We start from the raw sequence: 55,884 nt of genomic DNA on the forward strand, positions 1-55,884 counted from the left end.
GTGCGGATGGTCGTGCCGGGGCTCTACGGCTACGTGTCGGCGACAAAGTGGGTCGTCGACCTCGAGGTGACCCGCTTCGACCGCGCCCGCGCCTATTGGAGCGACCGCGGCTGGTCGGAGCGTGGCCCGATCAAGCTGCAGTCGCGCATCGACGTGCCGCGCGCACACGACATCCCCGCCGGTGAGGTCACGGTCGCCGGTGTCGCCTGGCACCAGCACGTCGGCGTGGCCGGCGTGGAGGTGCAGGTCGACGATGGGCCGTGGATGCCCGCGCGCCTTGCCGCGGCGATCTCCTCCGACACCTGGGTGCAGTGGTCGCTGCGCGCAGTGCTGGCCCCGGGGGAGCACGTGCTTCGCTGCCGGGCGCTGAGCGCCGATGGCACGACGCAGACGTCCGACACCGCCCCTCCGGCGCCGGACGGCGCCACCGGATGGCACACGCGTCGATTCGTCGCGGCCTGACCCGCCCCGCAGCGGCGATACTTGGCATATGAACGAGATCTCCGTCCAGGACCTGCACGCGCGCAAGGACGTCCCGCTCGTCGACGTGCGCGAGGTGCACGAATACGAGGCCGGGCACGTGCCGGGAGCGATCAACATCCCGATGTCCGAGCTGAACGAGCGGGTCGGCGAGCTGCCGGCCGAGCCGTTCGACGTGATCTGCGAGCTCGGCGGACGCTCGGGCCGCGTCGTCGAGGCGCTCAGCCAGCGCGGCTACGAGGTGACGAACGTGGCCGGCGGCACCAGCGCCTGGCGCGAAGCCGGCTACCCCGTCGACCTCTGACGCGCGTGACCACCCTCACGCTGATCGGCAAGCCCGACTGCCACCTCTGCGACGTCGCGCGCGAGGTCGTCGACCAGGTGCTCGCCGACCTGCCCGACGACGTCGCCGACCACGTCGAGGTGCGCGAGGCGTCCATCCAGGACGACCCCGCGCTCTACGACCTGTGGTGGGAGAAGATCCCGGTCGTCCTCATCGACGACCGCCTGCACGGACACTGGCGCGTCGCGCCCGAGCGGCTGAGCGCCGCCCTGACCGAGGCCGCGGACGCGCGCGCCTGACCCGAAGGAGAACCCGGATGATCCGCCACGTCGTGCTGTTCAAGCTCGCCTCCACCGACCCCGCCGAGCGCGCCGAGCAGCTCGCCGAGGCGCGCCGCCGCATCCGCGGTCTCGTCGGCGTCGTTCCCGGCGTGCACACGCTCGACGTCGTCGAGAACGTGCTGGCCGATGAGCGCAACTACGACTTCGCGGTCGTGGGCGACTTCGATGACATCGCCGCCGTGGAGGGCTACGCGACGCACCCCGCTCACCTCGAGGTGATCGACTACGTCTCCACGATCCGCACGGACGCCCGCGCCGCGATCGACTTCGCGGTCTGAGTCAGACCGCGGCGGCCGCGGCCCGGCCGGCGACCCGGCCCGAGAACAGGCAGCCGCCGAGCAACGTCCCCTCGAGCGCGTTGTAGCCCATCATCCCGCCGCCGCCGAACCCGGCCACCTCGCCTGCGGCGAACAGGCCGGGGATCGGCGCGCCCGTCCCGTCGGGCGAGGGCTGCAGGCACCGTCCCTGCAGGTCGGTCTCGAGGCCGCCGAGCGTCTTGCGCGACAGGATGCGCAGCTTCACCGCGATCAGCGGCCCGGCCTTGGGGTCCAGGATCCGGTGCGGGGATGCGACGCGGATGAGCTTGTCGCCCAGGTAGTTGCGGGCGCCCCGCAGGGCGGTGACCTGCGCGTCCTTCGAGAATGGGTTGGCGATCTCCCGGTCCCGCTCCTCGATGATCCGGCGGAGATCCTGCTCGTCGATCGCGGGCCCGGTCGGATCCGCACCGGCGAGCCGGTTCATGCCCGCCACGAGCTCCGCGAGCGTGTCGGCGACGACGAAGTCCTCGCCGTGCTCCTTGAACGCCTCGACGGGCCCGGGCGCGCCCTTGCCGATCCGCTTCGCGAGCAGCTTCAGATCGCGACCGGTGAGGTCGGGGTTCTGCTCGGAGCCCGAGAGGGCGAACTCCTTCTCGATGATCTTCTGCGTCAGCACGAACCACGAGTAGTCGTGCCCGGTCGCGCGCAGGTGCTTGAGCGTGCCGAGCGTGTCGAAGCCGGGGTACAGCGGCGCGGGGAGTCGCCTGCCGGTCGCGTCGAGCCAGAGCGAGGACGGGCCGGGAAGGATCCGGATGCCGTGATCGGCCCAGATCGGGTCCCAGTTGCGGATGCCCTCGACGTAGTGCCACATCCGGTCGGGATTGATGACGCTGGCGCCCGCGTCCTGCGTGATGCGCAGCATCCTGCCGTCCACGTGCGCGGGCACCCCGCTGACCATGCTGCGCGGGGGAGTGCCGAGGCGCTCGGGCCAGGCGGCGCGCACAAGATCGTGGTCGCCGCCGATGCCGCCCGCCGTGACGATGACGGCCTGCGCCCGCAGGTCGAACTCGCCGACGCTGATGCGGCTGGAGGGGCGACCGCGATCGACGTCCGACGGCTCGAGGAGCGCGCCGTGAACGCCGACCACCGCGCCCGCCTCGATGATCAGGCCGTCGACCCGGTGCCGGAACGCGAACCGGATGCGCCCCGCCTCGGCATGCGCCCGCACGCGCCGCTCGAACGGCTCGACGACGCCCGGCCCCGTTCCCCAGGTGATGTGGAACCGCGGCACCGAGTTTCCATGCCCACCGGCGCGGCCGTCGCCGCGCTCGGCCCAGCCGACGACCGGGAAGATCCGCAGCCCCATCTCGCGCAGCCATGCGCGCTTCTCGCCCGCCGCGAAGTCGAGGTACGCGTCGGCCCACGCGCGCGGCCAGCGGTCCTCCGCCCGGTCGAACTGCGCGCTGCCGAACCAGTCCTGCCGCGCGAGCTCGAGCGAGTCGCGCACGCCGAGGCGCCGCTGCTCGGGGCTGTTCACGAGGAACAGCCCGCCGAGGCTCCAGAAGGCCTGGCCGCCCAGGCTCTGCTCGCCCTCCTGATCGACAAGCACGACGCTCTTTCCCCGGTCGGCGGCCTCGGCCGCCGCCACGAGTCCCGCGAGCCCTGCCCCTACGACGACGATGTCGGCCATGTTCTTCTCATACAGGAACAGGCGGTCGCGTTCGCGAACACTCGCGCCGACCCTTCGGGCCGACACCGCGTGTTCGCGGCCTGTCGCTTCGCTCCATCCGACGAAGGACGTCGCGTCGCGAGCGGGGTCGGCGGTCGCTGCGCTCCACGCTCGCTGCGCTCGCACAGGGGCACAGGAAAACCCGTGAGGGCCCACCCGATGGATGAGCCCTCACGGGTTCGACAAGGGCTCAGGCCTCGACGACCTCCGGCTCGGCGTCCACGCCGGCCTCGGCGCGCTGCTGCGGCGTGATGGGGGCGGGGGCCTCCGTCAGCGGGTCGAAGCCGCCGCCCGACTTCGGGAAGGCGATGACCTCGCGGATCGACTCGGTCTTGGTCAGGTGCTGAAGCACACGGTCCATGCCGAGCGCGATGCCGCCGTGCGGCGGGGCGCCGAACTTGAACGCGTCGAGCAGGAAGCCGAACTTCTCCTGCGCCTGCTCCTCGTCGATCCCCATGATGCCGAAGACGCGCTTCTGGATGTCCTCGCGGTGGATGCGGATGGATCCGCCGCCCAGCTCCGATCCGTTGCAGACGATGTCGTACGCGTAGGCGAGGGCCGATCCGGGGTCGGTGTCGAAGGTGTCCTCGAACTCGGGCTTCGGGCCGGTGAAGGCGTGATGCACGGCCGTCCAGGCGCCGGCGCCGACCGCGACGTCGCCCGAGGCGACGGCGTCCGAGGCGGGCTCGAACATCGGGGCGTCGACGACCCACGTGAAGGCGAACGTGTCGGGGTCGAGCAGGCCGAGGCGCTTGCCGATCTCGATGCGCGCGGCGCCGAGCAGGGCGCGGCTCGCCTTCGTGGCACCGGCGGCGAAGAAGGCGCAGTCACCCGGCTTCGCGCCGACGAGCTCGGCGAGACCCGCCTGCTCGGCCTCGGACAGGTTCTTCGCGACGGGGCCGCCGAGCGTGCCGTCCTCGTTGAACAGGACGTACGCGAGGCCGCGGGCACCGCGCTGCTTCGCCCACTCCTGCCAGGCGTCCAGCGCCTTGCGGGGCTGGCTCGCGCCGCCCGGCATCACGACCGCGCCGACGTACTCGGCCTGGAACACGCGGAACGGCGTCTCGCGGAAGTACTCCGTCGCCTCGACGAGCTCGAGGCCGAAGCGCAGGTCGGGCTTGTCCGAACCGTACTTCGCCATCGCCTCCGCGTAGGTCATGCGCGGCAGCGGGGTCTGCACCTCGACGCCGATCGTCCTCCACATCGCCGTGATGACGGACTCCATCATCTCGATGACGTCCTCCTGGTCCACGAAGCTCATCTCGATGTCGAGCTGCGTGAACTCGGGCTGACGGTCGGCGCGGAAGTCCTCGTCGCGGTAGCAGCGCGCGATCTGGAAGTACTTCTCCACGCCGCCGACCATCAGCAGCTGCTTGAACAGCTGTGGGCTCTGCGGCAGCGCGTACCAGCTGCCCGGGTGAAGGCGCGCGGGAACCAGGAAGTCGCGGGCGCCCTCGGGGGTCGAGCGGGTCAGGGTCGGGGTCTCGACCTCCACGAACTCGCGCTCGTGCAGGACGTCGCGGATCGCCTTGTACACCTGCGACCGCAGGCGGATCGCGGCCGCGGGGCCCTGGCGGCGCAGGTCGAGGTAGCGGTGCTTGAGGCGCACCTCCTCGCCGATCGGGTCGGCGTCGGCCGCACCCGAGGAGACCTGGAACGGCAGCGGAGCCGACTCGTTCAGCACCTCGACCTCGGCCGCGATGAGCTCGATCTCGCCGGACGGCAGGTTCGGGTTCTCGTTGCCGGCGGGGCGCTTGCCCACCTCTCCCGTGACCTTCAGCACGAACTCGCTGCGCAGCGGATGCGCCACGGCCTCGTCGCGGATGACAACCTGGGCGATGCCCGAGGCGTCGCGCAGGTCGATGAAGGCAACCCCGCCGTGATCGCGTCGGCGGTCGACCCAGCCCGTGAGGGTGACGGTCTGACCGATGTGCTCGGCGCGCAGGGAGCCGGCGGTGTGGGTGCGAAGCACGGGGATTCCTCCTGTTGCGGTGCCCGGAGCAGGATGGGCAACCCGTCGATTCTACGGGCTGGAGTCTGTGCCGCCCGGGGAACGGAAGGGGGATACCCGGATCCGGATCGGCGGCTGCCACCCAGGCGGGGGAAAGGCGGCGCCGGTAGCGTCGACCGAGTACCGCACGACGACCGAAGGGCCAGACGCATGACGACCGCTTCCGCCGACACCGACGGATCCTGGCTCGGAGCACTCGTCGACTGGGTCGTCGGGTTGATGGACGTGATCGGCCCGTACGGAGCCGGCATCGGCATCGCGGCCGAGAACCTGTTCCCGCCGCTGCCGAGCGAGGCGATTCTGCCGCTCGCGGGTCTCGCCGCCTCGCGGGGTGCCTTCACGCTGTGGGAGGCGATCCTGTGGACCACGGTCGGATCGATCGTGGGCGCACTCGTGCTCTACGGCATCGGCGCCTGGTTCGGCATCGATCGCCTGCGCCGGATCGCCGACAAGATGCCGCTGGTCAAGGTCGAGGACGTCGACCGCACCGTCGCGTGGTTCCACAAGCACGGTTCCGTGGCGGTGTTCTTCGGCCGGTTCATCCCCATCTTCCGCAGCCTGATCTCGATCCCGGCGGGCGTCGTCCACATGCCGATCTGGCGATTTGTGCTGCTCACGGCGGCCGGCAGCCTGATCTGGAACACGATCTTCGTGCTCATCGGCTGGTACCTCGGCGAGTCCTGGCACATCGTCGAGCAGTACATGGACGTGTTCCAGAACATCGTGATCGCGGTCGTCGTGATCGCCGTCGTCTGGTTCGTCGTGGCCCGCGTCCGCTCGCTCCGGGCGGACAAGCGCGGCAGCTGACGCGCAGTGTCCCCAAGGTGCCGGTTCTGACCGGCACTTCGGGGACAGGATGAGCCCGGTGTCCCCAAGGTGCCGGTTCTGAGCGGCACTTCGGGGACAGGGAGCGCGGTGGGCCCTTGCCCCATCCAGCCGTACGTGGCGACAGGTTGGGGCAACCGGCGCGAGCTCTTGCCCCATCCCGCCGCTTCGAAGCGACAGTTCGGGGCACCTGGCTCCGTCAGCCGTCGGTGAGGGCCTCGGCGATGTTCTCGACCGTGGTCAGGCCCTCGGGCAGCTGCCACTGCGTGGGGTCGTCGGCGCTCGCCGCCGTGATGACGATGCGGTAGCCGGGAAGCCACGACTCCAGCTCCACGCCGCTGGGGACGTAGGCGCCGACGGCGAAGCCGCCCGCCGCGTCGAGCGCGGGGGAGTCCTGGACGCCGCCGAGCTCGGCCTTGCCGGCCTCGACGCGGCGGCGGGCGACCTCGTCCGCGTCCGCGACCTCTCGGGAGACCCACACCTGCACGCGGGACTTCACGGTCGCGTCGTCCGCCGCCTTCCCCTTCTCCGACGCCCAGCCGCAGGCGACGCGGCCGGTGCCGGGCGCCGCGATGCCGCGCAGCGGATGGAACCCCGCGGCAAGCGGCTGCGCGAGCGCGAACAGGTCGTCGCACGACAGCATCGCGAGGCCCAGGCCCGCGATCTCGTCCACCACCACACGCGCGGCGGCCGGATCCGCCCACTCGTCCGGCAGGATCGCCGCGAACCGGGCGCGCTCCTCCGGTGTGCAGTCGGCGAGCGGCTTCACGGATGCGGCGGCCGCGGTGCGCCAGCGCGGGTCGGAGGCGAGCTCGCGCGATCCCGAGGCGTACGCCGGCTGCAGTGCAAGCTCGGCGAACAGGGCGGTGGCATCCGCCTCCGCGTCGTCGCACGTCGGGCGCCACGATCCCGGCGCGGGGGCGTCCCGGGCGGCGAGCACGGTCCACGAGCCGCCGCCGGCAGGCGTCGCCGCCGCGGCGACGAGGCCCTCGGCCGTCGAGGCTGCCAGCGCGTCGAACGCGCCGCCGGCGGCGATCCGCATCGCCGAGGCCACAGCGCGCGCCCCCTGAACCTCCGTCGCCTCGGCCGAGGCTCCCGCAGCCTCGGACAGACGCGTCGCAAGCGCGGACTCCGGATGGGCGACGCAGCCGGTGAGGGCGTGGCCGATCTCGGCGATGTCGGTGGCATCCGAGACGTCGTCGGCACCGGCCGACCCGCACGCGTACAGGGTCGAGACGAGCGCCGTGACCGAGGGATCCGGCACGTCGCCGAACGAGACGCGGCGCGTGAACGCGGCGAGCAGGTCGACGGTCGCCGTGCGGGCATCCACCCCGGCGACTGCGCGATACGGAACGGCCGGGTCGGTCGGCGCGGCGAGACCCACGTCGACGCCGGTGCGCGGCGGCAGCAGCGCGGTGCCGGGCCCGTCGACGAGCCCCGCGGCGATGCGCCAGAAGCGGTCGCCGCCCGCCGTGTCCGAGCGCGTCTTCCAGGCGAACTTCGCGTCGCCGTCGAGCTGGAGGGCGCGGGTCACGCCGTCCTGGCTGCGCGTCTTGACCGTGAGGACATCCGACTGGTGGCCCTCGACGCACGTCGCGATCGTCGCCTCCGGGCGGTCGCGATCCGGATCCGTCGCGGTCGCGAGCCAATCGGGCAGGGCCGCATCCGTGCAGGTGGGAGGCGTCGCCTCCGCCAGCTCGCCGGGCGCCTCGTTCAGCGCCACGGTCGCCCACGTCACGACGCCGGTGTCGGTCAGCTCGGCGGTCAGGGCGCCGTCCGCGACCGCCGGCGCATCGGACTGCGGCACCCACACGCGCCGCCGATCGTCCCACCGCACGAGCGACGCGGCCGCAGCGGCCTCGGCGGGAAGGTCGGCGACATCCCACGAGACCGTCACCGGGTCGGCGAACGACGCCGGCGATTCGAACCGCACCGGGGCTCCGAAGACCTCGAGGGCGATTCCCGAGTCGGCCTCGCCGATCGGCGCGCCCACTGCCACATTCGCGACGTTCGCCGTGACGGCATCCGGTGGCACGTCGATCGTCACGCCCGCGGTCGTCCAGCGGTCGCCGTCGCGATCGACCTGCGTGGTGCGGACATCCGCGAAGGAGGGGATCGGATCGCGGCGCGCCTCGCCGGCGGACGGCTCCGGAACACACGCGGTCAGGCCGAGCACGAGAGCGGTGGCCACGGCGACCGCGATGGCCGGGCGGCGCGCTGCATTCCTCACCCGGCAACGGTAACGGCGGTGCCCGCCTCGGCCCGGGCGGCGCTCCGTAGGATGGGAGGGCGACCGCCCGATGGCTGAACTGCAGGGGAGCACATGCCGGCCGAACTCATCCATCTCGTGCGTCACGGCGAGGTGCACAACCCCGACCGCGTCCTCTACGAGCGGCTGCCGGGTTTCCGGCTCAGCGAGGACGGCCGCCGCATGGCGCGCGCCGCGGCCGAGCACGTGCGGGGCCTCGAGCGTCCGGTGAGCGCACTGCTGTGCTCACCGCTGCAGCGCACGCAGGAGTCGTCCGAGCCCTTCGCCGAGATCTTCGGCGTGGAGCCGCGGCTCGAGGAGCGGGTGATCGAGCCGACGAACGTGTTCGCCGGGCTGCGGATGAGCCGCGCGCTGCGCAAGCCGTGGAAGTGGCACCACCTGCGTCGCCCGTCGGTGCCAAGCTGGGGCGAGCCCTACACACACGTTGTGGACCGGATGCGCTCAGCGCTCGACGAGGCCTGGCACAGCACGCCGGGCGGGGACGTGGTGATCGTGTCGCACCAGGCGCCGATCTGGCTGACGCACCTGTCGGTGGCCGGCCTTCCCCTGCCGCACGACCCGCGCACGCGGCGCTGCGCCCTCTCGAGCGTCACGTCGTTCGAGCGCGTGGGCGACGTGTGGCGCGAGGTGTCGTACGCCGAGCCGGCGGCCGTGGACGACGCGGTGGACGTCGGCGCGGTTTAATTCCCGCTTCGCGGGGCAGTGCAGCTCCCGACCGCGATCACTCGCCCGACGCAAGCGCCGGGACTCGCGATCGCGCGCTGTCGCTCCGCTCCATCGATGACGCACGTCGCGTTTGCGAGATGATCGGCAGTCGCTCCGCTCCACGCTCACTTCGTTCGCACGCGGTGGGCGCGGCCGAGAAGGAACTCTCAGGCCCACACCGGTTGACGATGCTGCGTGCGCCCGGCTTCCCTCCTGCTTTCGGCTCGCACACAGCCCGGCCATAACCGGAAACGTAGGATTGTGGCGTGTCTCGAGCCGCTCGATCCCCCCGTCGTCTGACCGCGGTGATCGGCGCCGCGGCGCTCGCGCTGACCCTCGCGGCGTGCACGCCCGATCCGGTCACCGAGCAGTACCGCCAGGGAAGCGAGACCGGGTACATCGCCGGCGAGTTCCAGGTCGACGAGATCGACCTCGCCGACCGCGGTGAGCCCGTCGTCTGGGAGAGCACGACCGATACCGGCGAGCCGCTCTCGAGCGAGGACGTTCTCGGCGATGTCGTCGTCGTGAACTTCTGGTACGCCGGATGCGCCCCCTGCCGCGTCGAGGCCGCCCACCTCGAGGACGTGTGGCAGCAGTACCGCGACCAGGGTGTCTCGTTCGTCGGCGTCAACACCTTCGACCAGCCGGATCAGGCACGGTCGTTCGCGGAGAAGTGGGGCGTCACCTACCCGAGCGTGATCGACGCGAACGACGCGGCTGTGAAGCTCGCGTTCGCGGCGGCGACGCCGATCCAGGCGACCCCCGTCACGCTCGTGCTCGACCGAGAGGGTCGGGTCGCCGCACGCATCATCGGCGCGATCGACAGCCCGTCCATCCTGTCCACGCTCGTCGCGGACACGCTCGAGGAGAAGGCGTGACCGGCGCGTGAATCCCGGCGCCCTTGTCCTCGACGGCGCCCTGTGGGCGGCGATCCCCGTCGCCCTTCTCGCGGGGCTGATCTCCTTCCTCTCACCGTGCGTGCTACCCCTCGTGCCGGGCTACCTCGGCTTCATCAGCGGCGCCGTCTCGCCGAGGCAGGCCGGATCGGGAGTGCTCGCCGGGCGCGGGCGGCTCGTCGGCGGCGTGCTGCTGTTCATCGCGGGCTTCACGCTCGTGTTCGTCACGATCGTCGTGCTCGGCGGGCTCGCGGGCGGCGCGATGCAGCGGTTCTCGCTGCAGTACGGCGACCTCGTCACGCGCGTCCTCGGCGCGCTGATCATCCTGCTCGGGCTCGTGTTCATCGGGTTCTTCGGCTTCGCCCAGCGCACGGCGAAGCTGCAGCTCAAGGGTGACCTCGGCCTCATCGGCGCCCCGCTGCTCGGCATCGCGCTCGGCCTCGGCTGGGCGCCCTGCATCGGCCCGACGCTCAGCGCGATCCTCGCCATCGCCTGGCAGCAGGGCGACCCCGCCCGTGCCGGCCTGCTGGGCCTCGCGTATTCGCTGGGCCTCGGCATCCCGTTCCTGCTCGTCGCGCTCGGCTTCGGCTGGGCCACTCGCTCGATCGCCTTCCTGCGCCGCCACATCCGCGTGGTGAACATCGGCGGCGGCGTGCTGCTCGTCATCCTGGGTGCGCTCATGGTGACCGGCATCTGGACCATGATCATGTCTCGCCTGCAGGGGGTGTTCGCCAGTGTCCCGACTCTCCTCTGAGGACGCCTCCGTGAAGCAGCGCGACGGATCCGAGCCGCTGCGGCCGTCCGACCACGTCGACGGCGACGCCGACAGCGGCGTGAACTCGCCCGCGCTCGGGATCGTCGGATGGCTGCGCTGGGGATGGCGTCAGCTCACCAGCATGCGCACCGCGCTGGTCCTGCTGCTGCTGCTCGCGATCGCCGCCGTTCCCGGGTCGATCTTCCCGCAGCGGATGGCGAACCCGAACGGCGTGACGCAGTGGGAGCGGGACAATCCTGACCTGTTCCCGATCCTCGACGCGATCCAGATGTTCGACGTCTACATGTCGGCGTGGTTCTCGGCGATCTACATCCTGCTGTTCGTCTCGCTCGTGGGCTGCATCCTGCCGCGCACAAAGCACCACTGGAAGGCGCTGCGCTCGCGGCCGCCGCGCACGCCCGCCCGGCTGTCGCGCCTCGACGACCACCTCGAGCAGCGGATCGACGGCGACCAGGATGACGCGAAGCACGCGGTCGACCTCGCCGAGGCGCAGCTGCGCTCCGCCGGCTACCGCGTCGAGCGCTACGACGGGCGCGGGAGCTTCTCGGTCTCGGCCGAGCGCGGCTACCTGCGCGAGACGGGCAACCTGGTCTTCCACGCGTCGCTCGTCGGCGTGCTGCTCGCGGTCGGCATCGGCGGGGGCTTCGCGTACACCGGCCAGCGCGTGATCTACGAGGGCCAGGCGGTGGTCAACGCGCTCGTCGACTACTCGTCGATGAACCGCGGCCGCTTCGTCGGCGACGACGCGCTGACGCCCTACGCGATCCGCCTCGACTCGTTCGACGTCACGTACCAGCCGCCCCTCACGAGCGGGGCCGGCCAGGCCGGCGACTTCGCCGCGAACGTCACCGTGCGCGAGCCGGGCGGCGACGAGACCAAGGGGACGGTGCGGGTCAACCACCCCCTCGAGGTGGCGGGGGAGCGCATCTACCTGCTCGGCAACGGGTACGCCCCGACCATCACGGTGCGCGACGCCGAGGGCACGCCGGTGTACAGCGAGACGGTGCCGTTCCTGCCGCAGGACGCGAACCTCACGTCCCTCGGCGTGCTGAAGATCGCCGACGGCCTTCCCGAGCAGATCGGCATGCTCGGCTTCCTCTACCCGACGCAGGCCACGCTCGAGACCGGCGCGCTGACCTCCGTGTACGGCGACCTGCTCGACCCGATCCTCACGCTCAACGTGTACTCGGGCGACCTCGGCATCGACGGCGGCGTCCCGCGCAGCGTGTACGAGCTCGACCCCAGCGGGATGGAGCAGCTCACCGGCGGCGACACCGGCGTCGAGTCGATCAAGCTCGCCCCCGGCGAGACCGCCGACCTGCCGAACGGCCTCGGCACCGTCACGTTCGAGGACGAGACCCCCGAGGGCGCCGACCGCGACCAGGTCGGGATGACCGAGTCGGTCAAGCGGTTCGCCTCGCTGCAGACGCACCGCGACGACTCCTCGATCTTCGTGCTCGTCTTCGCCGTCCTCGCGGTGCTCGGCCTGCTCACCGCCCTGTTCGTGCCGCGCCGCCGCGTGTGGGTGAAGGCGACGCCGGATGAGACCGGCATCCGGCTCGAATACGCCGCCCTCGCGCGCGGCGATGACCCCACGCTCGCGACCGCGATCGAGCAGCTGCGCGCCAAGCACCTCGACAGCCTGTAGAAGTAGGATCCCCCCATGCATCCCGACGCCCTCTCCCTCGACGCGATCTCGCTGCTGCTGATCTGGACGGCGATCGTGATCTACGCCCTGGCGTTCGTCGCGTACGGGGCCGACCTCGCCAAGCGCTCGCAGCTCTCGCTCGAGCGGCAGGATGCGGCGCGCGAGCTCGTAGGCGTCGGATCCGGATCGGGGGGGCGCGGCACCGTGCGGAACGGCGTGCCGCAGGATGCTGCGCCGGCCGAGAAGCCGCGTCTCGTGATGGGCCGGATCGGCACGTCGCTCACGGTGCTGGGTTTCCTGTTCCACCTCGCGGGAACGGTGCTGCGCGGGGTGGCCGCCGGACGCGTGCCGTGGTCGAACATGTACGAGTTCGCCATGACCGGCACCCTGCTGATCACCGCGGTGTACCTCGGCGTGCTGTTCTGGCGCGACCTGCGGTTCCTCGGCACGTTCATGATCGGCCTCGTCACCGTGCTGATGGGTGGCGCGACGCTCTATCACGTCGACGTCGTGCCGCTGATGGATCCGCTCAAGTCGATCTGGCTCGTCGTGCACGTGTTCGTCGCCTCGCTCGCGACGGCGTTCCTCGCCCTCGGCTTCGGCCTGTCGGTGCTGCAGCTGCTGCAGGCCCGGCGCGAGCGGATCGCCGTCGAGGAGACCGAGCCGAAGCGCTCGTTCCTGCGCACGCTGCCGAGCTCCGAGGCGCTCGAGGGCCTCGCCTACCGCTTCGCGATCATCGGCTTCATCTTCTGGACCTTCACCCTCATCGCCGGATCCATCTGGGCGCAGGACGCATGGGGCCGCTATTGGGGCTTCGACACCAAGGAAGTGTGGACCTTCATCATCTGGGTCCTCTACGCCGGCTACATCCACGCCCGCGCGACGCGCGGCTGGCGCGGAACGCGGTCGGCGTGGCTGTCGATCGTCGGCTTCGTCGCCGTGATCTTCAACTTCACGATCGTGAACATGTTCTTCGAGGGCCTTCACGCGTACAGCGGGCTGTCTTAGCGGCTCGCGGCGCGCACGCTCGCTTCGCTCGCCAGGCGGGCACGACCCAGCGCGGCCGCATCCGTCCGCTGAGAGCGCATCCTGCGGCTGAGACTGCGCTCGGCGGCTGAGGCTGCATCCTGCGGCTGAGGTTGCATCCCGCGACTGAGACTGCGGGTGACCGCTGCTGTCTCGGACGCGCATCGCTCTGTCGGCCGCGGGGTGCTGTCTGGACGCGCATCGCTTGCGCTCCGTCGCGGCGTGCGCTCGCTTCGCTCCACGCTCGCTTCGCTCGCCAGGGGCGGGGCATGACTCAGCACGGCCGCATCCGTCCGCCGAGACTGCTCCCCGCGGCTGAGACTGCGCTCCGCGGCTGAGACTGCGCCCCGCGGCTGAGACTGCGCCCCGCGACTGAGGGCGCATCCTGCGGCTGAGACTGCGGGTGTGCGCTGCTGTCTCGGACGCACATCGCTGTGTCGGCCGCGGAGTGCTGTCTCGTCGACCGACGGCACTCGCGAGGGTGTGGCATCCGATCTGCGTTTGTGTTGTTCTCTGTGGGATTCGGTTGTATTCTCGATCGCATCCGAAGGAGGACGATGTACGCGACGGAGCGCAGGGAGCTGATCGAGCGGGTGCTGCTCGACGAGGCGCGGGTGTCGGTGGCGGAGCTCGCCGAGCGGCTTGGCGTCACGACCGAGACGGTGCGCCGCGACCTCGCGGTGCTCGAGGAGCACGGCGTGCTGCGGCGCGTCCACGGCGGCGCCGTCGCGGCCGACCGGGGGAGCGCGGCCGAGGTGGATCTGCGCGAGCGTCTCCGCCGCGGCGGGCCCGCGAAGAGCGCCATCGCCCGGCGCGCGCTCGAGGGTCTCGGCACGGGGTTCACCGGATCCGTCCTGCTCGACGCCGGCACCACGACCGGCGCGCTCGCCGACCTGCTGCCCGGCCGCAGCGACGTGCACGTTGTGACGCACTCGGTGGTGCTCGCCGCGGGCCTCACCGGCGCCGGCTACACCGAGCTCACGACGATCGGCGGCCGGATCCGCGGCATCACGGGCGCCGCCGTGGGCGCCGGCACCGTCGTCGCGATCGAGTCCCTCCGGCCGGATGTCGCCTTCGTCGGCGCGAATGGGCTCTCGGCCGCGTTCGGGGCGAGCACGCCCGACCCCGAGGAGGCGGACGTCAAGCGCGCGATCGTGCGCGCCGCGCGCCGCGTCATCCTGCTCGCCGACCGCACCAAGTTCGAGGTCGAGTCGCTGCGCCGGTTCGCCGCTCTGGACGAACTCGACGTGCTCGTGACCGACGAGGCTCCCGCCGGAGCCCTGGGTGAGGCGCTGGACGCCGCGGATGTGGAGGTGTGGGTCGCATGATCGTGACGCTCACGATGAACCCGGCGCTCGACCGGACGGTCGAGCTCGCCTCCGCGCTCGAGAGCGGCCAGGTGCAGCAGGCGCTGGCGGCGCGGGAGGACCCCGGTGGCAAGGGGATCAACGTCGCCCGGGTGCTCGCCGGATCCGGCGCGCCCGTCACCGCCGTCCTGCCGCTCGCGGAGGACGACCCGTACCGCTCCCTGCTCGGCGACCTCCCCGTCCGGACCGTGCCGATCGCCGGGCACGCCCGCGCGAATCTGACTCTGACGGATCCGGACGGCGAGACCACCAAGATCAACCTGCCCGGTCCGGTTCTCGGTGAGGACGCCGCGCGGGCGCTGATCGACGCCGTCGTGACGGAGGCGGATGGGGCCGACTGGCTCGCGCTGTGCGGCTCGCTCCCGCCGGGCCTCGCCCCCGACTTCTATGTGGATGTCGCCCTCGCCGTGCGCGCCCGGTGCGAGCGCCCGCCGAAGATCGCCGTGGACGCCTCCGGGCGGGCCCTCGCCGAGGCCGTCGCCAGCGGTGCGGTCGACCTGATCAAGCCGAACGACGTCGAGCTGATGGATCTGCTCGCGCGCTCCGCGCGCGACTCCGGCTTCGCGACGACGCGCGAATCGATGGAGTTCTTCAGCGAGATGCAGAAGAACCTTCGCGCCGACCCCACGGCGGCGCTCGCGTACGCCCGCGTGCTCGTTCCCCACCAGGTGCGGGCGGTGCTCGTGACGCTCGGCGGCGAGGGGGCGATGCTCGTCCACGGCGACGGCGCGTGGTTCGCCACGCCGCCCGAGACGGATGTCCGCAGCACCGTCGGCGCCGGCGACAGCGCGCTCGCCGGGTACCTGCTCGCGGCCGTCGCGGGCGAGGACGGCACCGGCCGCCTGCGCTCCGCCATCCGATACGGCTCCGGCACCGCCGCTCTTCCCGGCACGCGCCTCGCCACCCCCGCCGACCTGTCGACCGCGGACATCCCCGTCCGCGAGCTCGCCTGATCCACCGCATCGTCGTCGCGGCCCCCGCCGCGCCGTATTCCCTCGAGGAGGAGAAGTGTCCACCATCACCCCGCAGCTCGTGAGCCTCGACGAGGATCTCGGGCCCGACAAGCAGAGCGTGCTGCGCGCCCTGTCCGCCCGCTTCGTCGCGCAGGGCCGCGCGACCGACGCCGACGCGCTGTTCGCCGCGGCCTGGAAGCGCGAGGAGCAGGATGCGACCGGCCTCCCGGGCGGCATCGCGATCCCGCACGCCAAGAGCGCCGTCGTGACCCAGGCATCCCTTGCCTTCGCGCGACTGAAGCCCGGCGTCGACTTCGGCGCCGAAGACGAGCCGAGCGACATCGTGTTCATGATCGCGGCCCCAGACACCGCGGCGGAGGAGCACCTCGCCGTGCTGTCGAAGCTCGCGCGCAACCTCATGGACGAGGACTTCCTCGCCGCCCTCCGCGGCGCGGCCGATGCCGACGAGGCGGTCCGGATCGTCCGGGTGGCGATCGGCGAGGAGGCCGCGAGCGAGACGGCGGCCGCCCCCGCCCAGGCGGCCGCGCCGGCCGCCACGGGCGACGGCGCCATCCTCGTCGACGGGCGCCCCGCCCGCATCGTGGCGGTCACCGCCTGCGCGACCGGCATCGCGCACACCTACATGGCCGCCGACGCGCTCACCGCGGCGGCGAAGAAGGCCGGCGTCGAGTTCCAGGTCGAGCCGCAGGGATCGAGCGGCTACACGGCGATCGATCCCGCCGTCATCGCCGCCGCCGACGCGGTGGTGTTCGCGGTCGACGTCGACGTCCGTGAGCCGCAGCGCTTCGCCGGGAAGCCCGTGATCCGCCGCCCCGTGAAGGCGGGCATCGAGCGCGCGACCGAGCTGCTGACCCAGGCGGCGCACGCCGCGGAGGACTCGTCGGCCGAGCGCGTTCCCGGCACTGCCGGCGCGGCCGAGGAGAACGAACGACCTGCCGAGTCGGTCGGAGCGCGCATCAAGCGCGTGCTGCTGACGGGCGTGTCCTACATGATCCCGTTCGTCGCGGGCGGCGGCCTGCTCATGGCGCTCGGCTTCCTGCTCGGCGGCTACCAGATCAACGAGGTCGCGAACAAGATCGCCGTCGAGAACGCTCTGTGGAACCTGCCGGACGGCGGGCTGCTTCAGTACCTCGGCGCCGTCGCGTTCGCGATCGGCAACATCTCGATGAGCTTCCTGGTGCCGGCGCTCGCGGGCTACATCGCGTACGCCCTCGCCGACCGGCCGGGGATCGCGCCCGGGTTCGTCGCCGGATCCGTCGCGGTGCTGATGAACGCGGGCTTCATCGGCGGCATCGTCGGCGGCGTCCTCGCGGGCCTCGCCGCCATGTGGCTCGGGTCCCTCACCGTCCCGCGGTGGCTGCGCGGCCTGATGCCGGTGGTGATCATCCCGCTGCTCGGCTCGATCTTCGCCAGCGGGCTGCTCATCCTGTTCGTCGCGGCGCCCATCGCGGCGCTGATGGCCTCGCTGACCGACGGGCTCAACGGCCTCGCCGCGTCGGGCCTGCTGCCCCTGGTCGGCGTCATCCTCGGCCTCATGATGTGCTTCGACCTCGGCGGACCGATCAACAAGGTCGCCTACGCCTTCGCGGTCGCGGGGCTCGGCGCCGGCTCGGCCGAGAACCCCGTGCCGTTCTACATCATGGGCGCCGTGATGGCCGCGGGAATGGTGCCGCCGCTCATGATGGCCTTCGCCTCGACCGTGCTCGACCGCGGCGGATTCAGCGAGCCGGAGCGTGAGAACGGCAAGGCCGCCTGGCTGCTCGGCCTGTCGTTCATCTCCGAGGGCGCGATCCCGTTCGCCGCCGCCGACCCGCTGCGCGTCATCCCGGCGTCGATGCTGGGCGGCGCGGTCACCGGCTTCCTCAGCATGCTGTTCCAGGTCGGCTCGCGCGCGCCGCACGGCGGAGCGTTCGTGTTCTTCGCGATCGACCCGCTGTGGGGCTTCGTGATCGCCCTCATCGCCGGTGTGCTGGTCGGCGGCTTCGCGGTCGTCGGTCTCAAGCGCCTCGCCCGCCGTCGCACGGAGGCCGTCGCCTGACGCCGCCCCCTCTTAGCCGCCCCCTTTTACGGAGAAGCCGGCTTCTCCGGAGATCCTTCGCGGATCGCATCCTGAGAAGCCGGCATCTCCGTAGAACCCGGCGGGCCCCGGCGGGACCCGGGCGGGCGGATCAGGCGGGCACGCCCTCCAGCAGCGCCCGGGCCGGCAGCGTGCGCTTGCGGCCCACGGCGATCGTGGTGGCGATGAAGGCGAGCACCGCCCACACAAGCAGCGCCACGATGGCACCGCCCGTGCCGCCCGCGTCGGTCACGGCGCCGAGGAGCGCGCGGTACGCGGGGGCCGTCGGCAGGGCTGTCGAGATGCCCGCGAGCCACTCGGGAAGCGTCGAGACGATGCCGGTGGCGATCCCGATCGCCCCGACCAGCGCGCCGATCCAGTGCCCCGCGCCGCCGAACACGGCGACGAGCGCCTGGTGCACCGCGGCGAACGCGACGCCGATCAGGGCGCAGAGGCCGAACAGCGCCGCGGCCGTTCCCGCCTCGTAGCCGCTGACAACCTGCACGACGGCGGCGACGAGCACTCCCTGCACCGCGCCGACGATCGCCGCGGGAAGCAGCGCGCCGCCGGCGAGCGACACCGAGGCGCGGCGCGAGGTGAGCGCCCGCCCGGTGACCGAGCGCATCACGAGGAAGGTCGCGAGCCCGCCGAACCACAGCACGATCGCCGCGAGCAGCGGCACGGCCGCCGCGCCGAACAGCGAGACCTCGCCGCCCGCCGACGACGACACCGGATCGGCGACGACCGTCGCGAGGTCGTCCGCCTCGTCGTCGGTGTACGACGGGATCTGCTCGGTCGCGGTGCCGAGGCCGTCCGCGAGCGTGCGCGTTCCCCCGGCGAGCTCGCCGATGCCGTCGCCGAGATCGGCGGTGCCGGTGGCGAGCTGGCCGGCTCCCGTGGAGAGCTCGCCGGCTCCGCCCGCGAGCTGCGACGTCCCGGTGGCGAGGCCGTTCGCGCCGGTCGCCAGCTGCGCGGCTCCCGTCGACAGTGTGCCCGCGCCCTCGGCCGCCTGGCCCGCGCCGGTGGCGAGCTCGGACGCGCCGCTGGACAGCTGGCTCGCTCCCGTCGACAGCTCGCTCGCGCCGCCGGCGAGGGCGGTCGCGCCCTCCGCGGTCGTGGCGACGCCGGCCGCGTACTCGCGCAGGCCCTGGGCGAGGCCGCCGGCGCCGGTGGCGGCGCTCTCGGCGCCGGTCGCGAGCAGCTCGAACTGCTCCGTGAGCGCGGCGGCGCCGCGCAGCTGCGCGACCAGGGTGGCGGGGGACTCCGCCGCGACCTGGCCGAGGGCGGTCGAGGCAGTGCTGGCACCCGTCGCGTACCCCGCGAGCCGCTCGCAGAAGTCCGCCGATGCGCCGGTGGCCGCGCATTCCTCGCTCAGGGCGGTGAGGCCCGTCGCGACTCCCGCCGCTCCCTCGGTGATCTCCACCGGGATGAGGCCGTTCTGCTCGATGGCGTCGGCGCCCGCGGTGAGCCCCGACCCGATGGGGGCCGCGGTGTCCGCGAGCTGGCGCAGGCTCGGCGCGAGGCCCGGGTTCTGCGCGGTGCCGTCGCCGGCGAGGCCCGTGGCGAGCTGCTGCGCGCCGTCCGCCAGGTTGTCGGCCCCGCCGACGAGGCCCGGGTTCTCGGCCGTGCCGTCGCCGGTCATCCCTGCCGCGAGACCGTTCAGGCCCTCCGAGAGGGTGGTGGCGCCGGTGGAGAGCTGGCTCGCACCGTCCGCGAGTCCGGTCGCGCCGTCGGCGATGCTGGCGACGCCGTTCGAGAGCTCGGCCGCTCCGCCGGAGATCCCGCCGGCCCCGCCCGCGAGCTCGCTCGCGCCGTCCGCGAGCTGAGTGGCGCCCGTCGCGAGCTCACCCGCTCCGCTGCCGAGCTGGGTCGCCCCGTCGGCGAGCGCGGTCGCGCCCTCCTGGGCCTCGCCGGCGCCGTCCGCGAGCTGCGAGGCGCCGTCCGCGGCCTCGCCGAGCTGGTCGCCGAGCGTCGTGAAGCCGATGAAGACGTTCGACAGCGTCGCCTCCGAGAGCATCTGCCCCATCGACGACGCGGCGACCGTGGCGACCTGGTTGGTGATCGCCTCGTCGGCGAGCCGGGCATCCGGTGCCGTGGTGACCTCGATGCGGGCCTGCTCGGGCTCGGCGTCTTCACCCGACATCCGCTGACCGGCCGAGGTCGCCGCGGCCGAGAACTCCTCGGGGATCGTGATGACGGCCTGGTAGGTGCCGTCAGCGAGCCCCTCCGCGGCGTCCTCCTCGTTGGACAGCACCCACGTGAGGTTGCTGGGGGTGTCGTCGGATCCCTCGACGAGGCCGGCCGCGAGCTGGCGGCCGAGAGGGGTGACCTGATCCTGGATCGTGACGGGTTCGTCGTTGTTCACGATGGCCGCGGTCATGTTGTCGAGACGCTCGGTCGGGTTGTACAGCGCGGCGACCAGCACGCCGCCGATCAGGGCGGGCAGCAGCAGCACGCCGACAAGCGTCAGCCACGAGACGGGCTTTGTGCTGCGGGCGCGCTCGATTCCGGTGGCGGCGAGACGGCGGAGGGGGCTCACTTCGGCTCTCTTCGTTCGCTCAGTACGTCGCATGCGTGTTCACCTCGAAGTGAGTGGGGGCGGCCGCAACGTCGTGCAGCTGCACGGCGTCCCAGCCTGCGTCGGAGAGGAGGGTCTGGGCGGCGCGCGGATCGGATCCGGTCAGCACCACCGTCAGTTCGGTGGGGGAGAGCGCGTGGCGCGCGTCGCGCAGCACGGCCGCGACCTGGTCGCGCGCGGCGGGCTCGAGCGCGTCGGCGCCGTGGACGACGACGAGGCGCGTGCCGCCGCGGAGCGCGTCGCACACGGCGCGCGCGGCGGTCGCCGACTCGGCGCCGAGGAGCGCCAGGCCGACGTGCGCGCGCACCCAGGCGGAGCGCCCCGGAAGCAGGTGGCCCGACACGCGCAGCAGCCCGTCGGACGGGACCGCGCGGCCCGCGATCGCGAGGCCCACGGCGCGCGCGGAGCGCGGATCGGCCGAGGTGAGCACGAGCGCGGCGCCCGGCTCGGCGCGCAGCGTCACGCCGGACGCCAGCACGGTCTCCTCGGCCGCGACCTCGAGGTCGTCGGCGGCGATGACCGCGGTGGATCCGGGCTCCGGCCAGTCGGCGAGGGCGCGCTCGCGCTCCACCGCCTCGCCCTCGATGTCGAAGTGCGGCAGGATCCGGTCGAGCCAGCGCGGCATCCACCACGCCTTCTCGCCCAGCAGCGCCATGACGGCGGGGACGAGCGTCATCCGGACGAGGAACGCGTCGATCGCGATCCCGACCGCCAGCGCGAGTGCGATGGGCTTCAGGTTCGAGTCGCCCTCGGGGACGAAGGCCGCGAACACCGCGAACATGATGACCGCGGCGGCCGTGACGACACGGGCCGAGGCGGCGAATCCGGTGCGCACCGCGTCGACCGCGACGTCCCGTGTGAAGCCCTTCTTGCGGCCGGCGTGCACGTAGTCCTCGCGCATCCGGGACACGAGGAACACCTCGTAGTCCATCGCGAGGCCGAACAGCACGCCCATCACGACGATCGGCATGAACGCGATGATCGGGCCCGTGCGGGCGACGTGGAGCAGGTCGGCTCCCCAGCCCCACGAGAACACCGCGGCCACCACGCCGAAGGCGGCGAGGATCGACAGCAGGTAGGTCAGGGCGGCCTTGAGCGGCACCCAGACCGACCGGAACACGATCATCAGCAGGATGAACGACAGCCCGACCACGAAGATCCCGAACGGCACCAGGGCCCCGCCGAGGCGGTCGGAGATGTCGATGCCGACCGCGGTGGATCCGGTGACCTTCAGGTCGATCCCGTACTCGTCGAGCCACTCGTCGTGGTGGGCGCGCAGCTCGCGCACGAGCTCGCTCGTGGCCGGGTCGTCCGGTCCGGTCTCGGGGACGATCTGCACGATGCCGGTGTCGGCGGTCTCGTTCGGGGTCGCGAGCGCGACCTCCTTGACCCCGTCGATCGCCTCGACCTCGTCCTTCAGGTCGTCCATCAGCCCGAGCGGATCTGTGGACGTCACGATCGTGCCGGTGAGGATGAGGGGGCCGTTGAAGCCGGCGCCGAAGTGCTCGGAGGTGAGGTCGAAGCCGATGCGCGCCTCGTTGTCCTTGGGCAGCACTCCCGCGTTGGGAAGCGACAGCGCCAGGCTGCCGACGGGGGCGGCCATGAGACCCAGACCCAGGACGACGGCGACGGTCGTGACGACGGGGTGGCGCGTGACCATGCCGACCCAGCGGGCCGCGAATCCCCTGCGCGAGGCACGCTCCTTCTTCGGCTTGGGCATCCGGCCGATGGCGCGGTGCTTGACGAAGCCGAGCACCGCCGGGGTGAGCGTCACGGCGATCATCACGGCGATCGCGACCGCCACGGCCGCCGCGATGCCCATCGTGGTGAGGAACGGGATGTTCGCGAAGCCGAGGCCGATCAGGGCGATCAGCACCGTCACGCCCGCGAACACGACCGCCGATCCCGCGGTGCCCGTCGCGCGCCCGGCCGACTCCTCCGGATCCATCCCCTCTCGGAGCTGATCCTGATGGCGCGCGGCGATGAAGAGCGAGTAGTCGATGCCGACGGCGAGGCCCAGCATGAGGGCGAGCATCGGGGTGGTGGCCGAGACCGTCGCCCACTGGGTGGAGGCCACGAGGCCGAGGAGGGAGACGCCGACGCCGATCAGCGCGATGCCGAGGGGCAGGCCGGCGAGCACGAAGGAGCGGAACGTGATGATCAGCACGAGCAGCGCGATGATCACGCCGACCGCCTCGGTGAGGGTGACGGTGGGAAGCTCGGTCGCGAACAGCTCGCCGCCGAGCGCCGCCTGCGCGCCCTCGGGCAGCTGCTCGGCGAGGTCGTCGACGACGACGTGGAGCGACTCCTTGTCCTCGTCCGTGACGTCGGTCTGCGTTCCCTCGAACTGCAGCCGCACGATCGCGGCCGAGTCGTCGTCCGACACCATGCCGGTGACCATCTCGTCGAACGGCGAGGTGACGCTGCTGACGCCCGGCACGTCCTCGAGGGCGGCGATCGTGTCGTCGATCGGATCGCGGTACGCGGCATCCGTCACGTCGTCGCCGTCCGCGGCGACGACGATGAACTGCGCGCTCGTGCCCGACACCTGGGGGAAGGTGCGGCTGAGCTGCGACAGGCCCTCCTGCGCCTCGGTGCCCGGGATCGAGAAGGCGTTGTCGAAGCCCTTGTTCAGGCCCGCCGCGGCCCCGCCGACGGCGGCGAGGATGAGCAGCCAGCCGACGAGCACCCGCCACGGGTGACGGTATGACCAGCGACCGAGCGAGTAGAGCAGGGTGGACACAGGGCGCCTCCGGAAGAGCACTGACAGGGGATCTCGATACAGCGCTGTATCCAATACAAGTGTGTATCGTATTAGCCCGAGAGGCAAGCCGGGCTGAGCGTTCGGTATGAAACCGGGGAGCGGGATGCAGCACGCAGGGCAGGACGAAGTGAGCGAGCAGGATGCGGCGAGGCCGCAGACCCGCAGCCGCGAGAACACGCGCGCGCGCCTGCTCGACGCGGCCGCGCAGGTGTTCGCCGAGGTCGGCCTCGGCGACGCCTCGGTCGAAGCGATCTGCGAGCGCGCCGGATTCACCCGCGGGGCCTTCTACTCGAACTTCGAGTCGAAGGACGAGCTGTTCGTCGAGCTCGCCGGCCGGTTCGCCAGTCAGCAGGTCGAGGGCGTGCGCCGACGCGTCGCCGCCCTGATCGAATGCGGTCCCGAGGTCGACGGCGGCGAGGCCGGCATGGTCGGGCTCGTCGAGGCGCTCGACGTCCCCGGCGACGTCCGGCTCGCGGTGCTGCTGATGAGCGAGATCAAGGGCCGCGCGATGCGCGACGCCAAGACGGCAGAGGCGTACCTCGCTCAGGATGCGCAGCTGCTCGGCGAGATCGCGCAGCTGCTCGAAGAGATCGCACACGCGAAGGGCCTGCATCTCGCGCTTCCCGCCCACGAAGCCGCTCGCACGGTGCTCACCGCCTGGGAGGGCGCGGCGACCCGCGCGATCATGGCCGGCCTCCCGGAGAAGGAGCTGCTCGAGGCGCGCGCGCAGGAGGTCGGGCGGATCGCCCACCTCATCATCGCGCGGGACTGAAACCGCGGCAGGGGCCGGGCGGCTTCGGCTCGCTCGCAGTACTTTTCTCGGCTCGCACGCTCGCGCCGACGCTCCGCTCAACGAGCGAGATCGCTGAGCCTTCCCCCGCTCGTTGAGCGGAAGTGAGCGCCGGCGAACGAACGTCGAAACGGGCTGAGCGAGCGTCAGCGAGTCGAAGCCGGACCTCAGACCTCGCCGCGACCGTCGAGCACCGCGTAGCAGCGCTCGATGCGGGCGATCCACCACTGTCGGCGCTCCGGCGACGCGGCGTGCTGGTCAAGCAGCGCCGGATCGGGCGTGAGACGCCCGACAGGGATCACCCCGCCGCGGGGGACGAGTGGATCCCGCACCACGTCGGCGGCGAGCAGCGACGCGGTGCCGAGGCCGCAGTCGAAGTCGAGCTCGGGCAGGGCGGCCGCGAGCGCGGCGCCCTGCGACAGGCCGATCGACGTGTCCAGCGCGCTGGAGACCACGGCGGGCAGCCCGGCCTCCGCGACGATCTCGAGGGCCCGGCGCACACCGCCCAGCGGCTGCGCCTTCACCACGATCAGGTCGGCCGCTTCCGCGCGCGCGACCGCGATAGGATCCTGCGCCTTGCGCACGCTCTCGTCCGCGGCGATCGGCAGGTCCCACCGGTGAAGGCGCTCGCGCAGCTCGGCGAGCTCGTCCACCGTGGCGCACGGCTGCTCGAGGTACTCGAGGTCGAACTCGGCAAGCGCGTGCGCGGCGTGCTCGGCCTCGTCGACGTTCCAGCCGCCGTTCGCGTCCACGCGGATCCGGCCCTCCGGTCCCATCGCCGCCCGCACCGCGCGCACCCGCGCGACGTCGTCATCCAGGGTCTGCCCCGGCTCGGCGACCTTGACCTTCACTGTGCGGCAGCCGTCGTAGCGGGCGAGCACCTCGGGGACGCGGTCGGCTGCGACGGCCGGCATCGTCGCGTTGACGGGGATCTCGGTGCGAAGCGCCTTCGGCTGCGGCTGCCACGCGAAGTCGAGCGCCGCGGAGAGCCAGGTCGCGGCCTCCTCGTCGCCGTACTCGAGGAAGGGCGAGAACTCCGCCCATCCCTCCGGGCCCTCGATGAGCGCGGCCTCGCGATGATCCACCCCGCGGAAGCGCGTCACGAGCGGCAGCGACACCACCCGCAGAGAGGCGAGGAGGTCGGCGAGCGGCGGCGTCACTGCGGCCGGCTCCGGGCGATCGATGGGGTGCATGGTCTCATCCTGCCCGTGCCGGATCAGCCGGCCGCCAGCGCCGCGAGGGCCGCGCCGTCCAGACGCTGCACCGTCCACTCGTCCATGCCCACGGCACCGATCGCGCGGTAGAACCGGATGGCCGGCTCGTTCCAGTCGAGCACCGCCCACTCGAAGCGGGTGTAGCCCTGCTCGACGCACTCGCGCGCGAGCGCCCGCATCAGCGCCAGGCCGTAGCCGCGGCCGCGGTGGGCCTCGCTCACGATGAGGTCCTCGAGGTAGATGCCGTTGCGGCCCGTCCACGTGGAGAAGTTGAGGAACCAGATCGCGATGCCGGCGATCTCGCCGTCGCGCTCGACGACGTGCCCGTAGACGGTCGGCCGTTCGCCGAACATCGCCTCGTGGATCAGCTCGGGGGTGCTCGTGACGGCGTCCGGCTCGCGCTCGTAGATCGCGAGCTCCGTGATGAGCGTGAAGATGCCCGGCACGTCGGCGGGGGTCGCGCGGCGCAGGACGGCGCCGTCGTCGAGGGTCTGCATCCGGTCAGGCTATCCAGATCCCCAGCACTAACAATGTCTCCGTTGCAATAGTGTGTGACGCACAGTAATGTGATGGGCATGAGCGAACGCGACGACATCGAGACCCACCGGCAGGAGCTGCGCCGGGGCACGCTCGTGCTTGCCTGCCTGCGCATGCTGCGCTCGCCGGGCTACGGCTACGGCCTGCTCGAGCAGCTCGACGCGGCGGGGTTCCCCGCTGACGCCAACACGCTGTACCCGCTGCTGCGACGCCTGGAGAAGCAGGGGTACCTCACGAGCGAGTGGAACACCGACGAGGCGAGGCCCCGCAAGTTCTACCGCACCTCCGCCGAGGGCACCGACCTCGCGGATCTCCTCTTCTCCGACTGGCGCGCGATCTCCGACGCGCTCGGCGGACTGTCCGACTGAACCCGTTCCAAGGAGGAACACAATGTCCGAACTCATCGACCGCTACGTCGAGGCCGCCACGCGCTCCGTCCCGCAGGCCTCGCGTGACGACATCGCCTCCGAGCTGCGCGCCTCCATCGCCGACCAGCTCGACGACCGCCTGGCCGGTGGCGATCCCGACGCGGTCGCCGAGCGCGCCGTGCTCACCGAGCTCGGCGACCCCGAGATCCTCGCCGCGAAGTACAGCGACCGGCCGCTTCACCTCATCGGCCCCAGGTACTTCGCCGACTGGAAGCGGCTGCTCATCCTGCTGCTCTGGATCGTCGTTCCCTTCGCGGCGCTCGGCGGCGCCCTCTCCGGTGCGTTCGCCGACGGGGCGACGGGCGACCTCGGCGACCGGATCGGCGGCATCATCGGCGGCGCCATCGGGCTCGCGCTCTCCGTGGCCGTGCACGTCGCCTTCTGGGTCACGCTGGTGTTCGCGATCCTCGAGCGCGATGCGGCCATCCGGCCGAAGCGCGCGAAGGGGATCGGCACGTGGAACCCCGATCTGCTGCCGCTCACCGCGCAGCGGCGCGAGTCGCTCGGCGACGTCGTCGCCTCGTTCGTCTGGCTCGCACTCGCGACGGGCTTCGTATTCTGGGACCGCGCCTTCGGCGTGGTGTTCGGGCCGGTCGCCGAGGGCCGGCGCATCCCGTTCCTGCACGACGACCTGTGGCCCTGGTGGATCGCCGTCGGCCTCGCCCTCACCGCCGCCTCCGCGCTGATCGGGCTCCTCGGCTACATCCGCCGTCGGTGGACGCGGGGTCTCGCGATCGCGAGCGCGGTCGTGACCGCGGTCGGCACGATCCTGGCGATGATCCTCTTCGTGCAGGGCCGGCTCATCCACCCCGCGTTCATCGAGACCGTCCTGCCCATCCCGGCGACGGCGCTGCAGGTGCTCACAGTCTTCCTCGGCGTGGTGATCGTGGGCATCGGCGTCTGGTCGGTGTGGGACGCCTTCCGCCGGCTGCGGGTCTCGGCCCGCTGACGACGAGGCCCCGGGCCGGGATCCCGCATCCCGCCCCGGGGCCTTCGCGGCGCCACTAATCTGGCGCCATGCCTGACTTCGCGACTGACATCCCCGTGCGCCTCGCCGTGCAGATCGCCCCCCAGCACCACGCGTCGTACGCCGTCATCCGTGACGCCGTGACGCGTCTCGAGGACATGGGCGTCGACATCCTGCTCAACTGGGATCACTTCTTCCCGCTGTCGGGCGATCCCGACGGCACCCACTTCGAGGGCTGGAGCATGCTGGCCGCGTGGGCCGAGCAGACCGAGCGCGTGGAGTTCGGCGCCCTCGTCAACTGCAACTCGTACCGCAACCCCGACCTGCAGGCCGACATGGCCCGCACGATCGACCACATCTCGAAGAAGGGCGGCGACACCGGTCGCTTCATCTTCGGCACCGGATCGGGATGGTTCGAGCGCGACTACACCGAGTACGGCTACGAGTTCGGAACGGCGGGCTCCCGCCTGGACGACCTCGCCGAGGCGCTTCCCTGCATCGAGTCGCGCTGGGCGCAGCTGAACCCCGAGCCCACGCGCGACATCCCGATCCTGATCGGCGGCGCGGGGGAGCAGAAGACCCTTCGCCTCGTCGCGCGTCACGCGGACATCTGGCACAGCTTCGTCTCGCCCGAGGACCTGCCCCGCAAGCTCGGCATCATCGAGACCTGGGCCGAGAAGGAGCAGCGCGACACCGCGTCGCTCGTCATCTCGAACGAGCTGAAGGGGCGCGACGAGTCCGACGCGCAGGCGCTGTTCGACGCCGGCGTGCGGCTCTTCACGATCGGCGTCTCGGGCCCCGACATCGACTTCGACGGCGTCGGGCGCTGGCTCGCCTGGCGCGACGGCCTCAACGGCTGAGCCCCGGGTCGACGACCGAGCGCCGAGCAGGCATCGGCGCGCCGAGCGGGCATGCGCCCGCATGCTGTCTGGCGGCGCGGATGCCTGCTCGGCGGTCAGGACGTCGAGAATAGGCTGGAGCGCGTGACCGACACCTTCGTCTCCGACCTGTTCGACGCGTCCGAGTGGGACGCCGCGCCCGGATCCGAGGCGTACCAGGACATCACCGCCCACGTGTCGAAGGACGGCCGGATCGCGCGCATCGCGTTCGACCGCCCCGAGGTGCGCAACGCGTTCCGGCCCGCGACGGTCGACGAGCTGTACCGCGCGCTCGACGCCGCCCGACAGGATCCGCGGATCGGCGTGGTGCTGCTGACGGGCAACGGGCCGAGCCCGAAGGACGGCGGCTGGGCGTTCTGCTCGGGCGGCGACCAGCGCATCCGCGGCCGCGACGGGTACAAGTACAGCGAGGACGAGACCTCGGTCACCGACGCCGCGCGCGCCGGGCGGCTGCACATCCTCGAGGTGCAGCGGCTCATCCGGTTCATGCCCAAGGTGGTCATCGCCGTCGTGCCCGGCTGGGCCGCGGGCGGTGGGCACTCGCTTCACGTCGTGTGCGACCTCACGATCGCCTCGGCCGAGCACGGCCGCTTCAAGCAGACGGATGCGGATGTCGGATCCTTCGACGCGGGCTACGGGTCGGCGTACTTCGCGCGCCAGATCGGCCAGAAGTTCGCGCGCGAGGTCTTCTTCCTCGCCGAGGAGCATTCCGCGCAGCGCATGTACGAGATGGGCGCCGTGAACCGCGTCGTCCCGCACGCCGAGCTCGAGCGCGAGGCGATCGCGATGGCGCGGGTCATCCTGACGAAGTCGCCCACGGCGATCCGGATGCTGAAGTTCGCGTTCAACGCGGTGGACGACGGCCTTCCCGGCCTGCAGATCTTCGCGGGCGAGACCACCCGCCTCGCCTACGGCACCGACGAGGCCGTCGAGGGCCGCGACTCGTTCCTCGAGAAGCGCGAGCCCGACTGGTCGCCGTACCCCTGGCATTACTGAGCTCATGAGGCTCGACCGGCTCGGCTCAGACGACCCGCGCGATGTGCTGCGCGCGCTTCGCGCCGCGCTCGGCGCGGGCCCGGCGGTCGCGCTCGGCTCATCCGCGGCGCTTCCCGACGAGGTTTCCTCCGGCACCGCGGTCGTTGTGACGACCTCGGGATCCAGCGGCGTGCCGAAGAGCGTGATGCTGTCGCGTGCGGCACTCACCTCCAGCGCGCTCGCGACGGCCGAGCGGATCGGCGCCGGCCAGTGGCTGCTGGCGCTGCCCGCCTCGTACGTCGCGGGGGTGCAGGTGCTTGTGCGCTCGCTGGTGCAGGGAACCGAGCCCGCGGTCCTCGCCGGGAGGTTCTCGGCCGCGGCCTTCGCGCATGTCGTCACGGGAATGCACTCCTCGCGCGGGGGCGAGCGCGTGCCGACCTACACGTCACTCGTGCCGGCGCAGCTGCAGACGCTCGTCGACGCGGCCGCCGAGGACCCCGACGTCGCCCGCGCCCTGAGATCGTTCGAGGCGATCCTGATCGGCGGTCAGGCGCTTCCCATCGCCTTGCGCGAGAGGGCGGCGGAACTCGGTGCGCGGATCGTCCGCACCTACGGATCCAGCGAGACCGCGGGCGGATGCGTCTACGACGGCGTGCCGCTCGACGGCGTCACGGTGGCGGCGGTCGACGGCGAGCTGCGGATCGCGGGCCCGACCCTCGCCGACGGCTACCTCGGCGACGACGAACTCACCGAGCGCGTCTTCGTGCGAGACGACACCGGCACGCGCTGGTACCGCACGGGGGACGCGGGGCAGGTCGTCGACGGCGTCGTGCGGGTGACCGGCCGGATCGACAACGTGATCGTGTCGGGCGGCGTCAACGTCTCGCTCGACCTGGTCGAGCGGATCGTGCGCGAGCTGCTCGACGCGGTCGTGGTCGGTGCACCGGACGAGCGCTGGGGCGAGACACCGGTGATCGTGGCCGCCCGGGCGGGGGTGCCGGATCCGGATGCCGCGCTCGCGGCCGCACGCGCGGCGGTCGCCGCCCAGCTCGGCAAGCCCGCGCGGCCGTCGCGCATCCTGTTGCTCGACGAGCTGCCCCGCCTGGCTTCGGGCAAGCCCGACCGCCGGGCGCTGACGGCGATCGCGGCAGGCTAGCGTCGGCACCGCGCGGCCAGGGTCTCCGCGCCTCAGCCGCTCGGCAGGTCGATGCGGATCAGGCGGTCGTCGTCCGGGCCGGGCGAACCCCGGCCGTCGGTGTTGTTCGTGAGGATCCAGACGCCGCCGTGTGGCGCCGCCGCGACATCCCGCAGCCGCCCGAATTCCCCGGCGTGAAGGTCGGCGCTGTGCTCGGGCGCGGCGACCGACATCGCCCGCAGCCGCTCACCGCGGAGGTTCGCGATCAGGATGACGTCATCGATGATCGCCATGCCGCTCGGGCTCGCCTCCGCCGTCGGCCACTGCAGCAGCGGATCGGCGAAGCCCTGATCCCGCCCTCCCGCGCCCTCGACCTCGGGCCAGCCGTAGTTCGTGCCCGCGGTGATCCGGTTCAGCTCGTCCCACTCGTCCTGCCCGAACTCGGTCGCGAACATCGTCCCGTCCGACGCCCACGCCATGCCCTGCACGTTGCGGTGCCCGAGCGAGTACACGAGCGAATCCGGATCCGGATTGCCCGGAGCTGGATCGCCATCCGGTGTCATCCGCAGGATCTTGCCGCCCAGCGACGACGGATCCTGCGCGAGCGCCGGATCGGCCGCGTCGCCGACCGAGGCGTACAGCATGCCGTCGGGGCCGAACGCGAGACGCCCGCCGTTGTGCCGGCCGGCGGAGGGAAGGCCGTCGAGGATCGTCTCCGCCTCCCCGAGCGCATCGCCGTCGACCTCGAATCGCTGGATGCGGTTGCCGTCCGCTCCGGTGGAGTAGGCGTACAGGCGCCCCTGCGGATCGAACGCGAGCCCCAGCAGCCCGCCCTCCCCGCCGTGCGCGACGCCCTCGACGACACCCAGCTCGTGTGTGGATCCGTCGTCGGAGAGCCGCAGGATCCGGCCGGAGTCCCGCTCGCTCACGACAACGAGATCCCCGGAGTGGGCGATCGACCACGGCGCCTCGAGCCCGGTCGCGACCACCTCCGTCCCCGAGGGAGCGCTCGGCGCGGGACCGGGTGACGACGCGCTCGCGGGATCGGATGCCGCCGCGGACGGCGACGGCCCGGGATCCGGATCCGTCGCGGTGCAGCCCGCGAGCGCCAGCGACGACACAAGCGCGGCCGCGATGGCAAGGCCGTGCGTCGCGGTGCCGCGAGGCGCTCGGTCCGTGTGCCGCATGGCGCCCACGGTACGCCGGATCGCGCGCGCGGCGGCCGTAGGATCGTGGATCGTGGCGAAGCGACCGAGCAGCAAGCGCAAGAACACCCGTGGCCTGAGCGGAAACCCCGCCAAGCGCGCCGTCGCGCGCACGGACGCATCACCCGCCGCCGGCCCCGTGACCGTCGGCGACTGGATCGGCGCCGCGCGCCTGCGCACCCTTCCGCTCGCGGTGTCGCCCGTTGTGATCGGCACGGGAGCGGCGCTGATCGTGAGCGACGTCTTCCACTGGGTCATCGCGCTCGCCTGCCTGGTGGTCGCGGTGTCGCTGCAGATCGGCGTGAACTTCGCCAATGACTACAGCGACGGCATCCGCGGCACCGACGCCCACCGCGTGGGCCCCGCGCGCCTGACCGCCTCCGGCCGGGTGAAGCCCCGCTCGGTGCTCGTCGCCGCCTTCGTCTTCTTCGGCATCGCCGCGCTCGCAGGTCTCGCGATCACCATCCGCACGCAGCAGTGGTGGTTCATCGCGCTCGGTCTCGTCTGCATCGTCGCCGCGTGGTTCTACACCGGCGGCAAGCGTCCCTACGGCTACAACGCGCTCGGCGAGGTCTTCGTCTTCATCTTCTTCGGCCTCGTCGCCACGCTCGGCACCACGTGGGTGCAGGCGCTCGCCCTGCCGCAGGAGGCCTGGTTCGGCGCCGTCGGCGCCGGCCTGCTCGCCTGCGCCGTGCTGCTCGCCAACAACCTGCGCGACATCGACCAGGATCGCCGGGTCGGCAAGCGCACCCTCAGCGTCCTCATCGGGCGCCGCGCGACGCAGATCCTGTACACCGTCTTCGTCCTGCTCGCCTTCGCGACGTCCTGGTACCTCGCGCTGTTCTACCCGATCGCCTGGCTCGCCTCGCTCGCCCTCCTCGCGGGAGGCCCGGCCATCCTGATCGTCTGGACCTACCGTCAGCCCCGTGAGCTGGTCACCGCGCTGGCCCTGACATCGCTGACGTCGCTCGGCTACGCGGGGTTCCTGTTCTGGGCGTTCTTCTAAACAGCGGCTCGCACGCTTCGGGGCCGCAAGCGGCGCCCTTGCGAGCGAGGCACCGTCGCTGACGCTCGGCTGCGGCAGCGCTTCGCGCTGCGGGGTCGCTTCGCTCCACGCTCACTTCGTTCGCACAGGGGCACAGGCCCTTTGCCCAACCCCGGTTATCGAGCGAGCTTGCGAGTCGAGATGACGGGTCGCACGGGTGGGCGGCTTGAGGCGGGTCGCTTCGGCTCGCTGGCGCTCGCTCAGCAACCGGTGGGGAAAAGGTGCGGCGTGTGCAGCTCAACGCGCCCCATTCGATGCGTTTGCCGCACCTTTGCGCGCCGCACCCCGGTTATCGAGCGAGCGGAGCGAGTCGAGATGACCGACTCGCACCGGCGCGCGGCTTGGGGCCGGTCGCTTCGGCTCGCTTCGGCTCGCTCAGCAACCGGTGGGGCAAAGGTGCGGCGTGTGCACCTCAACGCGCCCCATTCGATGCGTTCCCCGCACCTTTGCACTCCCACCCCGGTTATCGAGCGAGCGGAGCGAGTCGAGATGACGGCTCGCACGGCTGGGCCGGGTCGGTCGCTTCGGCTCGCTCAGCAACCGGTGGGGCAAAGGTGCGGCGTGTGCACCTCAACGCGCCCCATTCGATGCGTTCCCCGCACCTTTGCGCGCCGCACCCCGGTTATCGAGCGAGCGGAGCGAGTCGAGATGACCGGCTCACACGGATGGGCGGCTTGGGGTCGGTCGCTTCGGCTCGCTGGCGCTCGCTCAGCAACCGGACGGCGCACAGGTCCGTTGCCCAACCCCGGTTATCGAGCGAGCACGGGCGGGCGGCTTGAGGTCGGTCGCTTCGGCTCGCGGGCTCGCTCAGCAACCGGGGGCTGATCCCCGGGCGTCAGCCGCGCTGGGCGTCGTCGTTCGCCGCGTCCTCGAGTTCGTCCTCCAGCTCGCGCTCGGTGCGCGCGCGGGGCGCCGCCTCCCGGCGGGCCGCGAGCGACTGCGCCGCATCCGCGAGCGGGCGACGCAGGAACAGCACCGAGATGCTCAGGCCGATCAGCGCGGCGAAGATCGCGGCGAGCCACCACAGGTCGTGGAACGCCGGCAGCAGCATCATCAGCCCGAACGGCACCAGGAACGCGGCGAGCCGCAGCACCCCGTAGACGAGCAGCGACACACCGGCACGGCGACCGGCGCCGGCCGGCCGGGCCTCGTCCGTCGCGGCGGATCCCGGGGCGTCCTCGAGCGGGGCGTCAGCGTGCGTGTTCACGTGTTCGAGTCTAGATTCGCCACCTGAGCGCGACCCGGGCCGGCGGTCGCGTCAACCCCATCCCGTGCACAGGTGACCCGCCTAGGATGAGGAGATGCCGCCTCGCGTGTTGATCCCCCTCGTTGTGGCTGCGATCGCGTTCTGGGTCTTCAGCATCGTCGACTGCGCCGTCCAGCCCCCGACCCGCCACCGCGGTGTCTCGAAGGGTGCATGGATCGCGATCGTCGTCCTGGTGCCCGTGCTCGGCGGCATCCTGTGGTTCGTCCTCGGCCGCTCTCGCCCCCAGTCAGCGAGCCGCGTCATCGCTCCGGACGACGACCCCAACTTCCTCGGCACGCTGAAGGGCGTGAGCGATCAGGATGAGCGCATCCGCCTGCTCGAGGAGGAGCTCGCCCGTCTCGACTCCGAGTCGGACGAGCAGCCGAAGCCGGGCGAGGAGAAGCCGGACGAGACCGGGGACGACGACCCCCGCGACCGTCGCGGGACGCTCTGACGTGAGCCGGGACCCCGGCGCATCGCCCGCGAGCGACGCCGCCGCCGCGCTCCTCGACGAACTCGTCGCCCACGGGGTGCGGCACGTGGTGGTGAGCCCCGGCTCGCGCTCCCAGGCGCTCGCGCTCGCCGCGGCGGCCCTCGAGCGCGCGGGGCGCATCCGGCTCCACGTCCGGATCGACGAGCGCGTCGCCGGCTTCACGGCGCTCGGCATCGGCCGCGAGACGCGCGTGCCCGCCGCCGTGATCTGCACCTCGGGGACGGCCGTCGCGAACCTGCTTCCCGCGGTGCTCGAGGCGCATCACGCCGGCGTCCCGCTGCTGCTGTTGACCGCCGATCGCCCGCCCGAGCTGCGCGGCGTCGGGGCGAATCAGGCAACCACCCAGCCTGGGATCTTCGGCGCGTTCACGCGTTTCGCGATGGACGCGGAGACGCCGACCGGCGAGCAGGGCGAGGTCGCCGCGGCGCGCGCCATCGCGCGGCGCGCCTACGGCTCGGCGACCGGCCAGGCGGGTGATGCCGCTGCCGGCCCCGTGCACCTGAACCTCCCGTACCGCGAGCCGCTCGCCGGAGCGCTGCCGGACTGGTTCGCCGCGGGCAGGACGCGTGCCGTCCCGGCCGCCGTCCCGACCCCCAAGCGCGATCCGCACGTCCTTGAGCGGGGCCCCCGCACGGTTGTGATCGCCGGTGCGGACGCCGGCCCCGCCGCGGAGGAGCTGGCGCACGCCGGCGGCTGGCCGCTCATCGCCGAGATCGTCAGCGGTGCGCGCTTCGGCCGCCAGCTGATCCACGGCTACCGTTCCCTTCTGCGCGATCCCGAGCTCGGCGGGCGCATCGAGCGCGCCGTCGTCCTGGGCCATCCGACCCTCTCCCGCGAGGTCACGGCCCTGCTCTCGCGGCCGGACGTCGAGGTGATAGCCGTGCGCGGGGCGGGGGAGGACCTCGATCTCAACCACCGGACGACCCACGTCGACGCGGTCGCGGTGACCCCCGGGGATCCGGATCGCGCCTGGCTCGGGACCTGGCTGCAGGCATCCGCCGCGCACGCCGTCGACCTCGACGCACCCGCGCCCGATCTCGACGGGCTGGCGTCGAAGGACCCGCTCGCCCGCGCGCAGGCGACCCGCGCCGAGCTGGCCGCGGTGCGCCGCCCGCTCGATCGCGCGCAGCTCGCCGCCGCGGTGTGGGCCGCGACCTGGCCGCACGACCGCCTCGTGTTCGGGTCGTCCCGCCTCGTCCGCGTGGCCGACGCGGTGCTGCCGGGCAAGCGGGTTCCCGTGCATGCGAATCGCGGTCTCGCGGGCATCGACGGCACGATCGCGACGGCCCTCGGCATCGCGCTCGCGAGCCAGGATGGCGCCCGCCCCGGCGTCACGCGGGTGCTGCTCGGCGACCTGACCCTGCTCCACGACGTCGGTGCGCTGCTGCTGCCGGTCTCGGAGGAGCATCCGCGGATCCAGCTGATCGTCGGCAACGACGGCGGCGGCACGATCTTCGACGGGCTCGAGGTCGCCTCCCTCGCCTCGAAGGACGACATGGACCGCGTGCAGTACACGCCGCAGCAGGCGGACGTCGCGGCGCTCGCGTCCGCGTACGGCTGGGAGCACACGCGCGTCACGACCCGCTCGGCCCTGGATCAGGCGCTGATCGCGCCGGGATCCCGACGCATCATCGAGGTCCCGCTCGAGCGGGAATGAGCTCATCCGCGCGTCGGCTCCCGCCGCTCTCGCGTCGGGTCGGATCCGGGTGGTTGACTGTGCCGCATGATCGCGAAGAGCCAGGCCCGCTGGACGGATGACGCAGCCCGCGTGCTGCGGGTGACGAAGGGATTCCGGCTGTCGGACGTCGACCCCGACGCGACCCCCGGGTACGACGGCGACAAGGCCGCGGGCAAGGCCGACCTCAAGTCGGGCCTCGAGCAGCTCGCCGAGTACCAGGAGCGCCTGTACGCCGCGAGCCGCGGCGGCGCCGCGAAGGACGCCGTGCTGCTCGTGCTGCAGGCGATGGACTCGGCCGGCAAGGGCGGGGTCGTCCGTCACGTGGTGGGAGGCGTCGACCCGCAGGGGATCCAGCTCGCCGCCTTCAAGGCGCCGACGGAGGAGGAGCTCGCGCACGACTTCCTGTGGCGCGTCGAGAAGCGCCTGCCGGGTGCGGGCCTGATCGGGGTGTTCGACCGGTCGCACTACGAGGACGTGCTGATCGGCCGCGTGCGCAAGCTCGCCGACGCGCAGGAGATCGAGCGCCGCTACGGCGCCATCGTCGACTTCGAGCGCCGCGTCGCCGACCGCGGCATCCGGATCATCAAGGTCATGCTCCACATCTCGCCGGAGGAGCAGGGCGAGCGCCTGATGGAGCGCCTCGAGCGCCCGGACAAGCACTGGAAGTACAACCCGGGCGACGTCGACGAGCGCGCGCGGTGGAGCGCGTACATGGACGCGTACCAGACCGCGCTCACCCGCACCTCGACGGATGAGGCGCCGTGGTACGTCGTGCCGGCGAACCACAAGTGGTACGCGCGTCTCGCGGTGCAGGAGCTGCTGCTGGAGACGCTCGAGGACATCGACCCGCAGTGGCCGGTCGCCGAGTTCGACGTCGAGGCCGAGAAGAAGCGCATGAAGGCGACCCTGTAACCGCGCGCCGCCCGCCCGCACCCGGGCCGTGGCCTGGACCCGTCGCCGGGTGCGGAAGGATGGCGGCATGGGTATGCGGGTGGTGGTCGCGCCGGACAGCTTCAAGGGCACGTGTCCCGCCGCCGAGGCGGCGCGGACGATCGCCGACGGCTGGACGGGGATGCGCAGCGACGACGAGGTGGTGCTGCGGCCGATGGCAGACGGCGGCGAGGGCACGCTCGACGCGTTCGCCACGGCGTTCCCCGAGGCGACGCGCATGCCGGTGCGCGTCACCGGTCCGCTCGGGCTCCCGGTCGATGCGGCCTGGTTGCTGCTCCCCGACGGCACGGGTGTCGTCGAGCTCGCCTCGACATCGGGAATCGAGCTGCTGGCGGGCGACCTGCGCGGCCGGGACGCGTCCACCCTCGGGTTCGGGCAGGCGATCCGCGCCGCGGTCGATCACGGCGTCTCGCGGCTCATCCTCGGCATCGGATCCAGCGCCTCGACGGACGGCGGCATCGGGGCCCTGACGGCCCTCGGCGCGCGCTTCACCGACGCGTACGACCTCTCCATCCCGCCCGGGGCGGCGGGCCTCGAGGAGCTCGCGAAGGCGGATCTCACGAGACTGCGTCCGGCGCCGTCGGGCGGCGTGCTCGTGCTCACCGACGTGACGAAGCGCCTGACCGGTCGCCGCGGCGCGGCTGCCGTCTTCGGCCCGCAGAAGGGCCTCGACGCCGGCGGCGTCGCCCGCGCGGACGAGGGCCTCGCCCGCCTCGCGAGCCTGCTCGACGCCGATCCGGATGTGCCCGGCGCCGGCGCGGCCGGCGGCTGCGGCTTCGGGCTGCTCGCCTGGGGCGGGCGCCTCGTCGGCGGAGCGGCCGAGATCGGCGCCCTCACCGGTCTTCCGGCTGCGATCGAGGGCGCGGACCTCGTCATCACGGGCGAGGGCTCGTACGACGGCCAGTCGGCCGCCGGGAAGACCCCCGCATACGTCGCCGGGCTCGCACGCGAGGCCGGCGCCCGGATCGCCGTCGTCGCCGGGCGGATCGCGGACGACGCCGACGTCACCGGCATCGAGGCGGTCTCCCTCACGGAGCTCGCCGGGTCCGCCGACGCGGCGATGACCGACACGCGGCACTGGCTGCAGGCCGCGGGCGAGCGACTCGCCGCGGCACAGGGAGAGGATGACTGACATGGAACTCACCAACTGGGCGGGAAACGTGCGCTTCCGCGCGAACCGGATCGCCGACCCCGCCAGCACCGACGACGTCCGCGAGATCCTGCGGCGCCCCGGCCGCGTCCGCGCACTGGGCTCCGGCCACTCCTTCAGCCTGATCGCCGACACCGAGGCGACGCTCGTCTCGACGGCGGGGCTGGCCTCGGCACCGGTGATCGACGCCGACGCGCGGACCGTCACGGTCGGCGCCGGCACCCGGTACGGCCACCTCGCCCAGGCGCTCGAGGCTGAGGGATGGGCGCTGTCGAACCTCGCCTCGCTGCCGCACATCTCGATCGGCGGCGCGATCGCGACCGGCACGCACGGGTCAGGTGACGGGGTGGGGACGCTCTCCTCCGCCGTCACGGCGCTGGAGCTCGTCACCCCGACGGGCGATGTCCTGACGCTCGCCCGCGGCGACGAGCACTTCGACGCCGCCGTCGTCTCGCTCGGGGCGCTCGGCATCGTGACGCGGGTCACGCTCGACATCGAGCCCTCCTTCGAGGTGCGCCAGCGCCTCTACGAGCACCTCCCGCTCGAGACGGCGATGTCGCACTTCGATGCGCTCATGGGCGCCGCCTACAGCGTCAGCCTCTTCCTGCGGTGGACGGATCCGGACACCATCGATCAGGTGTGGACGAAGTCGCGCGCCGAGGAGCCGCCGACGATCCCCGGCGATCCCGCGCCCGCGACCGAGCCGCTGCACATGCTCGCGGGCGTCTCGCCCGACGCCTGCACGCCGCAGCTGGGGGAGCCCGGGCGCTGGCTCGACCGGCTGCCGCACTTCCGGATGAGTCACACTCCCTCGAGCGGGGCCGAGCTGCAGTCGGAGCACCTGGTGCCGCGTCGGCACGCGGTCGCCGCGATCCGCGCGGTCCGCGAGCTCGCCGGCGACATCGCCCCGCTGATCCAGGTCACGGAGATCCGCTCGATGCGCGCCGACAGCCTCTGGCTGAGCCCCGCGTACGAGACCGACACGGTCGGCCTTCACTTCACGTGGCTGCCGGATCAGCCGGCGGTCGAGGCCGTGATCGCGAAGATCGAGGCGGCGCTGCAGCCGTTCGCCGCCCGCCCGCACTGGGGGAAGCTCGCCACGATGAACGCCGCGGGCCGCGCCGCCGTCTGGCCGCGCCTCGCCGACTTCGCCGCGCTCGCGCGTGAGTTCGACCCGGGGTCCCGCATGCGCAACCCCTACCTCGGCTTCCTCGACGAGCTCTAAACCGACGCTGTTCTTTCTTGGCCGCGCGCTGATCGATCACTCGGCCGACGCGGGCTGTTCGTGACTCTCACGCGTCGGGCACCGCTCCGCGGTACCACTCCGCGAGAGAGGCCGCCGCTCCGCGACGGCGGCTCGCTCCGCTCGCGGGGCGCCGGCGCTCGCGATCGATGGGCTGTCGCTTCGCTCCATCCGTGGGCGCGCTGGTTGGCCGCTCCGCGGCACGCTCCCTTCGGTCGCACGTGGCGACCACAAGCCTCGCGAGCGCCGGCGCGGAGCGTCGGCCGAGTGATCGATGCGCGCGCGGCCAAGAAGGGCTACGCCAGCGCGTCCACGATGGGCCGGAACTTGACGCGGGTCTCCAGCAGCTCCGCCTCGGGCACGCTGCCGGCGACGATTCCGCCGCCCGCGTGGGCGGTGACGGGGCGCGTTCCGTCCGGATCGGCGGTCCAGCCCCTCTCGGTGGCCTCGCCGGGCACCCCGAACTGGGCGCAGCGCAGCGCGATGGCCCACTCGCCGTCGCCGTTGCCGTCGATCCAGCCGACCGGACCGGCGTAGCGCCCGCGGTCGAAGGGCTCGATGCGCCGGATGGCCGCCATCGCGGCCTCGCGGGGCGTGCCGGCCACGGCCGCCGTCGGGTGCAGGGCACGCACCATGTCGAGCGCCGTCGATCCGTTGGAGAGCGTTCCCTCGACATCCGTCGCGAGGTGCCAGAGGTTCGGCAGCTTGAGCGTGAAGGGCTGCTCGGCGGACGCGAGCGCCGAGGTGTGGGGGCGCAGCGCATCGACGACCGAGCGCACGGCGTACTCGTGCTCGTCGACGTCCTTCGGGTTGGCCGCGAGCTCGGCGATGATCGCCGAGTCCTCGTCGGCGTCCGCGCCGCGGGGGCGGGTGCCGGCGAGCACGCGGGCCGTGACCTCTCCGCCGCGCACGGTGACGAGGGTCTCGGGGCTCGCGCCGATGATCCCCTCCACCGCGAACGTCCACGTGTCGGGGTAGCCGCTCGCGAGGGCGCGCACGAGGCGACGGAGGTCGGCGTCGACGGGAACGGAGCCGGCGATGTCGCGGGCGATCACGACCTTCTTCACCTCGCCGGCCTCGATCGCCGCGAGCGCCTCGCGCACCGCGTCGCCGTGCGCGGCGGGATCCATCCGCCCCGGTCCGAGCGTCGCCGACCAGTGCGATCCGTAGTCGGAGCGTTGCGGGGCCTCGTCGGGCGCGGCGGCGCGGGCGTTGCGGATCCGCGTGATCCAGTGACGGCCGCCGCGGCGCCCGAGGATCGTCGACGGCACCGTCAGGGTGCTGCGCTGCGCCGAGCCGTCGTCGAACGCGAAGGCGCCGAACGCGACGAGCCCCGTCCCGGGAACACGCACCTCGTCGTCGACCTCGGCCGCGGCCATGATCTCGCGCCACGCGGCCGCGATGCGCGCGATCCGGTCAGGGCCGGTGACGTCGAGGCGCAGGATCTCGGCGCCCGCGCCCACGAGCATGTCGCCCTTGCGCTGCCAGGCGAGGGGCCAGGAGCGGCTCGCCCAGAGCAGCGGATCCTCGACCGGATCCGCCTCCCGGGTCTCCACGATCAGGCGCGGGACGCGGGACGTTTCTGACACCCGTCCAGCTTAGATCCGCCCCTCCGGCCCGGGCGCGCGCTCCTGCCCGCCCGGGCGGCATAGGCTCGGACAATGCCCCGGCCCGCCATAGGAACCCCGCTCGTCTTCCGCTGGCGGAAGTGGGACGGCTCCCCGCACTGGGAGCATGAGTGCGTCTACCTCGGATCGGATCACTGGGGCGACTGGCTCGGCCAGCGGACCGGATCGCGCAGCTTCCGTCCGGGACGGGACCTCGTGCTGGACATACCGAGCGTCATGATGATCCCCGCCGGCCGCCAGGACTACGTGCTGACCGTCAACGCGTCGCCGGCCGCCACGCGCGTGTACATCGACGTCTCGTGGGCCGCCGGCTGGGGCGAGGACGGTCTTCCTACCGCGATCGACATGGACCTCGACGTCGTGCGCCGCACCGACGAGCGCGGCGTCTACATCGACGACGAGGACGAGTGGGAGGTGCACAGGGTGCGCTACGGCTACCCGTCCCGCGTGATCGAGGCCCTCGAGGCGACGGCCCACGACCTCGAACGGCGGGTGCGCGCGCTCGAGGCGCCGTTCGACGAGGCGACGGCCGAGCACTGGCTGGCACGGCTGGCGACCGTAGACTCGGAGGCGTGATCTCGCACGCCGGACGCCGCAGCCCCTTCGACGGAGGCCCCAACCGCGCCGACCTGGGCAAGGACCCCGCCAGCGTCAGCGGCATGTTCGATCAGGTCGCGCCGAAGTACGACGTCACGAACACGGTGCTGAGCGTCGGCAACGACCGCCTCTGGCGCGTCGCCACGACCCGCGCCGTGCACCCTCGGCCGGGGGAGCGCATCCTCGACCTCGCTGCCGGCACGGGCGCGTCCGCCATCTCGCTCGCCCGCAGCGGTGCTCACGTGGTCGCCGCCGACTTCTCGCCGGGGATGATCGCCGAGGGGCGTCGCCGGTACCGGGACGTGCGCAACCTCGAGTTCGTCGAGGCCGACGCGACAGCCCTTCCCTTCGCCGACGGCGAGTTCGACGCCGTGACGATGTCGTTCGGCCTGCGCAACGTCAAGCAGCCGAAGAAGGCGCTCGCCGAGCTGCTGCGGGTCGCCAAGCCCGGCGGCCGCCTCGTGATCTGCGAGTTCTCGCACCCGCCCGTCCCCGCGATCCGGGGGCTCTACCGCTTCTACAACGACCGCATCCTGCCGCGCATCGCGCGCGTCGTCTCCTCGAACACCGAGGCCTACGACTACCTCAACGAGTCGATCAGGGACTGGCCGGACCAGCGCGCGCTGTCGGCCTGGATCCGCGAGGTCGGATGGACGGACGTCGCGTATCGCGACCTGAGCTTCGGCATCGTCGCCCTTCACCGCGCGGTGAAGCCGGCGCAGCCGGGAGCCGCGGCGAGGTCCTTCGACGCCGAATCGGAAGGCCGTCGCGGCGAAGACGCCGCCGGTAGGCTGGAGTCGTGACACCCCGACCGGCGACGGGCTCCTCCATGGCGAGTCGATTCGGCCTCAGCGAACGCGTCTTCGCCGGGCCGGGATCGAAGCGGCTCATCGGGCTGATCGAGGACGGCCTGGAGCAGGTCGAGGAACGTCTCGCCGACGAGCTCCACTCGGCCGATGAGCTTGTCGACGCCACCGCGCGCTACCTCTACGAGGCCGGCGGCAAGCGCGTGCGTCCGATGCTCACGATGCTGTCGGCGCAGCTCGGCGACGGCACCGTCCCGGCCGTGATCGACGCGGCCACCGCCCTCGAGCTCACGCACCTCGGCTCGCTGTACCACGACGACGTCATGGACGGAGCCGACCGCCGCCGCGGCGTCGCGAGCGCGCACCAGGTGTGGGGCAACAGCATCGCCATCCTGACCGGCGACCTGCTGTTCTCGCGGGCGAGTCAGATCATGGCCCGCCTCGGCGAGCGCGCCATGGCGCTGCAGGCAGACACGTTCGAGCGGCTCGTGCTCGGCCAGATGCACGAGACGGTCGGTGCGCAGCCGGGTCAGGATGCGATCGCGTTCTACATCCAGGTGCTCGCCGACAAGACCGGCTCGCTGATCGCCGCGTCCGTGCAGGCTGGCGCGATCTTCTCCAACGCGGATGAGCGCTTCCACCAGCCGCTGCGCGTGTACGGCGAGAAGGTCGGCGTGGCGTTCCAGCTGCTCGACGATGTGATCGACCTGTCCGCGGATGCGTCCGAGACGGGCAAGGTCCCCGGCACCGATCTGCGCGCCGGAGTGCCGACGATGCCGTACCTGCTGCTCGCCGCGGCCGACGACGACGAGTCGCGCGCGCTCACGCAGCGCATCGACGACGGCGTCGCCCGCATCGGCGAGGGCGAGGACCCGGCCATCCTGGATGAGCCGCTCGCGGTCCTGCGCGACCACCCCGCGACCGCGCGCACGCGCGAGCTCGCCCTGACCTGGACCCGCGAGGCGATCGACGCCCTCGACCCGCTGCCGCGCGGCGGCGTGCGCGAGGCGCTCGTGCGCTTCGCCGAGTCGCTCGTCGACCGCAGCAGCTGACACCGGATCCATCCGGCGTCGCGCGGCAGACTCTTGTGTATCGAAGGCCTGACCGCCTGAAAGGAAAGTCATGACCAAGCTGAGGCTGGCCATCGTCGGCGCGGGACCCGCCGGCATCTACGCCGCGGACATCCTGCTCAAGGCAGAGAAGAAGTTCGACGTCTCCATCGACCTCTTCGAGCACCTGCCGGCGCCCTACGGGCTCGTGCGCTACGGCGTCGCCCCCGACCACCCGCGCATCAAGGGCGTGATCGGCGCGCTGCGCGAGGTGCTCGACCGGGGCGACATCCGCCTGTTCGGCAACGTCCGCTTCGGCGAGGACATCACGCTCGACGACCTGAAGCACCACTACAACGCGGTGATCTTCGCGACCGGTGCCGTGCGCGACGCCGATCTCGACATCCCGGGCATCGACGCCGAGGGCTCCTACGGCGCCGCCGACTTCGTGAGCTGGTTCGACGGACACCCGGATGTGCCGCGCACCTGGCCGCTGACCGCGCCGTCGGTCGGTGTGATCGGCAACGGGAACGTCGCCCTCGACATCTCGCGCATCCTCGCCAAGCACGCGATCGACCTGCTGCCGACCGAGGTGCCGCCGAACGTGTACGAGATCCTCGAGGCGTCGCCCGTCACCGACGTGCACGTCTTCGGCCGTCGCGGCCCCGCGCAGGTGAAGTTCACCCCGCTCGAGCTGCGCGAGCTCGGCGAGCTGCGGGATGTCGACATGGTCGTCTACGACGAGGACTTCGACTACGACGAGGCGTCGAAGGCGGCGATCGAGACCAACAAGCAGGTCAAGGTCATCGACCGCGTGCTGCAGTCGTGGCGTCAGCGCGAGTCGGCGAACAACGCCGGCGGCACCGCGTCGCGTCGCCTTCACCTTCACTTCTGGGCCAAGCCGATCGAGGTCAAGAAGGACGAGCACGGCCGGATCGCGGCCCTCGTGTACGAGCGCACCCGCCCCGATGGGCAGGGCGGCGTCGTCGGCACCGGCGAGCTGCGCGAGGTGCCGATGGGTCAGCTGTACCGCGCGGTGGGCTACTTCGGCTCGCCGCTGCCGGGCGTCCCGTTCGACGAGCGCCACGGGGTCATCCCGAACCATGAGGGCCAGGTGCTCTCGCCCGACTCGAACGAGCGGATCCCCGGGATGTACGCGACCGGATGGATCAAGCGCGGCCCCGTGGGCCTCATCGGCCACACCAAGTCGGACGCGATGGAGACCATCCAGCACCTGCTCAACGGCCAGGGGTCGTGGTGGCAGCCCGCCGATCCGTCGGAGGAGGCGATCCCGGCGCTGCTCGCCTCGCGCGGCGTCGCCTGGACGGATCTCGAGGGCTGGCACCGGCTCGACGAGCACGAGATCGCCCTGGGTGCACCCGAGGGCCGTGCGCGGGTCAAGGTCGTCCCCCGCGACGAGATGATCAAGGTCTCGCGGGGCGAGTAACCCGCCCCCGACCGACCGAGAGCCCGGCGCCTGGTGGGGCCGGGCTCTCGTGCATCTGGCGAGAAGCGGTGCCGTCGGCCCCTCATCCGGATGGATGACGGCCCGACGGCACCGATTCTCGTCCCGCCGAAGCGGGGGTGTCGCTTAGAAGGAGCTCGACGCGCGGCGCGGGCCGCGGCGGCGCTGCGGGGCCGGGTTGCCGGCACCGGTCGAGCCGCCGTGCGCCGAGCCGCCGTGGGCGGGGCGCTGCGCGGGCTGGCCGGTCGAGGTGCTGTACGTCGGCGCCGACTGACCGCCGCGGGGCGCGCCCTGGCGCTGGCCGCCCTGTGACTGACCGCCGCCCTGGCCGCCACGACCGCCGCGTCCGCGTCCGCCGCCCTGACCGTGGCGCTGGCCGCCGGCTGCGGCGCCCTGGCCCTCGCGGGCGGCGCGCTTGCGCTGGGCGTTCGCGCCGGTCGAGCGACCGCCGCCGGTCGATCCCTCGACCGGGGCGTTGCCCGCACCGGGGCCGCCCGGACGCGGCGCGACGCGCTCGGCGACCTCGCCCACGAGGGCGAGGACGGCCGAGTGGTTCGCCGTGACGTGCTGCGGCTTGACGTCGATCGCGGCGCGGCGCATCAGGATCTCGGTGTCCTTGCGCTGCGACGGCACCATCAGCGTGACGACGTCGCCGGCGGCGCCGGCGCGGGCCGTGCGGCCCGAGCGGTGGAGGTACGCCTTGTGCTCGGCGGGCGGATCGATGTGGACGACCAGGTCGACGCCGTCGACGTGCACGCCGCGGGCGGCGACGTCCGTCGCGACGAGCACCTTCACGGCGCCCGACGAGAAGTCGGCGAGGTTGCGGTCGCGCGCGTTCTGCGACAGGTTGCCGTGAAGATCCACCGCGGGGATGCCGGCCGCCGTCAGCTGACGCGCGAGTTTCTTCGCCTGGTGCTTGGTGCGGGTGAAGAGCATGCGGCGGGCGGTGCCCGACGCGAGGGCCTTGATGACGTCGGTCTTCAGCTCGGTGCTGGAGATCTCGAAGAGGTGGTGCGTCATCGCGGCGACGGGCGATTCGGCCGAGTCGATCGCAATGTGCTCGGGGTTCGGCAGGAAGCGCTTGACGAGCTTGTCCACGCCGTTGTCGAGCGTGGCCGAGAAGAACATGCGCTGACCATCGGTCGGCGTCTTCGACAGGATGCGCGTCACGCCGGGGAGGAAGCCGAGGTCGGCCATGTGGTCGGCCTCGTCGAGCACGGTGATCGAGACGCGGTCGAGGCGCACGACGCCCTGACCCATGAGGTCCTCGAGGCGGCCGGGGCAGGCAACGACGATGTCGACGCCGCGCGCGAAGGCGGCCTCCTGCGGCTTCTGCGAGACGCCGCCGAAGATGGTGGTCACGGCCATCCCCGCGGCCTTGGCCAGGGGCTCGACCGTGCGGGTGATCTGCGTGGCGAGCTCGCGCGTGGGAGCCAGGATGAGGGCGACCGGCGAGCCGGCGCGACCGCGCTGGCCCTTCGCGGCGAGGCGGGCGACGAGCGGGATGGCGAACGCGAGCGTCTTGCCGGATCCGGTCTTTCCGCGGCCGAGGACGTCGCGACCGGCGAGCGTCGAGGGGAGCGTCTCGCGCTGGATGGGGAAGGGGGTGGGACGGTCCATGGTGACGAGCGCGTCGACGAGGATCGAGGGGACGCCGAGATCGGCGAAGGAGATCTGCTCAGCAGCAGAGGTCATGTGTGTTTCTTTCGATGATCCGGCCCAGGCGCACAGAGGCGCGGGCGCAGGGAAGCGCAGGCCGGTGGGAGGCGAACACGGCGGATGCCGGATCCGTTCGCCGCGGCAGGAAGACGGGGCGTCAGCCGGATGCGATCCGGCGAGCCCTGGTCTCTGGGGAGACCTGTCGAGACACGACGATGCGCCCGAGACTCGGACGCATCCCCGACACTAGCACCCCGGGGTGAGCGGGGGCTGTGCGAGGGACGGCCGCAGCGGAGGGGGAGTCCCCCTTCAGTCGCGCGGCCGGGTCGTCGACGACCGCACCCGCAGCTCGAACGGCAGCGGGGTGTCGGACGGCGGGGTGTCTTCGCCCTTCGGCTCGAGCTGCGCCATCAGGATGTCGACGGCCAGCGCGCCCTGCGCGCCGGGGAACTGGGCGATGGTGGTGAGGCCGAAGAAGTCGGACATGTCGTGGTCGTCGACACCGACGATCGACACGTCGAGCGGCACGCTGAGGCCGAGGTCGCGCGCGGCGAGCATCGCGCCGAACGCCATCTCGTCGGAGGCGGCGAAGATCGCCGTGGCCCGGTCGCGCAGGGGAGCGCCGAGCAGCTGCTTCGCCGCCCGGTAGCCGCCCTGCACGGTGAAGTCGGCGTTCGCGACCCGGCTCGCGGCGATGGGAAGTCCCGCCTCGCGCAGGGCCGCCTCCCAGCCCTGACGGCGCTTGGTCGGCAGGTGGAAGTCGGCGTCCGACTCGACGTCGCCGCCGATCAGGCCGATGCGCGAATGACCGAGGCCGATGAGGTGCTCGGTGGCGAGCGTCGCCACGGCCACGTCGTCGATTGCGAGGGTGCGTACGCCGGGGATCGGGCCGCCGACGCCCACGAGCGGCTTCCCCAGCGCGTGAAGGCTCGTGACCTCGGGCTCGGTGAGCTCGAGCGACACGGCGATCACGGCATCCACGCGCTGGCGCTGCAGGAAGTGCTCGAACACCGTGCGGCGCTCGCCGCCGTCGCCGGCGAGGTTGTACAGCGTCACGTCGTAGCCCGAGCGCATCAGCCGCTGCTGCGCGCCCTCGAGCACCGCGGTGAAGTACCAGCGGCTGAGGAACGGCAGCACGATGCCGACGTTGCGGGTGCGGCCGCTGGCAAGGCTCGACGCGGCCTGGGAGACCACGTAGCCGAGCTCCCGCGCCGCCGCGACCACGCGCTCGCGAGCCGCGGCGGACACGTGGCCGCGCCCGGAGAGCGCGCGGGACACCGTCGCCGTGGACACTCCGGCCAGCCGTGCCACCTCTGCGATGCTCATGCTCCGCGCGCTCCCTTGCGTGCTCGGGATCCGATCCGGATCCGTGGATCAGTCCTGGATCAGCCAGACGGTCGTGTCGGCGGGAAGGACGCGCGATCCGGATCCGTCCTCCTCGAGCGCGCCGCTCGAGACGAGGACGCGACCCTCCGGCAGCAGCACCGGCTCGGCGCCGGTGTTCGCCACGACCGTGACTCCACCGCTGCGGAACGCGACCGCGGAGGCCGGGAGGCCCTCCACCCACGCGAAATCGTACGCGGCGCCGAGGCCCAGCTCGCGCCGCAGGCGCAGCAGCGTGCGGTACAGGTTCAGCGTCGAGTCGGGATCGTCCTCCTGACGATCGCGCGCGAGCTCCGCCCACTCGGACGGCTGCGGCAGCCACGCAGCACCCGTGCCGTTGAACCCGAACGCCGGGGCGTCGGCCTCCCACGGGATCGGCACGCGGCATCCGTCGCGGCCGTAGCGCTCGCCCTGCGTGCGGAACCACGTCGGATCCTGGCGCGCGTCGTCCGGAAGCTCGATCGCCTCGGGCAGGCCGAGTTCCTCGCCCTGGTAGAGGTAGGCGGAGCCGGGCAGTGCGAGCATCATCGACGTCGCGGCGCGGGCGCGGCGCAGGCCGACCACCGCGTCCGGTTTGCCGGGGGAGAGCGGGCCGATGCCGTGGCCCTGCGGCGCGTCGGCGCCCAGCGCGAGGCGCGAGGCGTGGCGGATCACGTCGTGGTTGGACAGCACCCACGTGGTCGGGGCGCCGACGCCGCCGAACGCGCGGAACGACTCGTCGACGACCTCGCGCAGCTGCGCGGCATCCCAGTCGGCCATCAGGTACGGGAAGTTGAAGGCCTGGTGCATCTCGTCGGGACGCACCCACAGCGCAGTCTCGGCGGCGGTCGGCAGCCACGCCTCGGCGCACAGGGCGCGGTCGCCCTCGTACTCCTCGAGCAGGCGGCGCCAGTCGCGGTACACCTCGTGCACGCCCTCCTGGCCCCAGTAGGGAACCGGCTCCTTGCCGCCCATCGAGTCGGAGTCCTCCGGCGGCATGTAGTCGGGAAGCTCGTCGTGCTTGACGAGGCCGTGGGCGACGTCGACGCGGAAGCCGTCGACCCCGCGGTCGAGCCAGAAGCGCAGGATGCGGCGGAACTCCTCGCGCACCTCCTCGTTCGCCCAGTCGAAGTCGGGCTGCGACGAGTCGAACAGGTGCAGGTACCACTGGCCCGGCGTGCCGTCGGCCTCGGTGACGCGGGTCCAGGCGTTGCCGCCGAACACCGACTGCCAGTTGTTCGGGGGCAGCTCGCCGTTCTCGCCGCGACCGTCGCGGAACATGTAGCGGCCGCGCTCGGGGCTTCCGGGAGCGGCGGCGAGGGCCGCCTGGAACCAGGGGTGCTGGTCGGACGAGTGGTTCGGCACGAGGTCGACGATCACGCGGATGCCGCGCTCGTGCGCGTTCTCGAGCATCTCGTCGAAGTCGGCGAGCGTGCCGAACAGTGGGTCGACGTCGCAGTAGTCGGCGACGTCGTAGCCGGCGTCCTTCTGCGGCGAGGTCATGAAGGGCGAGAGCCAGATCGCGTCGATGCCGAGGTCGCGCAGCGCGTCGAGGCGCGAGGTGATGCCGGGCAGGTCGCCGATGCCGTCGCCGTTCGCGTCCGCGAAGGAGCGGGGATAGATCTGGTAGATCGCGGCGGTGCGATACCAGGCGGCGCCGGGGGCGGCGGCGTCGCCTTCGGGGCCCACGAGTGTCGGGCTCAGGGTGGGAGCGGGAGTCATGAGATGAGACTTTATGCGATTCCGGTTGGATGTGGAAACGTTTGCAGGCAGGAGCGGCGTCCGTGTGCATCACGGTTGCGTATCGAACCCCTGGCATCGCAGAAGGGCCGTTTTGCGGATCCGGGATGAACGGGTATACCTGTAACCGCTTGCAGAAATCGGCGGAGTGGCCGGTTCCACGACAGAGAGGCAACACGCCAATGAAGGTGAACAGCAAGGGCCGCCTGGTCGCGGCTTTCGCGATCGCGACGACTCTCGGCCTTGCCGGATGCTCGTCCACGCCGGCCCCGCAGGGCGGCGAGACGTCCGCCCCCGCCGAGGGCGAGGGCGAGGCCACATCGACTCTGACCGTCTGGGTCGACGCCGAGCGCGTGGATGCGCTGCAGGGTGCGGCCGACGCGTACACCGAGCAGACCGGTGTCGAGGTCGAGCTCGTCGGCAAGGACAACGCCGACATCAAGGACGACTTCATCCAGCAGGTGCCGACGGGCGAGGGCCCCGACATCACCATGGGTGCCCACGACTGGCTGGGCGAGCTCGCCACCAACGGCGTCGTCGCGCCGCTCGAGCTCGGCGACGCGGCCTCGGACTACCTGCCCGTCGCGCTGGACGCCTCCACCTACGAGGGCACCGTCTACATGCTCCCGTACGCCGTCGAGAACATCGCCGTGCTGCGCAACAAGACGCTCGTGCCGGATGCGCCCACGAGCTTCGACGACATGATCGCCAAGGGCAAGGCCGCCGGCCTCGACCAGCCGTTCGTCGTCGAGCAGGGTGCCGAGGGCAACCCCTACCACCTGTACCCGTTCCAGACCGCGTTCGGCGCCCCCGTCTTCGGCACGAACGACAAGGGCTACGACCCGACCGACCTGCAGCTCGGCAGCGCCGGCGGCGAGCAGTTCGCCCAGTGGCTCGCCGGCCAGGGCAAGAACGGCACCGGCGTGTTCAACACCGACATCGACGGCGACATCGCCAAGCAGTCGTTCATCGACGGCAAGGCTGCCTACTGGCTCACCGGCCCGTGGAACGTCGGCGCCGCGATCGACGCCGGCGTGGACGTCGCGATCGACCCGGTCCCGAGCCCGACCGACAAGCCCGCCTCGCCGTTCGCGGGCGTCAAGGGCTTCTTCGTCTCGGCCGAGTCGGACAACAAGGTCGCCGCGAACGACTTCCTCGTGAACTACCTCGGCTCCGAGGACGCGCAGCTCGCGCTGTTCGAGGTGGGCAACATCCTGCCGGCCCTCTCCGCCGCGGCCGAGACCGCCTCGGAGGACCCGATCATCGGCGGCTTCGCCACGGTGGGCGAGCAGGCGGTGCCGATGCCCGCGATCCCGGCGATGGGCTCGGTGTGGCAGTACTGGGGCATCGCACAGGCCGAGATCATCAACGGCGCCGACCCCGTCGCGACGTGGCAGAAGCTGACGTCCGACGTGCAGGCCGCCATCGGCTGATCCGGGACTGACACCTCCACATCCCTGCTCGTCGAGCGAGGGCCTCGCGGCCCTCGCTCGACGAGCGGACTCTGACGACTTCGCACGGGCAAGGGAGCCATGACCGACACCGATACCCAGGTCGCCGAGACGGCGACCGACGCCGCGACCGATCCGCGTCGCCTGCGCAGGCAGCGCCAGGCGCACGACATCGCCGAGCGGGCGGGCGGCGGCATCCGCGCTCTCGTCCTCAAGCTGATCCTGCTCGGCATCGTCGACGCGATCGCCGTCTACGCGGTGCTCGTCCTGATCGGCTTCCAGCAGTGGATCGTGATCGGCGTCGTCGTCGTCGTCGCCGTCATCGTCAATTGGATCTACTTCTCCCGCCGCACCCTGCCGGCGAAGTACCTCACGCCCGGCGTCATCTTCCTGTGCCTGTTCCAGGTGTTCGTGCTGATCTACACCGGCTACGTCGCCTTCACGAACTACGGCACCGGCCACAACGGCACCAAGGAGCAGGCGGTCGCCTCGCTCATGGCCTCGGCGCTCCAGCGTGTGCCCGACTCGGCGACCTACCCCATCACGGTCGTGGAGCAGGGCGGCGCGCTCGGCCTGCTCGTCACGACGCCCGAGGGCGAGGCGCTCGTAGGCACCACCGAGATGCCGCTCGCCCCAGCCGCGAACCCGACGTTCGAGGGCGACAAGGCCGTCGCGGCCGACGGCTGGAACAGCCTGCAGTTCGCCCAGGTGCTGCAGCGTCAGAACGAGGTGACCGAGCTGTCGGTGCCGTTCTCGGACGACCCCAACGACGGCGCGCTGCGCACTCCGGATGGCACGAGCGGCTACCTCTACACCTCGGCGCTCGAGTACGACGAGGCCGCCGGCACCCTGACGAACACCGAGACCGGCGCGGTCTACCGCGACACGGGGGTCGGCGCGTTCACCGCGGAGGACGGCACCCAGCTGCTGCCGGGCTGGCAGATCACCGTCGGCTTCGACAACTTCATCCGCGCCGTCACGGATCAGCGCCTCGCGGGGCCCCTGTTCTACGTGACCCTGTGGACGTTCGCCTTCGCCCTGCTGTCCGTCGCGACGACGTTCTTCCTCGGGCTGTTCCTGGCGATCACGTTCAACAACGCCCGCATGCGCAGCCGCGCGGTCTACCGGGTGCTGATGATCCTTCCCTACGCGGTCCCGTCGTTCCTGTCGGCGCTGGTGTGGGCGGGCATGATGAACCAGAGCTTCGGCTTCCTGAACCAGGTGATCTTCGGCGGGGCGTCCATCCCGTGGCTGACGGATCCGGTGATGGCGAAGGTGTCGATCCTGATCGTGAACCTCTGGCTCGGCTTCCCGTACATGTTCCTCGTGTGCACCGGAGCGCTGCAGTCGATTCCCGACGAGCTGCAGGAGGCGGCGACGGTCGACGGCGCGAAGCCGTGGGCGGTGTTCCGCCTGATCAAGCTGCCGCTGCTGCTCGTCAGCGTCGCACCGCTGCTGATCGCATCGTTCGCGTTCAACTTCAACAACTTCAACGTCGTCTACATGCTCACCGACGGCGGACCCCGCGACTCGGCGGCGCCCATCCCCGTCGGGCACACCGACATCCTGATCTCGATGGTCTACAAGGTGGCCTTCACCGGCCAGACGCGCGACTACGGTCTCGCGAGCGCCTACTCGATCATCATCTTCATCGTGGTGGCAGTGATCTCCGTGATCGCGTTCCGCCGCACCAAGTCGCTCGAGGAGCTGAACTGATGAGCGCGACCGCCCTCACCGACCGCCGCCGCTCCTTCGGACGCTGGTTCGCCGACCTCGGCTGGCGCCACGTCGTCGGCATCATCGTCACCGCGTTCTCGCTGCTGCCGATCGTGTTCGTCATCTCGAGCTCGCTCAACCCGCGCGGCACCCTCACCGGATCGAACGCGCTGTTCTCGGCGATCGGCTTCGACAGCTACGTGCGCATCGTCAGCGACCCGAAGGTGCCGTTCCTCGCGTGGTTCGCGAACACCCTGATCATCGCGGGCATCACGGCCATCCTCACCGTCTTCCTCGGCGCGCTCGCCGCGTACGCGTTCTCGCGCATGCGGTTCACCGGCCGTCGCTTCGGGCTCATCACGATCGTCGTCGTGCAGATGTTCCCGCAGCTGCTCGCGGTGGTGGCGATCTTCCTGCTGCTGAGCGCCATCGGCGACTGGTTCCCGGCGATCGGCCTGAACAGCAGGATCGGCCTGATCCTCGTGTACCTCGGCGGCGCGCTCGGCGTGAACACCTACCTGATGTACGGGTTCTTCAACACCGTGCCGCAGTCGATCGACGAGGCCGCGAAGATCGACGGCGCGAGCCATGTGCGCGTGTTCTTCACGATCATCCTGCGCCTCGTCGCACCGATCCTCGCGGTTGTCGCACTGCTGTCGTTCATCGGCAGCGTGAACGAGTTCGTGGTGGCGTCGGTCGTGCTGATCGACACCGAGAACCAGACGCTCGCTGTGGGTCTCACCAAGCTCGTGTCGAACCCGCGCTACGCCGACTGGAGCGCGTTCTCCGCCGGCGCCGTGATGGCCGCCCTGCCGGTGGTCGCGCTGTTCCTGTTCCTGCAGAAGTACATCGTCGGCGGGCTCACGGCGGGTGCCGTGAAGTAACCCGCGGCGATCACGGCCGTCGTAGGCTGGCAGGCGTGTCCGCCACATGGGTCGCCGATGTCCTCGGTGAGGGGTTCGAGGCCCTGACGCTGCCGCTGGGCGCGGATGAGGAGGGCGAGGTCGTCGCCACGGTGGTGCGGCACCTCCCCGCTCCGCGGCGGTTCTGGCAGCGACCGCGGCTGCTCGAGAACGTCGACGTGCTGTACGTGCACGGCTGGTCGGACTACTTCTTCCAGCGCCGCCTTGCGCGGTTCTGGACGGATCGGGGCGCCCGCTTCTTCGCACTGGACCTGCGCAAGTACGGCCGGAGCCTGCGCGAGTGGCAGACGCCGGGCTACGTGACCGACCTCGCCACCTACGACGAGGACATCCGGGCGGCTCTCGACGCGCGGGGTGACAGCGCCGAGCGCCGGCTCATCCTGCTCGGCCATTCGACGGGTGGCCTCGTGCTGAGCCTGTGGGCCTCGCGGCACCCCGACGAGGTCGCGGCACTTGTGCTCAACAGCCCGTGGCTCGAATTCCAGCTGAGCGCCGTGGCCCGCACCGCCTTGTCGCCAATGGTCGAACTGCGCGCGCGGTGGCGTCCGCTGGACAAGATCCGGGTCACCGACCACGGCTTCTACTCGCGTGCGGTGGAGGAGGCGGCCGACCCCGAGGACCCCGTGTCGATCGACGCCGACTGGCGCCCCGCGGCCGGCTTCCCTGTCTATGCGGGCTGGCTCGACGCCATCCTGGGCGGCCACAATGCCGTGGCGAAGGGCCTCGGCATCACGGCGCCCGTGTGCGTCATGCTGTCGGCGCGCAGCACGCTGCCGGTCCGCTGGAGCGACGACCTCACCCGCTCCGACACCGTGCTGTATGTGGAGGACGTGGCACGGGCGTCGCTGCGGCTCGGTCGGACGGTGACGGTCGAGCGCCTCGACGGGGCGCTGCACGACGTGTTCCTGTCGCACCCCGCGGTGCGTCGCGACGCATATACCCGCCTGGATCGCTGGATCCGCGGCTTCGCGGCGTCCTCGGGCTGAACCGCTGTCCTCAGAGGCCGAACTGCTCGCGGACGAGACGTTCGGCGGCGACCTTGTCGCGCGCGCGGATGGCCTCGCGCAGCCGGCGGTAGTTCTCGCGCAGCTCGTCGTCGGAGACGACGGGACCCACGTGGGTCAGGTTGCGCTCGAGGGCGAGGTCGAGATCCTCGAGGTGCTGCTTGTAGATGTTCTCGGCGGTCAGCGAGGCGATGTACCGCGAGAACGCGATGCGGGCGGCGATCGAGGCGGCGGCGTCGCCGAGGGCGCCGTCCATCGCGTCGAGCAGCTCGACGGCGTGGTCGGCCTGCTCGTCGGTCATGCTCGGCAGTGTGGCGGAGATCTCGATGCCGCACTTGTAGCCCGCGTAGGCGAGCGAGGCGCGGACGAGTTCGTCGGTGACGACCGTCACGCGCGTGTAGCGGCTGGGCATCATCTCGACCAGGCCGATGCGCTCCAGGCGCTGCAGGGCCTCGCGGATCGGCATGCGCGACACATTCAGCTTCTCGGCGAGCTCGGCATCGCGGATGCGCGAACCCTGCTCGAGGGTTCCATCGATGATCGCGGCACCCAGGTACTGGAAGACCGAGTCCGCCAGCAGCTGCTTGCCCTTGTCGATCGGCGTCAGGCCGCTCATTCAACTCCTGCCATGGCTGTGGGATCGCGCGGCTGGGGAGGGGAGCGTGCTGCACACGCCAACCGCGCCCGCAGCGATCAGATCCTCGTCATTCTACGGGAGCAGGCCGAAGCGGAGCGGGCCGCCGAGCGGCGCTGCACCGCTCAGTGGCGCTCGCGCGCGGGGCCCGCCGGGCCGGGCTTCGCCGGTGGGGTCAGCGGTAGTTGATGAATCGCGCACCAGCGACTGCCCGACGCGGTGAGCGGTTGTCAGCCGCGGAATCTCGCGGGCGCGGAGTTGGTCAGCGTTGTGACCCGGGGGCACGCGTAGGGGATTCTGCGGACTCAGTGCGGACTCGAGATTGCATCAGGTCCTCGGCCGCATCGCGCAGAATGATCGCTGCTGCGCGGATCCGCTCCTCTCGGCTCAGCGTCGTCGGGGGCTCTCTGTGTCCGCTGGCGTTGTCTGCCATGTGTTCTGCCGGCACCTACCGGTCGACAACCCAGACCTCGAACCATCGGCGCTCTCCGGTCGCCGGGTCCTCCATCTGCACGTCACCGGCGCCCCGCAGGGCGTCACTCGGCAGATCCGCTCGCAGGATCAGTTCCCCGTCCTCGTAGTCCGGACCGAACGACAGATGCACCATGTCGTTGTCGCGATCGCTCATAAGTGGAGGGTAGTACCGCTGGCGTGAGATGCGTCATGTGTCCCACATGTCCCATGTGATGTCCCACCTCTTGTCACGCTTCAGGCGCCTTCTGGCGCGGAATCATGCGGGATCTGTGACGTATGACGCTTGAGGGTGGGACAGGTGGGACATGGGACATCCCCAGCCGGAGGGGGATACGTCACTGCCGGTGGAATGCTTTGGCCGTGATTGTCTAGCTGTACTTCCCCGTGACGTTGTGAACGCGGGCTGAGGGGGTCTGGCCGCCGATGCCGGTGTGGG

The 55,884-nt window shown here is 71.9% G+C and carries 48 protein-coding genes; 33 read left to right on the forward strand and 15 right to left on the reverse strand.

Annotated elements, in window-relative coordinates; all coding sequences use genetic code 11:
- From ABD161_RS06715 to ABD161_RS06730, 4 genes are all read left to right on the forward strand, one after another.
- Positions 1-462 (forward strand): molybdopterin-binding protein (locus ABD161_RS06715; protein ID WP_486348024.1); only part of this gene is annotated, 462 nt, incomplete at its 5' end.
- Positions 463-490: 28 nt separating this feature from the next.
- A complete protein-coding gene (locus ABD161_RS06720; RefSeq protein WP_135114474.1) occupies positions 491-784 on the forward strand; it encodes a rhodanese-like domain-containing protein in 294 nt (97 codons plus the stop codon).
- Positions 785-789: 5 nt separating this feature from the next.
- The gene (locus ABD161_RS06725; RefSeq protein WP_344000887.1) at positions 790-1,062 is read left to right on the forward strand and encodes a glutaredoxin family protein; all 273 of its coding nucleotides are present in this window, start codon (positions 790-792) and stop codon (positions 1,060-1,062) included.
- Positions 1,063-1,079: 17 nt separating this feature from the next.
- Positions 1,080-1,382 carry a Dabb family protein gene (locus ABD161_RS06730; protein ID WP_344000889.1) on the forward strand — a complete coding sequence of 101 codons (303 nt, stop codon included), beginning with the start codon at positions 1,080-1,082 and terminating at the stop codon, positions 1,380-1,382.
- A 1-nt stretch (position 1,383) separates the two neighbouring features.
- Here the strand turns inward: ABD161_RS06730 and ABD161_RS06735 are convergent, their stop codons facing one another.
- Both ABD161_RS06735 and aspS read right to left on the reverse strand, forming a co-directional pair.
- Positions 1,384-3,051, reverse strand: coding sequence for an FAD-binding dehydrogenase (locus ABD161_RS06735; protein WP_344000891.1), 1,668 nt, complete (start codon positions 3,049-3,051; stop codon positions 1,384-1,386).
- Positions 3,052-3,280: 229 nt separating this feature from the next.
- Complete coding sequence (gene aspS / locus ABD161_RS06740; protein ID WP_344000893.1) at positions 3,281-5,062, reverse strand: aspartate--tRNA ligase; 1,782 nt, start codon at positions 5,060-5,062, stop codon at positions 3,281-3,283.
- A 189-nt stretch (positions 5,063-5,251) separates the two neighbouring features.
- On the opposite strand from aspS, the gene ABD161_RS06745 reads away from it, so the two are divergent.
- Positions 5,252-5,908: a DedA family protein gene (locus ABD161_RS06745; protein ID WP_344000895.1), complete on the forward strand. Its 657-nt coding sequence runs from the start codon at positions 5,252-5,254 to the stop codon at positions 5,906-5,908.
- A 217-nt stretch (positions 5,909-6,125) separates the two neighbouring features.
- Here ABD161_RS06745 and ABD161_RS06750 read toward each other — a convergent pair whose 3' ends face one another.
- Positions 6,126-8,156, reverse strand: a complete 2,031-nt coding sequence (locus ABD161_RS06750) for a hypothetical protein (RefSeq protein ID WP_344000898.1) — start codon at positions 8,154-8,156, stop codon at positions 6,126-6,128.
- Positions 8,157-8,249: 93 nt separating this feature from the next.
- Between ABD161_RS06750 and ABD161_RS06755 the strand changes: the two genes are divergently transcribed.
- The 8 genes from ABD161_RS06755 to ABD161_RS06790 all read left to right on the forward strand — a co-directional run bounded on the left by ABD161_RS06755 (position 8,250) and on the right by ABD161_RS06790 (position 17,624).
- On the forward strand, positions 8,250-8,879 hold the full coding sequence (locus ABD161_RS06755) for a histidine phosphatase family protein (RefSeq protein ID WP_344000899.1): 630 nt from the start codon (positions 8,250-8,252) through the stop codon (positions 8,877-8,879).
- Positions 8,880-9,166: 287 nt separating this feature from the next.
- Entirely contained in the window at positions 9,167-9,778 is a 612-nt protein-coding gene (locus tag ABD161_RS06760) for a TlpA family protein disulfide reductase (RefSeq protein ID WP_344000901.1), read from the forward strand.
- A gap of 7 nt (positions 9,779-9,785) precedes the next feature.
- Positions 9,786-10,550, forward strand: coding sequence for a cytochrome c biogenesis CcdA family protein (locus ABD161_RS06765; protein WP_344000903.1), 765 nt, complete (start codon positions 9,786-9,788; stop codon positions 10,548-10,550).
- Between the two features lie 10 nt (positions 10,551-10,560).
- Positions 10,561-12,219: a cytochrome c biogenesis protein ResB gene (resB, locus tag ABD161_RS06770; RefSeq protein WP_344000905.1), complete on the forward strand. Its 1,659-nt coding sequence runs from the start codon at positions 10,561-10,563 to the stop codon at positions 12,217-12,219.
- Between the two features lie 15 nt (positions 12,220-12,234).
- Entirely contained in the window at positions 12,235-13,227 is a 993-nt protein-coding gene (gene ccsB, locus ABD161_RS06775) for a c-type cytochrome biogenesis protein CcsB (RefSeq protein WP_344000906.1), read from the forward strand.
- A gap of 575 nt (positions 13,228-13,802) precedes the next feature.
- A complete protein-coding gene (locus tag ABD161_RS06780; protein ID WP_344000907.1) occupies positions 13,803-14,573 on the forward strand; it encodes a DeoR/GlpR family DNA-binding transcription regulator in 771 nt (256 codons plus the stop codon).
- The gene (locus tag ABD161_RS06785; protein ID WP_344000909.1) at positions 14,570-15,565 is read left to right on the forward strand and encodes a 1-phosphofructokinase family hexose kinase; all 996 of its coding nucleotides are present in this window, start codon (positions 14,570-14,572) and stop codon (positions 15,563-15,565) included. Before ABD161_RS06780 ends, ABD161_RS06785 begins: the two co-directional genes overlap by 4 nt.
- 55 nt (positions 15,566-15,620) lie before the next feature.
- Complete coding sequence (locus ABD161_RS06790) at positions 15,621-17,624, forward strand: PTS fructose transporter subunit IIABC (protein WP_344000912.1); 2,004 nt, start codon at positions 15,621-15,623, stop codon at positions 17,622-17,624.
- A gap of 130 nt (positions 17,625-17,754) precedes the next feature.
- Here ABD161_RS06790 and ABD161_RS06795 read toward each other — a convergent pair whose 3' ends face one another.
- Together ABD161_RS06795 and ABD161_RS06800 are read right to left on the reverse strand one after the other, a co-directional pair.
- Positions 17,755-20,181, reverse strand: coding sequence for a YhgE/Pip family protein (locus ABD161_RS06795; RefSeq protein ID WP_344000914.1), 2,427 nt, complete (start codon positions 20,179-20,181; stop codon positions 17,755-17,757).
- A 19-nt stretch (positions 20,182-20,200) separates the two neighbouring features.
- Positions 20,201-22,963, reverse strand: coding sequence for an MMPL family transporter (locus ABD161_RS06800; protein ID WP_344000917.1), 2,763 nt, complete (start codon positions 22,961-22,963; stop codon positions 20,201-20,203).
- Between the two features lie 124 nt (positions 22,964-23,087).
- On the opposite strand from ABD161_RS06800, the gene ABD161_RS06805 reads away from it, so the two are divergent.
- Positions 23,088-23,756, forward strand: a complete 669-nt coding sequence (locus ABD161_RS06805) for a TetR/AcrR family transcriptional regulator (protein ID WP_344000919.1) — start codon at positions 23,088-23,090, stop codon at positions 23,754-23,756.
- Between the two features lie 185 nt (positions 23,757-23,941).
- Here ABD161_RS06805 and ABD161_RS06810 read toward each other — a convergent pair whose 3' ends face one another.
- Positions 23,942-24,967, reverse strand: coding sequence for an o-succinylbenzoate synthase (locus tag ABD161_RS06810; RefSeq protein ID WP_344000921.1), 1,026 nt, complete (start codon positions 24,965-24,967; stop codon positions 23,942-23,944).
- Positions 24,968-24,990: 23 nt separating this feature from the next.
- Positions 24,991-25,485, reverse strand: coding sequence for a GNAT family N-acetyltransferase (locus tag ABD161_RS06815; RefSeq protein WP_344000923.1), 495 nt, complete (start codon positions 25,483-25,485; stop codon positions 24,991-24,993).
- Between the two features lie 78 nt (positions 25,486-25,563).
- On the opposite strand from ABD161_RS06815, the gene ABD161_RS06820 reads away from it, so the two are divergent.
- The 5 genes from ABD161_RS06820 (at position 25,564) to ABD161_RS06840 (ending at position 29,950) form a co-directional block, all read left to right on the forward strand.
- On the forward strand, positions 25,564-25,893 hold the full coding sequence (locus tag ABD161_RS06820; RefSeq protein ID WP_344000924.1) for a PadR family transcriptional regulator: 330 nt from the start codon (positions 25,564-25,566) through the stop codon (positions 25,891-25,893).
- Positions 25,894-25,915: 22 nt separating this feature from the next.
- Entirely contained in the window at positions 25,916-26,902 is a 987-nt protein-coding gene (locus ABD161_RS06825; protein ID WP_344000926.1) for a permease prefix domain 1-containing protein, read from the forward strand.
- Positions 26,903-26,970: 68 nt separating this feature from the next.
- A complete protein-coding gene (locus ABD161_RS06830; RefSeq protein ID WP_344000928.1) occupies positions 26,971-27,780 on the forward strand; it encodes an LLM class F420-dependent oxidoreductase in 810 nt (269 codons plus the stop codon).
- Between the two features lie 123 nt (positions 27,781-27,903).
- On the forward strand, positions 27,904-28,815 hold the full coding sequence (locus tag ABD161_RS06835; protein ID WP_344000929.1) for a 1,4-dihydroxy-2-naphthoyl-CoA synthase: 912 nt from the start codon (positions 27,904-27,906) through the stop codon (positions 28,813-28,815).
- A 4-nt stretch (positions 28,816-28,819) separates the two neighbouring features.
- A complete protein-coding gene (locus ABD161_RS06840) occupies positions 28,820-29,950 on the forward strand; it encodes an AMP-binding protein (RefSeq protein ID WP_344000931.1) in 1,131 nt (376 codons plus the stop codon).
- Between the two features lie 32 nt (positions 29,951-29,982).
- Here the strand turns inward: ABD161_RS06840 and ABD161_RS06845 are convergent, their stop codons facing one another.
- Complete coding sequence (locus ABD161_RS06845; protein ID WP_344000933.1) at positions 29,983-31,116, reverse strand: PQQ-dependent sugar dehydrogenase; 1,134 nt, start codon at positions 31,114-31,116, stop codon at positions 29,983-29,985.
- Between the two features lie 52 nt (positions 31,117-31,168).
- On the opposite strand from ABD161_RS06845, the gene ABD161_RS06850 reads away from it, so the two are divergent.
- Complete coding sequence (locus ABD161_RS06850; protein ID WP_425560812.1) at positions 31,169-32,140, forward strand: 1,4-dihydroxy-2-naphthoate polyprenyltransferase; 972 nt, start codon at positions 31,169-31,171, stop codon at positions 32,138-32,140.
- 874 nt (positions 32,141-33,014) lie between these two features.
- Here ABD161_RS06850 and ABD161_RS06855 read toward each other — a convergent pair.
- Positions 33,015-33,386, reverse strand: coding sequence for a DUF4229 domain-containing protein (locus ABD161_RS06855; protein ID WP_344000936.1), 372 nt, complete (start codon positions 33,384-33,386; stop codon positions 33,015-33,017).
- A 94-nt stretch (positions 33,387-33,480) separates the two neighbouring features.
- On the opposite strand from ABD161_RS06855, the gene ABD161_RS06860 reads away from it, so the two are divergent.
- From ABD161_RS06860 to ABD161_RS06880, 5 genes are all read left to right on the forward strand, one after another.
- Positions 33,481-33,879, forward strand: coding sequence for a PLD nuclease N-terminal domain-containing protein (locus ABD161_RS06860; protein WP_344000939.1), 399 nt, complete (start codon positions 33,481-33,483; stop codon positions 33,877-33,879).
- A 1-nt stretch (position 33,880) separates the two neighbouring features.
- On the forward strand, positions 33,881-35,575 hold the full coding sequence (menD, locus tag ABD161_RS06865) for a 2-succinyl-5-enolpyruvyl-6-hydroxy-3-cyclohexene-1-carboxylic-acid synthase (protein WP_344000942.1): 1,695 nt from the start codon (positions 33,881-33,883) through the stop codon (positions 35,573-35,575).
- A gap of 66 nt (positions 35,576-35,641) precedes the next feature.
- Positions 35,642-36,508 carry a PPK2 family polyphosphate kinase gene (locus tag ABD161_RS06870; protein ID WP_344000945.1) on the forward strand — a complete coding sequence of 289 codons (867 nt, stop codon included), beginning with the start codon at positions 35,642-35,644 and terminating at the stop codon, positions 36,506-36,508.
- A gap of 73 nt (positions 36,509-36,581) precedes the next feature.
- Positions 36,582-37,679, forward strand: a complete 1,098-nt coding sequence (locus ABD161_RS06875; RefSeq protein WP_425560815.1) for a glycerate kinase — start codon at positions 36,582-36,584, stop codon at positions 37,677-37,679.
- A 1-nt stretch (position 37,680) separates the two neighbouring features.
- Complete coding sequence (locus ABD161_RS06880; protein ID WP_344000949.1) at positions 37,681-38,922, forward strand: FAD-binding protein; 1,242 nt, start codon at positions 37,681-37,683, stop codon at positions 38,920-38,922.
- A gap of 314 nt (positions 38,923-39,236) precedes the next feature.
- Here the strand turns inward: ABD161_RS06880 and ABD161_RS06885 are convergent, their stop codons facing one another.
- On the reverse strand, positions 39,237-40,529 hold the full coding sequence (locus ABD161_RS06885; protein ID WP_344000951.1) for an isochorismate synthase: 1,293 nt from the start codon (positions 40,527-40,529) through the stop codon (positions 39,237-39,239).
- Positions 40,530-40,601: 72 nt separating this feature from the next.
- Here ABD161_RS06885 and ABD161_RS06890 point away from each other — a divergent pair, with 72 nt between their 5' ends.
- The 4 genes from ABD161_RS06890 (at position 40,602) to ABD161_RS06905 (ending at position 44,467) form a co-directional block, all read left to right on the forward strand.
- On the forward strand, positions 40,602-41,144 hold the full coding sequence (locus ABD161_RS06890) for a DUF402 domain-containing protein (protein WP_344000953.1): 543 nt from the start codon (positions 40,602-40,604) through the stop codon (positions 41,142-41,144).
- Positions 41,141-41,968, forward strand: a complete 828-nt coding sequence (gene ubiE, locus ABD161_RS06895; RefSeq protein WP_344000955.1) for a bifunctional demethylmenaquinone methyltransferase/2-methoxy-6-polyprenyl-1,4-benzoquinol methylase UbiE — start codon at positions 41,141-41,143, stop codon at positions 41,966-41,968. The genes ABD161_RS06890 and ubiE overlap by 4 nt, the downstream gene beginning before the upstream one ends.
- Positions 41,969-41,994: 26 nt before the next feature.
- Positions 41,995-43,023: a polyprenyl synthetase family protein gene (locus ABD161_RS06900; protein WP_135113928.1), complete on the forward strand. Its 1,029-nt coding sequence runs from the start codon at positions 41,995-41,997 to the stop codon at positions 43,021-43,023.
- A 70-nt stretch (positions 43,024-43,093) separates the two neighbouring features.
- Complete coding sequence (locus tag ABD161_RS06905; protein ID WP_344000957.1) at positions 43,094-44,467, forward strand: FAD-dependent oxidoreductase; 1,374 nt, start codon at positions 43,094-43,096, stop codon at positions 44,465-44,467.
- A 144-nt stretch (positions 44,468-44,611) separates the two neighbouring features.
- On the opposite strand, the gene ABD161_RS06910 is transcribed toward ABD161_RS06905, so the two are convergent.
- The 3 genes from ABD161_RS06910 to ABD161_RS06920 all read right to left on the reverse strand — a co-directional run bounded on the left by ABD161_RS06910 (position 44,612) and on the right by ABD161_RS06920 (position 49,228).
- Positions 44,612-46,180 carry a DEAD/DEAH box helicase gene (locus ABD161_RS06910; protein ID WP_344000959.1) on the reverse strand — a complete coding sequence of 523 codons (1,569 nt, stop codon included), beginning with the start codon at positions 46,178-46,180 and terminating at the stop codon, positions 44,612-44,614.
- A 273-nt stretch (positions 46,181-46,453) separates the two neighbouring features.
- Positions 46,454-47,470: a LacI family DNA-binding transcriptional regulator gene (locus ABD161_RS06915; protein ID WP_344000961.1), complete on the reverse strand. Its 1,017-nt coding sequence runs from the start codon at positions 47,468-47,470 to the stop codon at positions 46,454-46,456.
- Positions 47,471-47,518: 48 nt separating this feature from the next.
- Positions 47,519-49,228: a glycoside hydrolase family 13 protein gene (locus ABD161_RS06920; protein ID WP_344000963.1), complete on the reverse strand. Its 1,710-nt coding sequence runs from the start codon at positions 49,226-49,228 to the stop codon at positions 47,519-47,521.
- Positions 49,229-49,428: 200 nt separating this feature from the next.
- Between ABD161_RS06920 and ABD161_RS06925 the strand changes: the two genes are divergently transcribed.
- The 4 genes from ABD161_RS06925 (at position 49,429) to ABD161_RS06940 (ending at position 54,322) form a co-directional block, all read left to right on the forward strand.
- Entirely contained in the window at positions 49,429-50,679 is a 1,251-nt protein-coding gene (locus ABD161_RS06925) for a sugar ABC transporter substrate-binding protein (RefSeq protein ID WP_344000965.1), read from the forward strand.
- A gap of 99 nt (positions 50,680-50,778) precedes the next feature.
- On the forward strand, positions 50,779-52,413 hold the full coding sequence (locus ABD161_RS06930; RefSeq protein ID WP_344000966.1) for an ABC transporter permease subunit: 1,635 nt from the start codon (positions 50,779-50,781) through the stop codon (positions 52,411-52,413).
- Positions 52,413-53,297 (forward strand): sugar ABC transporter permease, encoded by an 885-nt coding sequence (locus ABD161_RS06935; RefSeq protein WP_135113919.1) that lies wholly within the window; start codon positions 52,413-52,415, stop codon positions 53,295-53,297. The genes ABD161_RS06930 and ABD161_RS06935 overlap by 1 nt, the downstream gene beginning before the upstream one ends.
- Before the next feature lie 35 nt (positions 53,298-53,332).
- Positions 53,333-54,322 (forward strand): alpha/beta hydrolase, encoded by a 990-nt coding sequence (locus ABD161_RS06940; protein ID WP_425560814.1) that lies wholly within the window; start codon positions 53,333-53,335, stop codon positions 54,320-54,322.
- A 10-nt stretch (positions 54,323-54,332) separates the two neighbouring features.
- Here ABD161_RS06940 and ABD161_RS06945 read toward each other — a convergent pair whose 3' ends face one another.
- Positions 54,333-54,956 (reverse strand): GntR family transcriptional regulator, encoded by a 624-nt coding sequence (locus ABD161_RS06945; RefSeq protein WP_344000970.1) that lies wholly within the window; start codon positions 54,954-54,956, stop codon positions 54,333-54,335.
- Positions 54,957-55,422: 466 nt separating this feature from the next.
- Positions 55,423-55,602: a hypothetical protein gene (locus ABD161_RS06950; protein WP_344000972.1), complete on the reverse strand. Its 180-nt coding sequence runs from the start codon at positions 55,600-55,602 to the stop codon at positions 55,423-55,425.
- Between the last annotated feature and the right edge of the window lie 282 nt (positions 55,603-55,884).

The organism is Microbacterium paludicola (assembly GCF_039529675.1).
GTDB lineage: Bacteria > Actinomycetota > Actinomycetes > Actinomycetales > Microbacteriaceae > Microbacterium > Microbacterium paludicola.

Coding starts and splice junctions, on each gene's coding strand:
- ABD161_RS06845 (WP_344000933.1), bottom strand. CDS start 31,116: ATGCGGCACACGGACCGAGCGCCTCGCGGCACCGCGACGCACGGCCTT.
- ABD161_RS06785 (WP_344000909.1), top strand. CDS start 14,570: ATGATCGTGACGCTCACGATGAACCCGGCGCTCGACCGGACGGTCGAG.
- ABD161_RS06880 (WP_344000949.1), top strand. CDS start 37,681: ATGGAACTCACCAACTGGGCGGGAAACGTGCGCTTCCGCGCGAACCGG.
- ABD161_RS06840 (WP_344000931.1), top strand. CDS start 28,820: ATGAGGCTCGACCGGCTCGGCTCAGACGACCCGCGCGATGTGCTGCGC.
- ABD161_RS06730 (WP_344000889.1), top strand. CDS start 1,080: ATGATCCGCCACGTCGTGCTGTTCAAGCTCGCCTCCACCGACCCCGCC.
- ABD161_RS06870 (WP_344000945.1), top strand. CDS start 35,642: ATGATCGCGAAGAGCCAGGCCCGCTGGACGGATGACGCAGCCCGCGTG.
- ABD161_RS06830 (WP_344000928.1), top strand. CDS start 26,971: ATGCCTGACTTCGCGACTGACATCCCCGTGCGCCTCGCCGTGCAGATC.
- ccsB (WP_344000906.1), top strand. CDS start 12,235: ATGCATCCCGACGCCCTCTCCCTCGACGCGATCTCGCTGCTGCTGATC.
- ABD161_RS06890 (WP_344000953.1), top strand. CDS start 40,602: ATGCCCCGGCCCGCCATAGGAACCCCGCTCGTCTTCCGCTGGCGGAAG.
- ABD161_RS06915 (WP_344000961.1), bottom strand. CDS start 47,470: ATGAGCATCGCAGAGGTGGCACGGCTGGCCGGAGTGTCCACGGCGACG.
- ABD161_RS06815 (WP_344000923.1), bottom strand. CDS start 25,485: ATGCAGACCCTCGACGACGGCGCCGTCCTGCGCCGCGCGACCCCCGCC.
- ABD161_RS06920 (WP_344000963.1), bottom strand. CDS start 49,228: ATGACTCCCGCTCCCACCCTGAGCCCGACACTCGTGGGCCCCGAAGGC.
- ABD161_RS06745 (WP_344000895.1), top strand. CDS start 5,252: ATGACGACCGCTTCCGCCGACACCGACGGATCCTGGCTCGGAGCACTC.
- ABD161_RS06925 (WP_344000965.1), top strand. CDS start 49,429: ATGAAGGTGAACAGCAAGGGCCGCCTGGTCGCGGCTTTCGCGATCGCG.
- ABD161_RS06910 (WP_344000959.1), bottom strand. CDS start 46,180: ATGACCTCTGCTGCTGAGCAGATCTCCTTCGCCGATCTCGGCGTCCCC.
- ABD161_RS06860 (WP_344000939.1), top strand. CDS start 33,481: ATGCCGCCTCGCGTGTTGATCCCCCTCGTTGTGGCTGCGATCGCGTTC.
- ABD161_RS06825 (WP_344000926.1), top strand. CDS start 25,916: ATGTCCGAACTCATCGACCGCTACGTCGAGGCCGCCACGCGCTCCGTC.
- ABD161_RS06935 (WP_135113919.1), top strand. CDS start 52,413: ATGAGCGCGACCGCCCTCACCGACCGCCGCCGCTCCTTCGGACGCTGG.
- ABD161_RS06720 (WP_135114474.1), top strand. CDS start 491: ATGAACGAGATCTCCGTCCAGGACCTGCACGCGCGCAAGGACGTCCCG.
- ABD161_RS06950 (WP_344000972.1), bottom strand. CDS start 55,602: ATGAGCGATCGCGACAACGACATGGTGCATCTGTCGTTCGGTCCGGAC.
- ABD161_RS06780 (WP_344000907.1), top strand. CDS start 13,803: ATGTACGCGACGGAGCGCAGGGAGCTGATCGAGCGGGTGCTGCTCGAC.
- ABD161_RS06820 (WP_344000924.1), top strand. CDS start 25,564: ATGAGCGAACGCGACGACATCGAGACCCACCGGCAGGAGCTGCGCCGG.
- ABD161_RS06945 (WP_344000970.1), bottom strand. CDS start 54,956: ATGAGCGGCCTGACGCCGATCGACAAGGGCAAGCAGCTGCTGGCGGAC.
- ABD161_RS06735 (WP_344000891.1), bottom strand. CDS start 3,051: ATGGCCGACATCGTCGTCGTAGGGGCAGGGCTCGCGGGACTCGTGGCG.
- ABD161_RS06805 (WP_344000919.1), top strand. CDS start 23,088: ATGCAGCACGCAGGGCAGGACGAAGTGAGCGAGCAGGATGCGGCGAGG.
- ABD161_RS06930 (WP_344000966.1), top strand. CDS start 50,779: ATGACCGACACCGATACCCAGGTCGCCGAGACGGCGACCGACGCCGCG.
- ABD161_RS06755 (WP_344000899.1), top strand. CDS start 8,250: ATGCCGGCCGAACTCATCCATCTCGTGCGTCACGGCGAGGTGCACAAC.
- ABD161_RS06810 (WP_344000921.1), bottom strand. CDS start 24,967: ATGCACCCCATCGATCGCCCGGAGCCGGCCGCAGTGACGCCGCCGCTC.
- ABD161_RS06875 (WP_425560815.1), top strand. CDS start 36,582: ATGCGGGTGGTGGTCGCGCCGGACAGCTTCAAGGGCACGTGTCCCGCC.
- ABD161_RS06905 (WP_344000957.1), top strand. CDS start 43,094: ATGACCAAGCTGAGGCTGGCCATCGTCGGCGCGGGACCCGCCGGCATC.
- ABD161_RS06900 (WP_135113928.1), top strand. CDS start 41,995: ATGGCGAGTCGATTCGGCCTCAGCGAACGCGTCTTCGCCGGGCCGGGA.